At 69.1% G+C, this 55,612-nt stretch carries 53 protein-coding genes, 1 tRNA gene and 6 pseudogenes; 24 read left to right on the top strand and 36 right to left on the bottom strand.

What is annotated here, in order from left to right:
• Positions 1-26: 26 nt before the first annotated feature.
• Positions 27-428 carry a PPOX class F420-dependent oxidoreductase gene (locus ACFOSH_RS15595; RefSeq protein ID WP_378239592.1) on the top strand — a complete coding sequence of 134 codons (402 nt, stop codon included), beginning with the start codon at positions 27-29 and terminating at the stop codon, positions 426-428.
• Between the two features lie 12 nt (positions 429-440).
• Here ACFOSH_RS15595 and ACFOSH_RS15590 read toward each other — a convergent pair whose 3' ends face one another.
• The 3 genes from ACFOSH_RS15590 to ACFOSH_RS15580 all read right to left on the bottom strand — a co-directional run bounded on the left by ACFOSH_RS15590 (position 441) and on the right by ACFOSH_RS15580 (position 4,681).
• Entirely contained in the window at positions 441-1,646 is a 1,206-nt protein-coding gene (locus ACFOSH_RS15590) for a GTPase (protein ID WP_378239591.1), read from the bottom strand.
• Complete coding sequence (locus ACFOSH_RS15585) at positions 1,643-3,409, bottom strand: dynamin family protein (RefSeq protein ID WP_378239590.1); 1,767 nt, start codon at positions 3,407-3,409, stop codon at positions 1,643-1,645. Before ACFOSH_RS15585 ends, ACFOSH_RS15590 begins: the two co-directional genes overlap by 4 nt.
• Before the next feature lie 126 nt (positions 3,410-3,535).
• Complete coding sequence (locus ACFOSH_RS15580) at positions 3,536-4,681, bottom strand: IniB N-terminal domain-containing protein (protein ID WP_378239589.1); 1,146 nt, start codon at positions 4,679-4,681, stop codon at positions 3,536-3,538.
• A gap of 295 nt (positions 4,682-4,976) precedes the next feature.
• Here ACFOSH_RS15580 and ACFOSH_RS15575 point away from each other — a divergent pair, with 295 nt between their 5' ends.
• Together ACFOSH_RS15575 and ACFOSH_RS15570 are read left to right on the top strand one after the other, a co-directional pair.
• Positions 4,977-6,131 carry a molecular chaperone DnaK gene (locus tag ACFOSH_RS15575; RefSeq protein ID WP_378239588.1) on the top strand — a complete coding sequence of 385 codons (1,155 nt, stop codon included), beginning with the start codon at positions 4,977-4,979 and terminating at the stop codon, positions 6,129-6,131.
• Positions 6,128-8,488, top strand: a complete 2,361-nt coding sequence (locus tag ACFOSH_RS15570; protein WP_378239586.1) for a helix-turn-helix transcriptional regulator — start codon at positions 6,128-6,130, stop codon at positions 8,486-8,488. The genes ACFOSH_RS15575 and ACFOSH_RS15570 overlap by 4 nt, the downstream gene beginning before the upstream one ends.
• Positions 8,489-8,502: 14 nt before the next feature.
• On the opposite strand, the gene ACFOSH_RS15565 is transcribed toward ACFOSH_RS15570, so the two are convergent.
• Positions 8,503-9,111: a TetR/AcrR family transcriptional regulator gene (locus tag ACFOSH_RS15565; RefSeq protein ID WP_378239585.1), complete on the bottom strand. Its 609-nt coding sequence runs from the start codon at positions 9,109-9,111 to the stop codon at positions 8,503-8,505.
• Between the two features lie 126 nt (positions 9,112-9,237).
• On the opposite strand from ACFOSH_RS15565, the gene ACFOSH_RS15560 reads away from it, so the two are divergent.
• The 6 genes from ACFOSH_RS15560 (at position 9,238) to ACFOSH_RS15535 (ending at position 15,005) form a co-directional block, all read left to right on the top strand.
• Positions 9,238-9,789 (top strand): hypothetical protein, encoded by a 552-nt coding sequence (locus tag ACFOSH_RS15560; protein ID WP_378239583.1) that lies wholly within the window; start codon positions 9,238-9,240, stop codon positions 9,787-9,789.
• Positions 9,790-9,885: 96 nt separating this feature from the next.
• Positions 9,886-10,539, top strand: a complete 654-nt coding sequence (locus ACFOSH_RS15555; protein ID WP_378239582.1) for a HEAT repeat domain-containing protein — start codon at positions 9,886-9,888, stop codon at positions 10,537-10,539.
• Entirely contained in the window at positions 10,526-11,533 is a 1,008-nt protein-coding gene (locus ACFOSH_RS15550) for a MerR family transcriptional regulator (protein ID WP_378239662.1), read from the top strand. Before ACFOSH_RS15555 ends, ACFOSH_RS15550 begins: the two co-directional genes overlap by 14 nt.
• A gap of 282 nt (positions 11,534-11,815) precedes the next feature.
• Positions 11,816-12,853 (top strand): HNH endonuclease, encoded by a 1,038-nt coding sequence (locus ACFOSH_RS15545; protein ID WP_378239661.1) that lies wholly within the window; start codon positions 11,816-11,818, stop codon positions 12,851-12,853.
• Between the two features lie 426 nt (positions 12,854-13,279).
• A complete protein-coding gene (locus ACFOSH_RS15540) occupies positions 13,280-14,395 on the top strand; it encodes a M28 family metallopeptidase (RefSeq protein WP_378239581.1) in 1,116 nt (371 codons plus the stop codon).
• A gap of 7 nt (positions 14,396-14,402) precedes the next feature.
• Entirely contained in the window at positions 14,403-15,005 is a 603-nt protein-coding gene (locus ACFOSH_RS15535) for a hypothetical protein (RefSeq protein ID WP_378239580.1), read from the top strand.
• Here the strand turns inward: ACFOSH_RS15535 and ACFOSH_RS15530 are convergent.
• From ACFOSH_RS15530 to ACFOSH_RS15520, 3 genes are read right to left on the bottom strand one after another with little or no spacing between them, the layout of a single operon-like run.
• The gene (locus ACFOSH_RS15530; protein WP_378239579.1) at positions 15,002-15,772 is read right to left on the bottom strand and encodes an ABC transporter ATP-binding protein; all 771 of its coding nucleotides are present in this window, start codon (positions 15,770-15,772) and stop codon (positions 15,002-15,004) included. The two genes, ACFOSH_RS15535 and ACFOSH_RS15530, sit on opposite strands and share 4 nt — an antisense overlap.
• The gene (locus ACFOSH_RS15525; RefSeq protein WP_378239578.1) at positions 15,769-16,770 is read right to left on the bottom strand and encodes an ABC transporter substrate-binding protein; all 1,002 of its coding nucleotides are present in this window, start codon (positions 16,768-16,770) and stop codon (positions 15,769-15,771) included. The genes ACFOSH_RS15530 and ACFOSH_RS15525 overlap by 4 nt, the downstream gene beginning before the upstream one ends.
• A 12-nt stretch (positions 16,771-16,782) precedes the next feature.
• Positions 16,783-17,592, bottom strand: coding sequence for an ABC transporter permease (locus ACFOSH_RS15520; protein ID WP_378239577.1), 810 nt, complete (start codon positions 17,590-17,592; stop codon positions 16,783-16,785).
• A 103-nt stretch (positions 17,593-17,695) separates the two neighbouring features.
• Here ACFOSH_RS15520 and ACFOSH_RS15515 point away from each other — a divergent pair, with 103 nt between their 5' ends.
• The 3 genes from ACFOSH_RS15515 to ACFOSH_RS15505 all read left to right on the top strand — a co-directional run bounded on the left by ACFOSH_RS15515 (position 17,696) and on the right by ACFOSH_RS15505 (position 19,969).
• On the top strand, positions 17,696-18,736 hold the full coding sequence (locus ACFOSH_RS15515) for a LacI family DNA-binding transcriptional regulator (protein ID WP_378239576.1): 1,041 nt from the start codon (positions 17,696-17,698) through the stop codon (positions 18,734-18,736).
• Between the two features lie 138 nt (positions 18,737-18,874).
• Complete coding sequence (locus tag ACFOSH_RS15510) at positions 18,875-19,129, top strand: hypothetical protein (protein ID WP_093932065.1); 255 nt, start codon at positions 18,875-18,877, stop codon at positions 19,127-19,129.
• Positions 19,130-19,174: 45 nt separating this feature from the next.
• Positions 19,175-19,969, top strand: a complete 795-nt coding sequence (locus ACFOSH_RS15505) for an LmeA family phospholipid-binding protein (protein WP_378239574.1) — start codon at positions 19,175-19,177, stop codon at positions 19,967-19,969.
• A gap of 31 nt (positions 19,970-20,000) precedes the next feature.
• Here ACFOSH_RS15505 and ACFOSH_RS15500 read toward each other — a convergent pair whose 3' ends face one another.
• The 7 genes from ACFOSH_RS15500 to ACFOSH_RS15470 form a co-directional block, all read right to left on the bottom strand.
• Positions 20,001-21,098: a peptidase inhibitor family I36 protein gene (locus ACFOSH_RS15500; RefSeq protein WP_378239573.1), complete on the bottom strand. Its 1,098-nt coding sequence runs from the start codon at positions 21,096-21,098 to the stop codon at positions 20,001-20,003.
• A gap of 135 nt (positions 21,099-21,233) precedes the next feature.
• Positions 21,234-21,827 carry a hypothetical protein gene (locus ACFOSH_RS15495; protein WP_378239572.1) on the bottom strand — a complete coding sequence of 198 codons (594 nt, stop codon included), beginning with the start codon at positions 21,825-21,827 and terminating at the stop codon, positions 21,234-21,236.
• The gene (locus ACFOSH_RS15490) at positions 21,824-23,437 is read right to left on the bottom strand and encodes a VWA domain-containing protein (RefSeq protein ID WP_378239660.1); all 1,614 of its coding nucleotides are present in this window, start codon (positions 23,435-23,437) and stop codon (positions 21,824-21,826) included. The genes ACFOSH_RS15495 and ACFOSH_RS15490 overlap by 4 nt, the downstream gene beginning before the upstream one ends.
• Positions 23,438-23,445: 8 nt before the next feature.
• On the bottom strand, positions 23,446-24,600 hold the full coding sequence (locus ACFOSH_RS15485; RefSeq protein ID WP_378239571.1) for a toxic anion resistance protein: 1,155 nt from the start codon (positions 24,598-24,600) through the stop codon (positions 23,446-23,448).
• Positions 24,600-25,688: a hypothetical protein gene (locus ACFOSH_RS15480; RefSeq protein WP_378239570.1), complete on the bottom strand. Its 1,089-nt coding sequence runs from the start codon at positions 25,686-25,688 to the stop codon at positions 24,600-24,602. Before ACFOSH_RS15480 ends, ACFOSH_RS15485 begins: the two co-directional genes overlap by 1 nt.
• Positions 25,689-25,827: 139 nt before the next feature.
• Positions 25,828-27,249 carry an ATP-binding protein gene (locus ACFOSH_RS15475; RefSeq protein WP_378239569.1) on the bottom strand — a complete coding sequence of 474 codons (1,422 nt, stop codon included), beginning with the start codon at positions 27,247-27,249 and terminating at the stop codon, positions 25,828-25,830.
• Positions 27,246-28,901, bottom strand: a complete 1,656-nt coding sequence (locus ACFOSH_RS15470) for an FAD-dependent oxidoreductase (protein WP_378239568.1) — start codon at positions 28,899-28,901, stop codon at positions 27,246-27,248. Before ACFOSH_RS15470 ends, ACFOSH_RS15475 begins: the two co-directional genes overlap by 4 nt.
• 32 nt (positions 28,902-28,933) lie before the next feature.
• Here ACFOSH_RS15470 and ACFOSH_RS15465 point away from each other — a divergent pair, with 32 nt between their 5' ends.
• The gene (locus ACFOSH_RS15465) at positions 28,934-29,656 is read left to right on the top strand and encodes a hypothetical protein (RefSeq protein WP_378239567.1); all 723 of its coding nucleotides are present in this window, start codon (positions 28,934-28,936) and stop codon (positions 29,654-29,656) included.
• Here the strand turns inward: ACFOSH_RS15465 and ACFOSH_RS15460 are convergent.
• The gene (locus ACFOSH_RS15460) at positions 29,643-30,197 is read right to left on the bottom strand and encodes an HdeD family acid-resistance protein (protein WP_378239566.1); all 555 of its coding nucleotides are present in this window, start codon (positions 30,195-30,197) and stop codon (positions 29,643-29,645) included. The two genes, ACFOSH_RS15465 and ACFOSH_RS15460, sit on opposite strands and share 14 nt — an antisense overlap.
• 156 nt (positions 30,198-30,353) lie before the next feature.
• Positions 30,354-31,622: a coagulation factor 5/8 type domain-containing protein gene (locus ACFOSH_RS45125; protein ID WP_449224185.1), complete on the bottom strand. Its 1,269-nt coding sequence runs from the start codon at positions 31,620-31,622 to the stop codon at positions 30,354-30,356.
• A 188-nt stretch (positions 31,623-31,810) separates the two neighbouring features.
• Between ACFOSH_RS45125 and ACFOSH_RS45120 the strand changes: the two genes are divergently transcribed.
• Positions 31,811-32,113 (top strand): hypothetical protein, encoded by a 303-nt coding sequence (locus ACFOSH_RS45120; RefSeq protein WP_449224184.1) that lies wholly within the window; start codon positions 31,811-31,813, stop codon positions 32,111-32,113.
• On the opposite strand, the pseudogene ACFOSH_RS45115 reads toward ACFOSH_RS45120, so the two are convergent.
• A pseudogene (locus ACFOSH_RS45115) lies at positions 32,041-32,496 on the bottom strand (RICIN domain-containing protein); the annotation flags it as partial. The gene ACFOSH_RS45120 and the pseudogene ACFOSH_RS45115 overlap by 73 nt on opposite strands.
• 269 nt (positions 32,497-32,765) lie before the next feature.
• Here ACFOSH_RS45115 and ACFOSH_RS15450 point away from each other — a divergent pair.
• Positions 32,766-32,838 (top strand) — tRNA-Ala (locus ACFOSH_RS15450).
• A gap of 732 nt (positions 32,839-33,570) precedes the next feature.
• Here the strand turns inward: ACFOSH_RS15450 and ACFOSH_RS15445 are convergent.
• The 10 genes and pseudogenes from ACFOSH_RS15445 to ACFOSH_RS15400 form a co-directional block, all read right to left on the bottom strand.
• Positions 33,571-34,320 carry a hypothetical protein gene (locus ACFOSH_RS15445; RefSeq protein ID WP_378239659.1) on the bottom strand — a complete coding sequence of 250 codons (750 nt, stop codon included), beginning with the start codon at positions 34,318-34,320 and terminating at the stop codon, positions 33,571-33,573.
• A gap of 26 nt (positions 34,321-34,346) precedes the next feature.
• Positions 34,347-34,546: pseudogene (locus ACFOSH_RS15440) on the bottom strand (cold-shock protein); the annotation flags it as partial.
• Positions 34,547-34,656: 110 nt separating this feature from the next.
• Positions 34,657-35,763 (bottom strand): cytochrome P450 family protein, encoded by a 1,107-nt coding sequence (locus ACFOSH_RS15435; RefSeq protein WP_378239658.1) that lies wholly within the window; start codon positions 35,761-35,763, stop codon positions 34,657-34,659.
• Positions 35,745-37,124, bottom strand: coding sequence for a cytochrome P450 (locus tag ACFOSH_RS15430; RefSeq protein WP_378239565.1), 1,380 nt, complete (start codon positions 37,122-37,124; stop codon positions 35,745-35,747). Before ACFOSH_RS15430 ends, ACFOSH_RS15435 begins: the two co-directional genes overlap by 19 nt.
• Positions 37,121-37,717: a GTP-binding protein gene (locus ACFOSH_RS15425; protein ID WP_378239563.1), complete on the bottom strand. Its 597-nt coding sequence runs from the start codon at positions 37,715-37,717 to the stop codon at positions 37,121-37,123. Before ACFOSH_RS15425 ends, ACFOSH_RS15430 begins: the two co-directional genes overlap by 4 nt.
• The gene (locus tag ACFOSH_RS15420) at positions 37,695-38,048 is read right to left on the bottom strand and encodes a DUF742 domain-containing protein (protein WP_378239562.1); all 354 of its coding nucleotides are present in this window, start codon (positions 38,046-38,048) and stop codon (positions 37,695-37,697) included. The genes ACFOSH_RS15425 and ACFOSH_RS15420 overlap by 23 nt, the downstream gene beginning before the upstream one ends.
• Positions 38,045-38,473, bottom strand: coding sequence for a roadblock/LC7 domain-containing protein (locus ACFOSH_RS15415; protein ID WP_378239561.1), 429 nt, complete (start codon positions 38,471-38,473; stop codon positions 38,045-38,047). Before ACFOSH_RS15415 ends, ACFOSH_RS15420 begins: the two co-directional genes overlap by 4 nt.
• Positions 38,470-39,804 (bottom strand): ATP-binding protein, encoded by a 1,335-nt coding sequence (locus ACFOSH_RS15410; RefSeq protein ID WP_378239560.1) that lies wholly within the window; start codon positions 39,802-39,804, stop codon positions 38,470-38,472. Before ACFOSH_RS15410 ends, ACFOSH_RS15415 begins: the two co-directional genes overlap by 4 nt.
• A 344-nt stretch (positions 39,805-40,148) precedes the next feature.
• Positions 40,149-41,270 carry an epoxide hydrolase family protein gene (locus ACFOSH_RS15405; RefSeq protein WP_378239559.1) on the bottom strand — a complete coding sequence of 374 codons (1,122 nt, stop codon included), beginning with the start codon at positions 41,268-41,270 and terminating at the stop codon, positions 40,149-40,151.
• Between the two features lie 53 nt (positions 41,271-41,323).
• Positions 41,324-42,157, bottom strand: coding sequence for an enoyl-CoA hydratase/isomerase family protein (locus tag ACFOSH_RS15400; RefSeq protein WP_378239558.1), 834 nt, complete (start codon positions 42,155-42,157; stop codon positions 41,324-41,326).
• Positions 42,158-42,282: 125 nt separating this feature from the next.
• Between ACFOSH_RS15400 and ACFOSH_RS15395 the strand changes: the two genes are divergently transcribed.
• Positions 42,283-42,669 carry a winged helix-turn-helix transcriptional regulator gene (locus ACFOSH_RS15395; protein ID WP_378239657.1) on the top strand — a complete coding sequence of 129 codons (387 nt, stop codon included), beginning with the start codon at positions 42,283-42,285 and terminating at the stop codon, positions 42,667-42,669.
• A gap of 126 nt (positions 42,670-42,795) precedes the next feature.
• On the opposite strand, the gene ACFOSH_RS15390 is transcribed toward ACFOSH_RS15395, so the two are convergent.
• Positions 42,796-43,944 carry an FAD-dependent monooxygenase gene (locus ACFOSH_RS15390; RefSeq protein ID WP_378239557.1) on the bottom strand — a complete coding sequence of 383 codons (1,149 nt, stop codon included), beginning with the start codon at positions 43,942-43,944 and terminating at the stop codon, positions 42,796-42,798.
• 167 nt (positions 43,945-44,111) lie between these two features.
• Between ACFOSH_RS15390 and ACFOSH_RS15385 the strand changes: the two genes are divergently transcribed.
• The gene (locus ACFOSH_RS15385; protein ID WP_378239556.1) at positions 44,112-44,441 is read left to right on the top strand and encodes an ArsR/SmtB family transcription factor; all 330 of its coding nucleotides are present in this window, start codon (positions 44,112-44,114) and stop codon (positions 44,439-44,441) included.
• Positions 44,442-44,461: 20 nt separating this feature from the next.
• On the opposite strand, the gene ACFOSH_RS15380 is transcribed toward ACFOSH_RS15385, so the two are convergent.
• The gene (locus ACFOSH_RS15380; protein WP_378239555.1) at positions 44,462-44,908 is read right to left on the bottom strand and encodes an SRPBCC family protein; all 447 of its coding nucleotides are present in this window, start codon (positions 44,906-44,908) and stop codon (positions 44,462-44,464) included.
• Between the two features lie 151 nt (positions 44,909-45,059).
• Here ACFOSH_RS15380 and ACFOSH_RS15375 point away from each other — a divergent pair, with 151 nt between their 5' ends.
• The 3 genes from ACFOSH_RS15375 to ACFOSH_RS15365 all read left to right on the top strand — a co-directional run bounded on the left by ACFOSH_RS15375 (position 45,060) and on the right by ACFOSH_RS15365 (position 47,663).
• The gene (locus ACFOSH_RS15375; RefSeq protein WP_378239554.1) at positions 45,060-46,205 is read left to right on the top strand and encodes a sensor histidine kinase; all 1,146 of its coding nucleotides are present in this window, start codon (positions 45,060-45,062) and stop codon (positions 46,203-46,205) included.
• Between the two features lie 2 nt (positions 46,206-46,207).
• The gene (locus ACFOSH_RS15370) at positions 46,208-46,966 is read left to right on the top strand and encodes a LytR/AlgR family response regulator transcription factor (RefSeq protein WP_378239553.1); all 759 of its coding nucleotides are present in this window, start codon (positions 46,208-46,210) and stop codon (positions 46,964-46,966) included.
• Positions 46,967-47,402: 436 nt separating this feature from the next.
• The gene (locus ACFOSH_RS15365) at positions 47,403-47,663 is read left to right on the top strand and encodes a GNAT family N-acetyltransferase (protein WP_378239656.1); all 261 of its coding nucleotides are present in this window, start codon (positions 47,403-47,405) and stop codon (positions 47,661-47,663) included.
• A gap of 216 nt (positions 47,664-47,879) precedes the next feature.
• On the opposite strand, the gene ACFOSH_RS15360 is transcribed toward ACFOSH_RS15365, so the two are convergent.
• Positions 47,880-48,461: a TetR/AcrR family transcriptional regulator gene (locus tag ACFOSH_RS15360; RefSeq protein WP_378239552.1), complete on the bottom strand. Its 582-nt coding sequence runs from the start codon at positions 48,459-48,461 to the stop codon at positions 47,880-47,882.
• A gap of 50 nt (positions 48,462-48,511) precedes the next feature.
• Between ACFOSH_RS15360 and ACFOSH_RS15355 the strand changes: the two genes are divergently transcribed.
• Positions 48,512-49,465, top strand: a complete 954-nt coding sequence (locus ACFOSH_RS15355; RefSeq protein WP_378239551.1) for an SDR family NAD(P)-dependent oxidoreductase — start codon at positions 48,512-48,514, stop codon at positions 49,463-49,465.
• 19 nt (positions 49,466-49,484) lie between these two features.
• Here ACFOSH_RS15355 and ACFOSH_RS15350 read toward each other — a convergent pair whose 3' ends face one another.
• The 5 genes and pseudogenes from ACFOSH_RS15350 to ACFOSH_RS15340 all read right to left on the bottom strand — a co-directional run bounded on the left by ACFOSH_RS15350 (position 49,485) and on the right by ACFOSH_RS15340 (position 53,686).
• Positions 49,485-50,459, bottom strand: coding sequence for a glycine betaine ABC transporter substrate-binding protein (locus ACFOSH_RS15350; protein ID WP_378239550.1), 975 nt, complete (start codon positions 50,457-50,459; stop codon positions 49,485-49,487).
• A gap of 28 nt (positions 50,460-50,487) precedes the next feature.
• Positions 50,488-50,958, bottom strand: a pseudogene (locus ACFOSH_RS45110) (ABC transporter permease); the annotation flags it as partial.
• Positions 50,959-51,450: 492 nt separating this feature from the next.
• Positions 51,451-52,245: pseudogene (locus ACFOSH_RS45105) on the bottom strand (ABC transporter ATP-binding protein); the annotation flags it as partial.
• 132 nt (positions 52,246-52,377) lie between these two features.
• Positions 52,378-52,779, bottom strand: a pseudogene (locus tag ACFOSH_RS45100) (ABC transporter permease); the annotation flags it as partial.
• 307 nt (positions 52,780-53,086) lie between these two features.
• Positions 53,087-53,686 carry an alpha/beta fold hydrolase gene (locus tag ACFOSH_RS15340; protein WP_378239548.1) on the bottom strand — a complete coding sequence of 200 codons (600 nt, stop codon included), beginning with the start codon at positions 53,684-53,686 and terminating at the stop codon, positions 53,087-53,089.
• Between ACFOSH_RS15340 and ACFOSH_RS15335 the strand changes: the two genes are divergently transcribed.
• Positions 53,577-53,900, top strand: a complete 324-nt coding sequence (locus tag ACFOSH_RS15335) for a hypothetical protein (protein WP_378239667.1) — start codon at positions 53,577-53,579, stop codon at positions 53,898-53,900. The two genes, ACFOSH_RS15340 and ACFOSH_RS15335, sit on opposite strands and share 110 nt — an antisense overlap.
• On the opposite strand, the gene ACFOSH_RS15330 is transcribed toward ACFOSH_RS15335, so the two are convergent.
• A complete protein-coding gene (locus ACFOSH_RS15330) occupies positions 53,897-54,367 on the bottom strand; it encodes a cytochrome P450 (protein ID WP_378239547.1) in 471 nt (156 codons plus the stop codon). The genes ACFOSH_RS15335 and ACFOSH_RS15330 overlap by 4 nt on opposite strands.
• Here ACFOSH_RS15330 and ACFOSH_RS15325 point away from each other — a divergent pair.
• Together ACFOSH_RS15325 and ACFOSH_RS15320 are read left to right on the top strand one after the other, a co-directional pair.
• Positions 54,316-54,687 (top strand): annotated as a pseudogene (locus tag ACFOSH_RS15325) (diguanylate cyclase domain-containing protein); the annotation flags it as partial. The gene ACFOSH_RS15330 and the pseudogene ACFOSH_RS15325 overlap by 52 nt on opposite strands.
• A gap of 104 nt (positions 54,688-54,791) precedes the next feature.
• Positions 54,792-55,514, top strand: a complete 723-nt coding sequence (locus ACFOSH_RS15320) for an EAL domain-containing protein (RefSeq protein WP_378239545.1) — start codon at positions 54,792-54,794, stop codon at positions 55,512-55,514.
• The last annotated feature ends 98 nt before the right edge of the window (positions 55,515-55,612 follow it).

Here is a 55,612-nt window from a genome sequence, read left to right as displayed (position 1 = left end):
GTGAACGGTGCCCTAGCGTTGCCGTCATGAAGATCGCTCTGAGCGCGCGCGGCGAGGCATTCCGGGACTTCTGGACCGAGCGACACCTCGCCACCCTGACCACCGTCCGCCCCGACGGGACCCCGCATGTCGTCGCGGTCGGGGTCACGGTGGACTTCGAAGCCGGGATCGCCCGCGTGATCACGTTCCGTTCGTCCAAGAAGGCCCGCATGATCAAGGAAGCGGGCGAAAAGGGCATTCCGGTCGCCGCTTGCCAGATCGACGGGCCCCAGTGGTCCACTTTGGAGGGACGTGCGGTGCTGCGCGAAGACCCGGAATCGGTACAGGACGCCGAAAACCGCTACGCCGCGCGCTACCGGCAGCCCAAGCCGAACCCGGAACGCGTGGTCATCGAGATCACCGTGACCCGGGTTCTCGGCAACGCCTAGGTCCCCTACAGCTCAAGCCACGAACAGGCTGAGCAGTCCTTCCACCGAACGCACGATCACCCTCGCGGCGGCGCGTTCGGCGTGCGCGGCGTCGGGCCGTTCCGCCTCGTGCCGCCACCGGACGAGCGCGTTTTCGGCGCCCGCGTGGATCTCGGCCGGGTCCGCGTCGGGTTCGAGGCCGAGCCGCTCGGTGGGCGCGAGTCCCTGCGCGCCGAGCAACCGCGCGGCCTCCTCGGCGACCTCCCCGGACAGCGCCGTGCGGCCGCCGCGGATGCCGGCGATGAGCCGCAGTTCCCGGAAGTCGTGCGCGGCCGCGGCGAACCGCTCCACCCGGGCGGCCAGCCGGTCGCCGTGCGGGAGCGGTTCGGCGGCGAGCAGTCCTTCCAGCCGCAGCACCGCTGTGCGCGCCTTCAGCGCTTCGGCCCTGGCGACGAAACAACCGGCGAGCGTGTCCCGCAGGTCGCCGAGGCCGCTGCGGTGCACCAGTTCCGCTGAAAGTTTCAACCTGCTCTCGCAGCCGGTGCGGATCAGGGTGATCGCCAGCCGGACGCCATAGAGCCCGAACCGCGAAACCAGATGTTTCCTCGACTCCGGCGAGACACCCACCGGGAACGGGTCGTCCACGAAGGAATCCACGGACAGGAGGTGGCGCTCCAGCTCCGGGCGGGAGACCGAAGCCAGCGCGCGCAGCACCTCGAACTCGTCGTCCCGCAGCGCGCGTCCCGCGTACCCCAGTTGCCCGGCCACCGCGATGACTCCCTGGAACCTCGCGCAATCCGGGTCTTCGCGCCAAGCCCGCCGCGCCAGCTGCTTCGCGGTGAGCAAGGCGTCGATCCGGCCGGCGCCGACCTCGTCGGCCCGGCCGAGGACCAGCACCGAGTTCATCGCGGTCTGCCGCGCGAACGCCGAACCGCCCACCTGCCGGGTACCGGCCAGCTCGTCGGGTTCGAGATGACGGACCAGCCGCACCGTCGCGTCGACGTGCTCGGCGGGCGCCGGGGTGTCGAACAGATCGATCTCACGCAGTGCCCGCGTCGGCCATTCCGACAGCGCGGAGACCAAAGTGGACTTCCCGGTCCCCGGCGTGCCGACGAACCCGACCCGCAACGGTTCTTCCAGCCGTTCCAGGCATTCCCGCAGCATCGCGATCGCGTGCGGGCGATCCCGGTAGTGCGCCGCGGCCTCGTTCAGCAGCTCCTGGGCATCGAGGGCGGTCACGCGGAGAGCTCCCGGCGCGGCGCGGCGCCGCTGCCGAGCGCGCCTGCCTTCCGGTGCAGGGCGGCGAGCCGGTCGATCTCCTTCTTGACCCGCTGGGTGCGCCGGTCCCGTTCGGCGGATCCGGCGATGATCAGTTCCCGCTGGCGGGTCAGCGCTTCGGCGAGTTCGTCCGACAGCGCGACGAAATGATCGCGCAGGCGCCGCTGGACCTGACGGATCTCGTCCTTGATCTCCTTGCTGAACCGGATGAACACGTCGTCGACGTGACGCTGCGCCGCGGCCTTCGCCAAGGCCTGGCGCCGCTGCAGCCGCATCCCGCCTTCGTCGCGCACGCTCTTGGTGGCGAACGCTACACCGGCGCCGAGGGACACCGGGTTGATCAGCGGCAACCCGGCGAGACTGGTGACCAGGCCGAACATCAGCACCCCGCCGTAGGAACCGCGCAGTCCGGTGAAGAGCTTCTGCCCGATCTTGAACCGCTCGATCTTGGGGGTGCCGACCTCGGGGATCGACTCCACCCCGGATCCGGTCAGCGGCAGCTCCGGGGCCTGGCCGAAACGCGGCCCGAAGCTCGTGGCGACCGCGTGCGCGATCCAGGTAGACCGGTCGGACACCCAGTTGTAGTTCGTCTCGACGGCCTCGGCGAGGTTCTCTTCCAGCCAGGTCTGGAAATCCGGCCAGATCTGCACCGGGTCGCCTTCGTCGAAGGTGCGGTCGATATGCCGCACGATCACCCGGGTCCGCTCGCGCAGGTCGTATTCGGCGTCGGAGACCAGATCGGTGATCTCGTCCGACAACATGTTCTGCCAGCGGACGTTCTGCCGCCGAAGTTCCTCGGTGCGCCGCTGTGCCTGGTGCAGCAGCGTGACCTGGTCGATCCCGTTGTCCTGCGAGACGGAGTCGAGCCGCGTCTGCAGCGTCTCGACCAGCTCGACCGCTGCCGCGCGGACGCTCACCGCGGCGGCGAGCGCCCGGGTGCGTTCGAGCGGGCGCGCGGCCTGTTCTCCCACCCAGTTCAGGAGTTCCGGGAAACCGGACCGTCCGTTGAGGCCGGCGTCACCGGCCTTCGCGGCGGCCTGCCGCACCGTCGCGGACACGGGGAAGACGTCGGCGACGACACCGGTCTCCGACAGCGCGGCGCGGTTGCGGGCGGCGAGTTCCCGCCAGTCCGGGCTGACGTCGATCTTGGTCAGCGCCAGTACCAGTGCCGGGCACCAGGTCCGGATGTGCCGCGCCAGCGCGAGTTCGGCGGGCTGGAGTTCCTGCGTCGCGTCGGAGACGAGGATCACCGCATGCGCGTCGGCGAGGACGTCGAGGGTGGCCGCGGTGCGCGGCGATCGGGGATCCCCTATCGCCGGGGTGTCCACCAGCACCAGTCCCGTGCCGAGCAGTTCGCGCGGCAGGCCGACCTCGACCCGGCGCAGTGAACCGGGCGGCCGGACCTCGAGTTCCTTGGCCAGGTCACCGACCGGCACGCTTTCCCTGCCGTGCCCGACCAGGGTGGCGGCGGGATCGGCGGCGTACCCGATCTCCGTGGGGACGGCGGGGGTGCTCGCGTCCCCGACCGCGCAGACCGGGGCGTTCAGCAGCGCGTTGAGCAGGTAACCCTTGCCCTGCTTGGGAAAACCGACCACCGCGATCCGGGTGCCCGGTGCCTGCCGGTCACGTCTGCGCCGGAGGCGTTCGGCCAGGTCGGCGCGACCGTGGGCGGCACAGGCGTCCAAGGTCTCGTTGAGCACGTCGAGCCAGGCTGGGGCTGTCACGGGGATGCAGTGTTCCCTTAACCAAGCGCGGAATCAATGTGGCATGGGCCAACATGCCGCGAGGGCCCCGCGACCTGGTGCGATCGCGGGGCCCGTACACACGGCAAGAGATGAAAGTTATTCAGCTCAGCCGATGTGGATGTCGTTGCCTGAGCCGATGTCGCCCGCGCCGACGTTGATGTCGCCGATGTGGCCGACGTTGTGGCCGATGTTGTTGCCGACCTCGGAGACCACGTCGTGGACGTCGGAGACGCCCGCGTGGTTCGCGACGTTGGCGACCTCGTTGGCCACGTTGCCCGCGACGTTGCCGGTCACGTCGCCGTGGTTGCCCAGGTTGTTGGCGATGTCGCCGTGGTTGCCGAGGTTGTTGGCGACGTCGTGCACCTTGGTGGTGACGTCGGCGACGCCGGTCTGGCCGATGACGCTGGTCAGGTCACCCACGGTCGACAGGAAGTCCGGGGCACCGCCCGCGACACCGTCGACCCGCGGCAGGTCGCTGTTCAGGTCGCCGACGGCCGGGACCGAGTCGACGGCCGGGAGACCGGCGGTGTCCACGGCCGGGACGGCGTGGGACAGGTCGGTCGCGGTGTCGACGGCACCGGTGGCGACGTCACCGGCCTGGGCGACGGAACCGGCGTCGAGGCCACGCGAAAGGTCGTCGGTCAGCCCGAAGCTGCCGACGGTGTTCTGCGCGAGGGCGGTCACACCGGCGGCGGCGTTCGACACGTCGGTCACGTCGGAGACGGCCGGGACGGAGGGCAGGCCCGGGACGTCGACCGGCAGGTCGCCCACGGCGGGCACGGCCGGGACGGCGGGCAGGCCACCCAGCTCCGGCAGGCCCGGCACGGCCGGGACACCCGGGAGACCGGCGCCGGGGAGGCTCGGGACCGCGGGGAGGCCAGGGAGGCCAGGGAGGCCATCGACACCGGGGACGGCGACCGGGAGGCCGGCGGTCAGCGCGGTGAGCTGGTCGATCGCGCCCTGGACGCCGTCGGCGCATTCGCCGTCGGTGCCGTTGACGACGTTCGTGACGCCGCCGAAGCCCGCCAGGTTGTCGGCGGTGGCCGCAGTGGTTCCGGTGAGGTCGGTGGCGGTGTCGACCGGGACGAAGTCGAGAACCAGCGGGACGACCTCGTGCACGTCGGCGGCGTTGATGTCACCGAGGCCGGCGTCGGCCAGGATCTGCTGCGGGTCGTTGGCGAACGCCGCACGGGCGGCGGTGTCGTTCAGCAGGTTCAGCGTGAAGTCGTGCAGGGTCTGGACGGAACCCATGAAAGGACTCTCCTGGGGTCTAGGTCGGTGGGGATGGCCCAGCGGCCGGAGGGCACAGCCGAGCGCAGGTCACCGAAGTTAGTGAGCCGGTGCCTCTGGGCACATCGGGGATTACTCCTGGTCGTCTCTCACTCAGCCAATAGGGGATCGGTATGACATCGTTAGGGCGTTAGGGGCTTAACCGAGACGCATCCCGTTGGGTTTAATGCCAACCCTCACCCGGATGGGTCAAGCCGTTCAGGTGAGTGGCCCTATTTGGTCCTTAGGGGCTGGTCATAGCGAAGGAGGATGCTCGTTGCCCTACGTCCTCGGCATCGATATCGCCTCGACCCGCACCACCGCCGCCACCTGCGTGAATTCCGGCGACGGCTGGGGCATGCCCGAGCCGTCGTGGCTCGGCGCGCGCGGCCCGTCGGCGGCGTCCGCGGTGTTCCTCGACGACGACGGCTACCTGCTCACCGGGGACGCCGCCGTCGAAGCGGGCCGAGCCGCGCCCGCCCGGCTGCTGACCGGGTTCCACGAGCGGGTCGGCGACGACGTCCCCGTGATCGTCGGCGGCGAGCGGTTCCCGGCCGAATCCCTCAGTGCGGTCCTCGTGGACGCCGCGGTGGATCAAGCGGCCGAACGCTTCGGCGAAAAACCGCGGCACATCGTGCTCACGCACCCTGTCGGCTGGGGCTCCTTCCGCCGTGAACTGCTGCGCCGGGCACTGGCCGAAGCCGGATTCCCCCGCGCCGCGCTGGTACCGGCGCCCGTCGCCGCCCTGCACGCCTACCTCGCCCCGCAAGGCGGCGTCACCGCCGGCATCTGCGAATTCGGCCCGGACGGCGCGGTGGTCACGATCGCAGCGGCCGGCGTAAACGGCTGGCAGCCGGTCAAAACGGTGGAAGGCGTCGAGCCCGGCGAGGCGGTCGGCAAGGTCTTCGAACTCGCGCACGGTGCCGGGGTCCCGCCGCAGGCGCTGGCGGGCATCGTGCTCTGCGGTGAGGCACCGCCGGTTTCCGGCCGCACTCCGTGCCCCGTCTTCGCTTCGAGCGACCCGGTATTGACGGTGGCGACCGGGGCGGCCAACATCGCCGCACGACGTGACGTTCCTCAACCCGGCGGCCCGGGATCGAACGCCTTGGCCGCGGTGGAAACCGTGGAAACCACCGTGCTCCCCCGGGTCGACACCCTGGAAGAGCTCACCGAGCGGCCCGAACGACCGCCGGTCGACATCACCCCGTTCCCCTTGCCAGAACGCAGCGGGGCGGCGAAACTGCTCAGCCGGCGCAAGCCTCTCGTCGCCGGAGCCGCCGTCGTGGTGCTGGCCGCCAGCACCCTGCTGCTCACCCTGACCACTCGAGAAGCCACCGCGGACAAGGGTCCCGAAGCCACTCCCGCCACTTCGAGCTCGTGCGCGCCGCCCACCCCCGGCGCCACCCCGTCCAACCCCGAAGGTCGCTGTTGAACGCACTGCTCGACAAGCCCGGCATCATCCATCCGGGTGCCCGACGCCTGCTCGACGAGGTGACCACCGCCCCGGAACTCCCGGTGCGGGTCACCGTCGTCGCCCCCGGCGGGCACGGCAAGACCCATCTGCTCGGCCAGCTCGGACGCCACTACGCGGGTGCCGGGGTCGAGGCACTGCTGATCGATGACGCCGACCAGCTCGGCGACGACGAGATCGCGAAGATCAAGGCGCTGGCGGAAGAAACGACCGCGCCCGTCATCCTGGCCTTCCGGCCGACCGCGCGGACCACCACGCTGCGAGCGCTCGCCGACTCCTTCGGCAGGTCGGTGTCCTTGGGCGCTTTCGGCGTCGACGACGTCCGGCGGCTCGTCGAGCACGCCGGCGGCGACGCGGCCACGGCCGAAGACGTCCACGTCAGAACCGGCGGTGTGCCGGGACTCGTGCTCCGCGCGGTCACCGGTCAGCTCGCGGACTTCCGGGGCGAACTGGAGCAGCTGGACGACGACGTGCACCGCTATCTGATCGCGGCGGAGGCGGGCGCGGGCCGGAATCTCGATCTCCTGGCGGCGCTGCTCAACCGCGATCACGAAGGCCTGCCCGAGGTTTTCGACGGCGCCAGGGCGACTGGGCTCCTCGGCGAGGACGACGTCCTGCTGCCGATCGCCGCCGAAGCCGTCCGCGCCTGGGGATCACCCGGGCGGCGGCTGACCGTGCTGCAGCGACTGCTGGAACTCCAGTTGAGGGACGGTCTTCCGGTCCTGGATCTCGCTCGATCCCTGCTGGGAACGGGAAGTTCGGGCGCGAGCGCGGCGGCCGCCTTCGAAGCGGCCGCACGTGAGGCGATGCCCGACGACACGAAACTCGCGGCGCGGTTCTACGAAGCCGCGTCCGAGGCCGGTGGGCGCGGCGCGGCGCTCACCGTCGGCTGGGCGCACGCCGCGGCGCTGGCCGGGGACCTCGACACCGCGCTCCGGCTCGGCGACGGCCTGCTCGGCAGCGCCGACGATCCTGATGCCGCCGATGCCAGAGCAGCGGGCGCCGAAGTGGCCGCGACCGTGCTGGCGCACCGCGGCGAATTGGCGCACAGCGCGGAGCTGTACCAATGGTCCGGCCGGGCCGGGTCGAAGGCGTTCGCCGCGATCGCCTTGCTGGGCACCGGAAAACTCGAAGCCGCCCGTGGCGTGCTGGAGACCCCCGAGGTCCCGACGCTGTTCGCGGGCGCCGCGTCACGGACGGCACGCGCGATCACCGGATCGGTGTCCGGCTGCGGCGCCGAAACCCTGTCGGCCCTGCTGGGCGCGGCTTCGATGCTGGAATCGGCAGGCGCGCCCGCACCGCTCCCGGACAGCCCTGCCGCCCTCGCGGCGCTGGTAGGCCTGCATTCCGGCGAACTCGCGCTGGCCGAGTCGGTGCTGACCCGCGCGGTAAGCGGGCGGATCGGCGGCGACCTGCTCGCGAAACGGCACCGGCTTCTGCTCGGCTGGGTCGCGATGACCGCGGGTGACCTCAAGACGGCCGCCGCGGCGCTGATGCCTCCGGACGGTCTCGAAGCGCGCGACGAACTCTTCGCCGCCACCCTTCAACTGGGCCTGGCACGACGGGCGAGCGACCTTCCCGGCCTGCAACGCTCCTGGGACCGGGCGTATCAGGCGTCGATGCGGCAGCAGCCTGATCTGTATTCGTTGCTGCCGCTGGGAGAACTCGCGATCGCGGCCGCGCGGGGCGGCGCGGGCGCCAAACTGGCCGGACAGCTGGAGCGAGCGCATGCCGTGCTCGACGCGCTCGGCAACCCTCCACTGTGGACAGCAACGCTGCGCTGGCACGAGCTGCACGCCGCCATCACCGTCGAGGATCACACTTCGGCAGAGGACCATCTGGCCGCACTGAACGCTTTCGCGCCGTGCGGACGCTATCCGGCGGCGCTCGCCGCGGCCGCGGCCGGCTGGCTCGCGGTGCTGACCGGGAGCTTCGATCCCGAAGCGATCACCGCGTCCGCGTCGGAACTGCACGAACTCGGGCTCTGCTGGGACGCGTCCCGGCTGGCCGGGCAGGCGGCGATCCGGACCTCGGACCGGAAGGCGATGGTCCACCTGCTCGAAGCGGCCCGGCAGTTCCAAGGGCGCGCTCTGGAACCTGCCGCAGCCACCGGGTTGGGCACGTTGAGCGAACGGGAACTCGAGGTCGCCCGGCTGGTCGTCGACGGGCTGACGTACAAGCAAGCCGGGAGCAAACTGTTCATCTCGGGAAAGACCGTGGAGCACCACATGGCCCGGATCCGGGGGAAACTCGGCGCCGGGGACCGACGGGAGTTGCTGGCCATGCTGCGGGAACTGCTTCCCGCAGCTGAAGCCTGATCCGCATCCAAGGGTCAGGCTTCAGCCGTGTCCGTCAGGGCCCCGGAATCGACGTGAAGTCGTAGCAGGTCCTCGACCCCTTGACGGAAGGTTTCACAGATCGGTTCGGGGTCGGACAGGCAGCCGGTGGCCATCGCTCCGTCCCGCATCAGGACGAAGCGCCGGGCGGCGAGTTCGGCCGGTGCTTCCCCGAGACGGGCCAGCACGTCAGTGATGGTGCGCGAGAACCATTCGCGGTGGGCGAGGACGGCTTTGTGCACGGGGTGGGCCTGGTCGGGGTACTCCGCCGCGGCGTTGAGGAACGCGCAGCCGCGGAAGCCGGGTGACCGGATGCCCTCCGCGATGCTCTCGGCGATCGCGCGGAGAGTTTCGGACGTCGGCAGCTCCCTGGCCAGGATGGCGTCCACCTGGCCGCGGATGGCCTGGTCGGCCTCCTGCAGGTAGTAGACGATCAGGTCGTCCTTGCCGGGGAAGTGCCGGTACAGGGTCGCCCGGGTCACCTTCGCCTCGACCACGATCCTGTCGATGCCGACGGAGTGGATGCCCTCCGTATAGAAGAGCCGGGTCGCCGTGGAGAGCAGCTTGGACCGTGCTTCTGAGACTTGGCCGCGGGCGGTGGTCATTACCGGCATCTTACGGGATAGAACGTTCGGTCTTGACGCGACCACGTCACACTGCCAGGGTTAGGTAGACCGAACGTTCTCCTCCCTATCTGGGAATCCGGTCTTACCGACACTCAAGGAGTCCTCGTGAGTACCCGCACCGACGCCGCACCGGCCGCCATCGCACCCGCTCTGCGGCGCTTGTACTTCACCCGTTTCGGCTTCGCCCTCGTGTGGGCGGGGCTGCTGTTCACCAGCGCCTCCAAGCTCGGGCCGATCAGTGTCACGCTGCTCGTGCTGTACCCGCTGTTCGACGTCGCCGCCGCCGTCATCGACGTTCGCTCGTCGCAGGACACGAAGCCCGCGCTGGGCCTATACGTGAACATCGCGATCAGCGGAATCGCGGGCATCGGCCTCGCCGTCGCCGCCACCTCTGGCATCCCGGCGGTACTGCGGGTATGGGGAGCCTGGGCGGTCGTGTCGGGCCTCGTCCAACTCGCCGTCGGCATCGGCCGCCGCAAACTGGGCGGCCAGTGGGCGATGATCGCCAGCGGGGCCATCTCTACCGTCGCCGGAACGTCCTTCGTCCTGCAAGCCGCACAGCCGGACGCGTCACTGGCCAACCTGGCCGGCTACGCCGTCCTTGGCGGCGTGTTCTTCCTCGTCTCAGCGCTACGCCTCGGCCGCTCCGCTCGATAACCGGCGATTCGTTCTTGACCTTGACATAGTGACAAGGCCTTCACTGGTGAGCAGGAGGTGATCCCCATCAACACGACACAGAGGACTTCACCGGACATGCGCCTGCTCGGCGCGTTGGGCTCCGAGAGCTCGTCGACGCGACTCCAGGCGGCCCTGGCAGCCGGTACGCACCCGGACGTCGGATTCGTCGACGCGCTCGTGGCGCGGTGCGCGGTCGAGCCGGACTTCTTCGTGCGAGACATGCTGACCTGGGCGTTGACCCGCTTGCCACCGGAGAGCACGGTGCCCGCGCTTCTGGCGGAACTCGGATCCGAGGTCGCCCAGGCCCGCAGTCAGGCGTTGCACACGCTGTCCAAGGTCAGGGACAGCACCACTTGGCCCGCGATCACCCTGTCGCTGCTGCACGACGCCGACGACGAGGTCGCGCGCAGTGCGTGGCGGGCCGCCGTCGTCCTCGTCCCCGACGGGGAGCGGAATCGGCTGGCCGGAGACCTGGCCGCTCAACTCGGCCGCGGCGACCGGAAAATGCGGCTGAGTCTCAGCAGGGCACTCGTCACGCTCGGGGACGAGATCGAGCCTGCCTTGCGGACGGGCCTGGCGAGCGCCGACCCGGAGGTGCGCGCGCACGCTCGCGCAACGGAGCGGCTCCTGCGCGACCCGGACGCCGATTTCGACCCTGCCGTCGACGAGGCGAAACGGATCGCCGCGCTCGGCCCGGAACGAACCAGGGAACATGATGCTGATCGGTGAGGTGGCGCGCCGCTCGGGGGTGAGCAGCCGGATGCTCCGGCACTACGACTCCCTCGGGCTGGTGCGGCCGACGGGCCGCACCGTCAGCGGCTACCGCGAGTACTCCGACGAGGACATCCGCCGGATCTTCCATGTGGAGAGCCTGCGGTCCCTCGGCTTGTCGCTGCGCCAGATCGGCCGTGCTCTGGAGGATCCCGCCTTCGAGCCGTCCGATCTGGTCGGCGACCTCATCCGGCGGACCGAGGAGCGCCTGCAGCGGGAACAGGAGCTGCTCGACCGGCTGCGTGCGGTCGATGCCTCGGCCCCCTTCGGCTGGGAGGGAGTCCTGCGCATCGTCGAGCTCCTGCACGGACTCAACTCGCCACATGCCGCACGACGGCAGCAGACCGTCCTGGCCCCGACCGAAGACGCGCCGGTACCCACCGAACTGCTGGCCGGGGCGGTCCTCGCCGAAGCCGATCCGAACGTCGCCGGAGCCCTGCGGTGGGCTCTCGCGAGGGCGGGCGGCGACGGTGTGGCGAGCCTGGCGTCCGGCGCGCGTTCAGAGAACGTCGACATCCGGCGTCGCGCGGTCCACGCGCTCGCCGGGATGCCCGGTGACGAGGCGACTTCGGCACTGACGGAGGCGCTCGGCGACCCGGACGCGACGGTCCGCGGCCGTGCCGCGCTGGCCGTGGGTTCGCGTGGCCGGATCGCGGCCGTGCCGGCGCTCGTCCGCATGGTGGTCGAGGGTACGACCGACGTCGAGGCGGCCGAGGTCCTCGGAACCCTGGCACGGGACGCCGGGTGCGCGGACCGGATCATGAGCGAGCTGACCGGCGAGCTCGCCGCACCCGCCGCGGACCCCGCGACGCGGATGCGACTCACCCAGGCCTTCGCCGAGATGCCGCCCGCCCTCGCGCAGAGTGTCCTGCGAGACCTGGCCGAAGACGACGATCGCGCCGTCGCCCTCCTCGCTTCGGCCCTCACGGGAGTGCTCGGACGTCGCGAGTGAGGTGCCCCATGCGGCGGAGTCCGGCCATCGCCCGCAAAGCCGACCGAAATATGTCGTGACAGGTCACCTCACGCTCTTTCGCAAATTCGATCACGATATCAATGGTTCTCGAACTTTTGTTTGCGTATTGTCGTGGCCATGACCACAACTCTCGCTTTTAATCCGAAAGCCGCTCGCTTTCTTGACGCCGCGCTCGACGAAGAGATTCTGCTTCGCCAGGCGCAGGGGCGTCAGGTGCGCGCGTTAGCCGAATTCGCCGCTGTCGGTGGTTCGCGAAGATCGGTGACCGAGGAAGTCGCCTTGCGCTTCTCGGTCACCCGCAATCACGCGAGCCTGCTCGTCGAAACCTCCTGCGCTCTGGTCGCCCGCCTGCCGAACACGCTGGCGGCGCTGGATCGTGGCGATATCGACCTGTACAAGGCTTCCAAGGTCATGCAACTGACCCGGGACGTGCCGGACGGAGTCGCTGCCCAGGTCGATGCCTGGCTGGCCGGGCGTCTCGCTGATCGCGATCCCGGCGCGATCCGGGGTTCGGTGAGCTACGCAGTGCAGAAGTTCGACCCCGACGGATATCGCGAACGGGCCGCCAAGAAGCGCGCTCTGCGGCATATCTCGTTGGAACACAAGGACGAGACCATGTCCACGCTCTCCGGCCATCTCCCCACGGAGATCGCCGGTTCCATCTACGCCTCAATGAGCCGGGCCGCCCGAACCCGGCGGAACAAGGACAAATACCGGACCCTCGACCAGCATCGCGCCGATATCTTCGCCGAACGCCTGCTGGCCGAAGACGGCCACGGGAAGCCCCGGGCACACATCCATGTCTACGTCGACTACTTGACACTCATCGGCGCGCGCAAGGATCCGGCGACGCTCGCCGGCTACGGGCCAATCCCCGATTGGCTGGCCCGCGAGATCGCGTCCGACCCCGATTCGACCTGGTCGCGGCTGATCACCAACCCCGCGACCGGCCAATTGCTCGAAGCCGGCGCCGACAAATATCGGGCACCAGCCTCGTTGGCACGGTTGATCATGGCCAGGGACCGTGAGTGCACCCAGCCGGGCTGCCACGTGCCTGCGGAGTTCTCCGAGATCGACCACATCATCCCCCGGGCCCGCGACGGCAAGACCGACCACCACAACTGCCACATGCACTGCAAGGGCCACAACCTGCTTCGCGAGGAACCCGGCTGGTCGGCCGAACCCACCGGCAACGGCGGCATGATCATCACCACGCCGAGCGGTGATACCTACGAGACAGCCCCAGAGCCGTTCCACGACCCTCGCACGGATCCCGAGGAGGAGACACCCTCGTCCTGAGCACGGGAACCGGCAGCCACGGTGGACGCCCGTCCGCTCATCCTTTCGCGGGTAGACGCCCGACGGCGGGGCGCGTAGGAACGAAGAATGGCTGAGGAAAGGTCCAGACGAGTTTTCCTGTCCACGTCCGCCGCACTCTCATCGGTCGCACTTTCGTCGGCAGCAGTGTCGTCGGCAGCACTGTCGGCGGTCACTTTCACCGGAGTCCCGGCCGGCGCCGAAGAACTGGGCGATCGAGGCCCTGGAGAAAACCTCTCACCACAACGGCCCGACGCAGAACTACGGACGATTCTGCGGGAAATAGACGAACACCGAATCGAGGCCACCGTACGCCGGCTCGCCGCCTTCGGGACGAGGCATACGTTGTCCTCACAGACCGATCCCGTCCGGGGAATCGGTGCCGCCCGAGACTGGATCTTCGCGGAGATGAGGAGATCCGCCGACAAGTCGGCCGGCCGGATGAACGTCGAGTTGCAGTCTTACGTGCAGCCGCCCGCACCGCCCCGGATCCCGGTCGCCACCACGATCACCAACGTCGTCGCCACTCTGCGCGGATCCAGCACGCCCGAACGGGTCTACGTCGTGTCAGGCCACTACGACTCGCGCTGTTCGGATCCGCTCGACGCGACAAAGGACGCTCCGGGCGCCGACGACGACGCCTCCGGAGTGGCCGTCGCGATGGAACTCGCCCGGGTGCTGGCCAGTCGCCACCCGGCCGCGACCATCGTGTTCGCGGCGGTCGCGGGCGAAGAACAAGGTTTGTTCGGCGCACGGCACATGGCCACGCAGTACAAGGCAGCGGGCACGAACGTCCAGGCGATGTTCACCAACGACATCGTCGGGTCGAGCAGGGCGGACGACGGGACCCGGGACCCGCGCACGATCCGGTTGTTCGCCGAGGGTGTGCCGACGTCGGAGACCCCGGCACAGGCCGACATCCGGCGCGCGGTCGGCGGCGAGAACGATTCGCCTTCCCGCCAGCTGGCCCGGTTCGTGCGGTCGGTCGCGGAGAACGACGCGACAGGCATGTCCGTACGGGTGATCTACCGGCGCGACCGCTATCTCCGGGGCGGCGACCACATCCCGTTCCTGGAGCAGGGGTATCCGGCCGCGCGGTTCACCGAACCGCACGAGGACTACGCGCACCAGCACCAAGACGTCCGGGTGGAGAACGACAAGCAGTTCGGCGACCTGCAGGAGTTCTGCGACTTCCCGTTCATCGCCAGGGTCGCACGGGTGAACGCCGCCACGCTGTGGTCACTGGCGACCGCACCCGGCGCCCCCGAGGAGGTCCGGATCCGCACGAATCAGCTGACGAACGCCACGGATCTGGTGTGGCGGCACGGAACCGACCCGGATCTCGCCGGCTACGAGGTGGTCTGGCGGGAGACGACGGAGGCCGAATGGACGCACGCGATCAGGGTCGGAGACACGACCGAGGCTAAGGTGGATCTGTCGAAGGACAACGTGTTCTTCGGTGTCCGCGCGGTCGGGAAGAACGGCCGCCGCGGTCCGGTCGCGTTTCCGACACCTTTGAGCTGATGCCACGATGACAGTCACACCCGGCGACCTCGACGCGGCGATGACGAGTGTCGTCGACGGACTACGTCAGGCGTCGGGTCGTGACTGGTCGGCGGCGCCTGGCACCGGCGAACTCAACGCCTGGCGAACGGCCGAGCACCTCGGCGACTGCCTCATCTCCTACGCGGGACTGCTGATCGCACGGCCGTCGACACCGCGTTTCGTCTGCTTCGAATCCGTCGCCGATCAAGCCGCGAAGCCGTCGGAACTGCTGGAGTTCATCACGGTCGGCTGCGGCATTTTGAGCGCCACCCTCCGCACGGCGGCCCCGGACGTGCGCGCCTTCCACCCGAGTGGGCACGCCGACATCGAGGGCTTCGCTGGGATGGGCTGTGTCGAGGCCCTGGTCCACGGCGAGGACATGGCCAGGGGGCTCGGCGTCACCCTCGATCCGCCACGTGACGTCTGTTCGCGAGTGCTCGCGCGGATGTTCCCGGAGGTCGACGCCGACGACGTCGACCCCTGGACGGCGTTGCTGTGGGCGACGGACCGGACGGAACTTCCCGGACGGCCCTCCCGCACCGGCTGGCAGTGGCGAGGTGCACCCCTGGACGATCGAACAGCCGGCTAGCCGAGCAACCGGCGGATGTGCGCGGCGGCGGCACTGAATTCGGGCCGCGCGAGCGTCTCCGAATATTCCCGTTCCTCCGGCAGGTCCACCGGGATCAGTTCTCGCACCGCCCCCGGCCTGGCCGTCATCACCACCACGCGGTTCGACAGGTAGACAGCTTCGGCTATGGAGTGCGTGACGAGCAGGACGGTGGTGCCCGTTTCGCCCCAGATCCGTCGCAGTTCGACGTTCATCTGCTCGCGGGTGAGCGCGTCCAGCGCGCCGAACGGCTCGTCCATCAGCAGTACCCGCGGCCGGTGCAGCAGCGCGCGGCACAACGCGACCCGCTGCTGCATCCCTCCCGAGAGTTCGTGCGGCAAAGCGTCCTCGAAGCCGGTGAGTCCGGTCATGGCGATGAGTTCGTCGGTCCGGCGGGCCGCCTCGGCGCCGTCCATCCCGCGCATCTCCGCCTGCAGCAGGATGTTGCGCCGGACCGAACGCCACTCCAGCAGTGCCGCGCGCTGGAAGACGTAGCCGATGTCGTGCCGCGGCCCGGTGACCGGTTCGCCGAGCAGCTTCACCGCGCCCGAAGACGGTTTGAGCAGACCGGAAACGAGCTTCAGCAGCGTCGACTTCCCGCAGCCCGAAGGCCCCACGATCGAGACGAACTCGCCGGGCTCGATCGTCAGCGAAACCCCGCTGATCGCCGTGACGTCGATTTTCTTGGACCGGAAGCGCACGGCGGCGGAGTCGAGCTCGACCGCGGCCGTCCTGAGTGTCACAGTCATCGCTTGGGTGCCACGCTTTCTTCCCAGTACACGCCCGGTTCCCGCGCCTTGGTGATCACGCCGGTCCGCAGGAACGTGTCGATCGTCGCCTTCCAGTCCGCGGCCGAGTTCACGCCCGGCCCGGAACCCTTGGTCGCGTCGGTGTGCAACAACGTCACCGTGGTCTTGAACTGCTCCAGCAGTACGGCGGGCGACGGCAGCTGCTGCGACGCTCCCTTCATCGTGTCGACGGCGGCTTGCGGATCCTTCTCCGCGGCCGACCATGCTTCCGCTGTGGCGGCGACCATGCGCTTCACCAGGTCCGGATCCTTGGTGAGGGTGCTCCCCGAGGTGACCAGGCCGTTGCTGTAGTAGTTCAGCCCGAATTCGGAGAACCGCAGATAGGACACCGGTTTCCCGGCCTTCTCCTGGATCGTCGGCCCCTGGTCGGAGGCGAAGCCGAGCAGGATGTCGACGCGCCCGGAGAGGACAGCGGCCATCTTGCCCGCCGGGTCGATGTTCTGGATCTCGACGTCGGTCTCAGCCATGCCGTTCTGCTTGAGGAAGGCGGGGAACGTCTTCGTCAGCGCGTCACCGGCGGTGGTGGCGACCTTGCGTCCCTTGAGGTCCTGCGGCTTGGTGATGTTCTTGTCCTGGAAGAACTGGACCGACGCGGGAGTGGTCTGCAGGAACACGCCGACGCTCTTCACCGCCACACCCTGTTCGACGGCGACGGCCAGCGCGGACGTGTCGGCCCAACCGAAGTCCGTCTGGCCGGCGGCGGTCGCCTGCACTGTCTTGCCGGAGCCTTGTCCGGCCTGGATCTTCAGGTCGATCCCGTGTTTGGCGAAGATCCCTTGTTCGACGCCGTAGTAGAAGGGCGCGTGTTCGCCGTACGGGTACCAGTTGAGGGTCAGGGTCACCGCCTTGGTGTCCGAACCGGTCCCGCTTCCCCCACCGCAGGCGGCGATCACCAAGGTCGCGGCGAGCAGGACGGCGAGTATCGCTGGTTTCCTCATCGCAACCCCTTGCTAGCTGGTGGTGACGGCCTCGGCCCGGCGGCTCGCGTGCCACGGCAGCACGAGACGTTCGGCGATTTCGAGCAGGACGAACAGGACGACGCCGACGACGGACATCACGATCAGCCCGGCGAACAGCATCGGGGTGTCGAGGTTTCCGTTGGCCTGCAGGATCAGGTAACCGAGTCCTTCGTTGGCGCCGACGAACTCGCCGACCACCGCACCGGTGACGGCCAGCGTCACGGCGACCTTGAGCCCCGCGAACAGCTGCGGCAGCGAGGCGGGGAACCGGATCTTCCAGAACGTCTTGAGCGGACCGCCGCCCATCACCGACGCGAGCTGCAGCATCTCCGGGTCGACCGATTTCAGCCCGGTGACCATCGAGATCACCACCGGGAAGAACGCGATGAGCACCGCGACGAGGATCTTCGGCTCCAGCCCGAACCCGAGCCACACCACGAACAGCGGCGCGATCGCGATCTTGGGGATGACCTGCGCGAACAGCAGTACCGGGTAGACCGTCCGCTCCACGGTGGCCGACGACACCAGCGCCACCGCGGTGAGCACGCCGACGAGCGCGGCGAGCACGAAGCCCAGCACCGTCTCGTAGGTGGTGACCCAGGTGTGCTGCCACAGATACGGCCACTGCCCGATCAGGACGTCCAACGTGGCCGCGGGCGAAGGCACCAGGTACGGCTCGATGAGCCCGGTGGTGGCCGTCACCAGCTGCCAGAGGAGCACCAAGACGGCGAGCAAGGCCACCGGCCGCCATGTCCGTTCGAGCAGGCCTTCGGCCGCCGTGTCCCGGCGAGTGATCTTCATCGAACCTCCCGCACCGACCCCAGTGATGAAAACGCTTTCTGAAAGCGCTTTCTGGCGTACCGTAGAATCCGCAGGCCACAGGGGTCAAGGGGGAGGAACACGAATGGTCCAACAGGCCCAGAGCACCCTCGGTGACGTCGCGAAGGCGGCCGGGGTCTCGCTCGCGACCGCGTCCAGAGTGCTCAACGGCACCGCGAGCGTCGGCCCGGCACTGCGCGACAGGGTCGAGCGGGCGGCCGAACGGCTGGCCTACTCCCCCAACGCGCACGCGCAGGCACTGGCCCGTTCGACCAGCCGGACGGTCGGGGTGATCTGCCACGACGTCGGCGACCCGTACTTCGCCGGTATCGCGCGCGGGGTGATGCGCGCGGCGAACCGCCACGATCTCCAGGTCGTCCTCGGCAGCACGTTCCGCGACCCGGACCGTGAGGTCGCCTACACCTCGATGATGCGCGGGCACCGCGTGCGGGCGATGTTGCTGATCGGTTCCGGCTTCGAAGACCGGGAGCGCCAGGAGGGCCTGCGCCGTGAGCTGGACCGCTATCGCGCCACCGGCGGACGGGTCGCGGTGATCAGCAGGCACCGCGGCCTGCGGGCCGACGCGGTCCTGCCGGAGAACCGGGAAGGCGCCGCCGACCTGGCGCGGGCCCTGCTCGGGCTCGGGCACCGCCGGTTCGCCGTGCTGTCCGGTCCTCCGCTGCTCACCACGGTCGTCGACCGCGTCGGCGGCTTCCTCGAAGCCCTCGCCGACGCGGGTGTCTCGGTGGAGCGCGAAGACATCGTCGAAGCACCCTTCACCCGCGACGGGGGTTACGAGGCAGCTCAGCGGCTCATCGGCCGAGGCCTGCGCGCGACGTGCGTCTTCGCCTCGACCGACGTGATGGCCGCGGGCGCGCTCGCCGCCCTGCGCGACCACGGCATCGGCGTACCCGGTGACGTCTCGCTCGCCGGGTTCGACGACATCCCGACGATCCGTGACCTGACCCCGCCGCTGACCACGGTCGCGCTGCCACTGGAAGACCTCGGCGAACGGGTGCTGGAGCTGGCGATGCTACCGGACCGCGCCGGCCGGGCCCGGATCGAGCGGGTCCGCGGCCACGTCGTCCTGCGTGAAAGCACCGCACGCCTGCCAGGCGGTTCCTGACGGTCACCGGTGCCCTGCGAGGAGTACGTGGGTACGGCCGATCGGCGCAACTTGGCCGTTGAAACGTTTGTCACGACGGAATCCGGGAACTTTCGCGGCATGTCCAGATGGCGAACCACCAGTAGGAGCAACACGGCCGTGCGGGTCATCACCGGCATCGGCGCGCTGTTCGCTTTCATCGAGCTGCTGTACATGGTCATGGTGCTCGCGGGAGCCAACGCGGGCAACGGTTTCTTCATCTTCATCCAGGCGCTGGCCAAGCCGTTGGCGTTGTTCTGGCCGGGACTCTTCCCGGTGAGTGACCCTAATCTCGCGGTCATCCTCGACTACGGCCTGGCCGCGGCGTTCTGGGTGATCCTGGCGGGCGTGATCGCCCGTTTCGCCGCCCGCTGACCCCCTGCGGCGGCATTCGGCGTCCCGTTCGGCGACACTGGACGGATGAGCGACGGCAGATGGTTCGAGCTGAACCCCCTTCCCGAGCTGTTCGGCCTGGCCGCCGCCGGGCGGGCGCTGTTGCCGAATGTGCCCGTGACCCCGGCCGCCGTGCTGAAGACCGTGACCGAACAGCTGGTCGGGCGAAGGCTGACCACCAAAGTGGACGGGCAGGACGTCGGGCTCACCCTGACCGGGCTCGACTACCAGGCCGACAGCCTCAGCCTGGCCGCCACCGGCCGGATCGGCGACGTCCGCATCGTCGTCGAGGACGTCGACTGGCCGGAAACCCCGCTGAGGCGCATCACCGTCCTGGCGTCGAACGTCCGGCTCCGCTCGCTCCCGTCCCCGGCCGCCATCCCCGAACAGGTGAAGATGGCGATCCGGGTGTCCCCCGAAGTTCTTCAGGCGCGCGTGGCCGAGGCCCGACCGGGCATCATCGTGACCCCCGGCGACGACGGGCATTTCCACATCCGCTGGGAAAGGCGGCCCCGCTGGGGACATCTGGCACTGGAGTCCACTGTGGAGGACGACGCCGTCGTGCTCCGGCCGATGTCCGTCCACATCGGACGGCGACGGTTCGGGCCCCCGGCGAGGCTCAAGCCGATCGTGCTACCCCTGCCGGAACTCCCGCAGGGGATCCGGCTCACCGCGGTCGAGGCGCACGACGGGCACCTGGTCCTGCACACGCTGGCGGAGGAATGGCCGGAGAAGCTGTCCACGATCCCGCTCGGCGACCTGCTGGGCTGGGTGACGACGGCGGTGACCACGCTGACCCTGCCGCGGCTCGGCGCCCGATAGCCACGCGCGTGACCATCGGCCGCCGACCGGATCAGCTGTGCAGGCGTCCCTCCGCGACACGCACCGGAGGCGCGACAGACGCGGCCGCGACTCTTTCAGCCTGTGCTCCGGCGGAGGACCGCACGAGCCCGGCAGACTTGCCGCGCACCTTCTTCTTCTCGTCCGACGTCATCTTCTTGCCGACCGTTCTGGTCTGGCCCACCACGCCCGGGGCCGGGCCTTCACCGCTGAAGTTCCAGACGTACCACTGGTTGTGGCCCCACCTGCGCTTGTCGTACCACATGTCATAGGAGCCGTCGGCCACCCGCATCACCGGTGAGCGGTCCAGGCCCGCCCAGTAGCCGGGGTTCACCTCGATCCGGGTCTCGACGTTTTCGCTGGTTTCCCAGCCCCATTCCTGGCCCCACGTGCGTTTGTACGCGACCGACCAGTCGACGAGGAATTCGAAGCCCGCGCTCACGCTGATCTCGTTCGACACCGTGTTCTTCCCGCTGCGGGTGTCGCGTTTGCCGATCACCTGGGTGATCTTGTTGGCGCTGCAGTTGTACACCGTGTCGACGCGGCCCCAGCTGCCGTAGAAGTCCTGTCCGCGCTGGTCGACGTGGGCGTTGCAGTTCTTGGTGGCGCGACCGCAGTCCTTGAGCAGTTCGGCGCGGGAAGGTCCGCGCGAATACACCACCGAGCTGCCGCGGTCGTTCATGTTCGACCCGTAGTTGCCGCTGTCGTTGGCGTACCACTCCTGGGAGCCGCCTTGGTATTCGGCGTGCTCGTACATCGTGATGTAGCAGTTCTGGAAGGTCTGGAACGAGGAGATCTTGTCGTTCCAGTCGCCGAGGAAGCCGATGGTCTGGTTGGTCCCCTCGACGCACGGCGAACCGGTGACGGCGACGCTCGCGCCGCCGAAGTTCGCGTGTTCGTACAGCACGCTGATCACCGTGGCGGAGGCGCCGACTTTACCGGCCGACGCCGCGGCGAGGGATTCGCCGACGCTGTCGAAGCACCGGATCGTTCCGGTCGCCGTGTCGGCGACGCAATGGTCGCCGCGCTGCTCGGCGTTGGCCGGGACACCGCCGGCGAGGCACACCATGACCGCGGCCAGTACGGCCGCCCCGAGTCTGGATCTACGCACGTCTGAACTCCCTGGGAGAGACGGAACGCCGACCACGACCGGATCGGCGTCACGCAGTCCACCACGGGGAAATCGGCTTGCCCATGCAGAACAACCGGCAGACTGTTCTGCCGCTGACCGGTGACCGGGACCGCCTCAGGCCTTGCCGCGCTCGCGCAGGTATCGCGTGTGGTCGGCCTGCTGGTGGACGTCGCCCGCGTAGAACCGTTCCGCGATGCGATGCGCCTCGGTCTCCAACAGTTCGACTTGCGCGAGGAGTTCGTCGGACGCGCTCGGCTCGCCGCTCGCCCGCCGTTTGGCGGCGAACCACCACGGCAGGTTGAGGTAGGTCTGCACCGACAGCGGCAGATCCGTCCGCGCCAGCCGGGTGATCTCGTGCTGGACGTCAGTGTTGCCCGACAGTCGCTCCGGCCACGACAACATGTCGTCGAGGATTCCGGCGACCCGCCGCACACCGTCCACAGAGGACTCCGGCATCCGCTGCGCCTGCGCGGTCACCTTGCCCACCAGTGCTTCGAGGTCCGCGCGCAGCTGCCCGGCCTCGGCGACGACGTCCACCGGCACCAGCCGGACCCGCTCGGGCGGCGCGACCAGGGCGAACACCGCGTACAGCCCGGCGACCACCACCGGCCACAGCCCGCCGACAACGCCGGTCAGGTACAGCGCGAGCCCGATCAGCCCGCCGACGCAGCCGGCGAGGTTCTTCGTGGAGCCGAGATACTTGATCATTGGTAGCCGCGGATTTCCTGGAACACCTTGGGCAGTACGTCGCCTCGCGCGTCGAACACGTTGCCGCCGCTGCGTTTCGCGACCTCGCCGAGTTCGGCGGAATCGCCCTCGCCGAAGATCACGGTGAAGACCGGGATCTGCCGCATCGCCTCCGTCATCGACGGGAACTTCCGCTGGAAGTCCTGGAAAGTGGAACCGCTCGCGTTCTCCCCGTCGGTCATCAGCACGATCGAGGTGAACCGATCCGGGTCGCGCGCGACCAACGGGCCCATGATGTCGTACGCGCGCTGCAGACTGTCGTAGATCGCCGTGCCGCCGTTCGCGTCGAGATCTTCGGCGAAGTGCTTGATCTTGTCCAAGGCGGGCTGCGGATCGCCTTCCGGCACCACGAACGTCTCCGGACTGCCGGGCACGGTGTCGAACGGCAGCATCGTGACCTCTTCGCGGCTGCGGAACCGGCGGTACCGGCCGGTCAAGGAACCGTCGGCGCCGGTCAGTCCGATCAGCGCGGTGCGCAGCGAGTCGATTCTGTCGCCCGCCATGGAACCGGAGGTGTCGAGCACGTACAGCGTCCGCGACGGACGCCGGATCTTGTCGAAGTAGGCACCCAGCAGCGCGTCCACGGCCTGCTGCGTCGCGGGAAACGGCAGCTCCACCAAGTCTTTCTGGGCGAATTGCTGTCCCAATTGGACACCCGGGACGACCGGGCGGCGTTGCGTGGTCTCCATGATCTTGCGCTGCGTGTCCGGCGTGCGCAGCCGCTCGGCCAGCTTGCGGTGCGCGTCCCGCGCGTCGGAGTTCGCGCTCTGTAACAACGTCAGCGGATAGTCCGCGGTGACGACACCGTCGGAGGGGTACACCAGCGTCAGCGGTTCGGGAAGCTTCCCGCTCGCGTTCATCGACAGCAGGACGGACTCGTAGTTGATCAGTCCGTCGACCTTCTTGCCGGGATCCTGACCGCTCGCCCGCCGCTGGTAGGCGTCGGAAAGCCAGCCGGACGAGCCCGCCGACATCGCCTGCGCGCTGAAGAACTCGGTCAGTTTCGGTGTGACGGAAGCGATCTGCTGCGCGTCGATGGCGTTGCCCGCGCCCGCGAGCGCCGACGCGACCCCGACGAGCGCCGAGAACCCGGAGTTCGACGCCGACGGGTCGGTCATGCCGTAGGTGAACGCCTTCTTCCCGGCCTGCTCGGCGATCTCGCCCCAGCCGACCGGCCGCCCGGTCCAGCCGAGCCGCTGCGCCGCCGACGCGGACAGGCCGAGCACCACCGGCGAGCTCATGATCTTCACCTGTTCGCCCAGCCGTTTCGCCGCCTCCGGAACCGCGGCGGGGTAACGGTTCGACGAGAACCAGACGGCGTCGTACTGGCCGTCAACCTTCCCTCCTCCGAGCGACTCGGTGCCTTCCAGCGTCCCGGTGAACTGGAACTTGACCTTGACCCCGGTCGCGGCCGCCTCCTGCTCCAGCAGCGGCTGCATATCCGCCAGCTCGCTGCCCGCGAGCACCCGCAAGGTCCCCGGTTCGGCCTCCCCCAGGCCCCGCGTCCCGCCTTCGCTCGAACCGCAGGAAACCAGTGACAGCGCGCAAACCGCCGCCAGCGCGGCCATCATCCAACGTTTCACGATGCCCCCTCGGCCGTCGCCGTCTCGTGAGACCGGCGCAGATGGTCTTCGGCCCGCCGGATCTCCCCGGACAACGCCTCCACGGTCGCCGCCATCGTCGAGACGGCCCCCGCCTTGAACTCGTCGATCGCGTCGATGCTGCGATAGATCCGGTCGAACGACTCGCGGATCGTCGACACCGCCACCGCCGGATCGCTGCCCGCGCGCTGGATCTCGGCGCTGCGCAACTCCAGGATCTCGGCGTTCGCCCTGATCAGCCCGTCGGTGGTCGCCTGCACGGCCCGGACCTCGTCGAGGACGTCACGCTGGCCGGCGAGCGCGCCGCTCACCAGCAGCGCGACCCGCAGCGCCGCGACCGTGGTCGACACCGCCCGCTCGATCCCGCGGATCAGCTCGTCGTTGTTGCGCCGCACCAGGTCCAGCGTGAGATAGCCCTGCGCGCTCACCGCGAGCTGGGTCAGCAGGTCCTGATGCCGCTGCCGGATCGGATGCAGCGCGTCGGCCCGCAACGCCTTGGCCCGCGCGGGATCGGTGAAGTCGAAGATCCCCGCCTGGCGGTCGACAGCCGTGTCGACGGCTTCGGCGAACGCGGCCGCTTCCGACAGCTTCCCGAGCGTCCCCCACAGCCGTTCCCGCTCGCCCTTGAGCGCGGCGTTGTCGCGTCGCAGGACGTCCTGCCGCGCCCGCAGGTCCAGGACCAGCGCGTTCACCGGTTCGTTGGCCGCACGGTAGCGGTCCAGCGCCTTCTTCGCGCTGCCCGCGACCGGGATCAGCCCCATCAGCTTGCGGCCCGTGATCGGCAGTTTCGCCGGGTCGATCTCCGCGACGGTCCGCCGGAGCCCGGCCAGGCTCACGGTCGCCTGTTGTTGTGGTGACCCGATTTCCGCGAGCGCCCTGGTCGAACGGTCCAGCAGCGCCCCCGCGACGGTCGCCGCCGCGCGCATGTCCGACTCACCGACCGCGAGCAGTTCGTCCAGCACGCGGGTGAACTCGGGCGAGCGGACGTCGAGCGCTTCGAGTCGCTCGGCGAACCTCTCCGCGCGCCGCGCGACCTCGGCGTGGACCTCCGGCCCGAGGGTGACCAGGCCGGCCGCACGCTCGGCCGGGATCGCCTCCACCTGTTCGGGTGGAGTGAGCGTGAAATCGTCCATCAGTACTGCTTCTTGACCGCGTCGAGCAGGCGCTCGAGGGTTTCGTACGACGGCGGCTCGACGGCGTCCACCAGATCCGCGGGCACCGGCGCCTTGGCCGCGGCGACGACGTCGGCGAACAGCCGGGGGTCCCCGGTGCGGAAACCGAACGTGGCGGCGAGTTTCCCCAGCTCCGGATCGGTCGCCAGCAGCCTGCCCACCTGGTCGCCGTTCGGTTTCAGCGGGACGAGCGTGTGCTTGGAGTACACCGTCGGCGCCGTGTAGAGCAGGCGCATGTCCGGCCGGATCGAGCCGTCGGCGCGGACCAGCCTGTCGACGAACTGCGACTCGTAGATCAGCACCATCGGCGTCTTGCCCATCCCCGCGGCGAGGTAGTCCTCGAACGGGCCTTCGGTGCTGTTCTGCGTGTAGCCCTGGTCTATGAACAGCTTCGACACCCCGGGCAGCACCTTCGCCTCGGCCTCGGGCGTGCTGACCACGTTGTTCCCGTTGGCGACGAAGGAAACGATCGACAGGTACATCGCCGCCGAGTTCGATTCACGCGGGTCCGTGGTCGTGACCAGCACGTTCTTGCGAGCCGGGAAAGCGGTGTTGCCGGGAAGCTGGTCCCAGCGCGTTCCCTTCTGCGCCAGTTCGAGGTACTTCGCGACGTCGAGCACGTGGTAGTCCCCGGCGCCCTTGCGCACGATCCCGTTGGCGCTCAGGAGATTCACGATCGGCTCGAAGGTCGCGACCGCCATCGGCGACTGGAACGGCGTGTGCACGCCGGTCACCTTGTGGTCGCGCTGGATCCGCTGCGCGGCGGGCGACGAGGACGGGAACGCGAACTCGTACGCGCCGAGGTCCATGCTCGCGATCTGCCGCGACCCGGCGGTATCCACCTCGACCTTCAGGCCGTGCTTGGCGAACGCGTCCGCCACCCGCTTGTCGGAGAAGAAGGCCAGCTTCTCCGACCCGATGACCCCGCGCACCGTGGTCAGATCTGTTCCCCTCGCGGTGTTCTCGTCACCGCCCCGGCCCCAGACGATCACGGCGACCACGGCCAGCAGCAGCACCACTGCCAGGCCGATCGACAGACGGCGTTTCACCGGCCCACCCCCTCGTTCACAGGCTTGATCCTTCAGCCCGTTCGACTCTTTTGACGCGCGGGCGAGCCATTTCGAAGTGAACGATCGATGAACGTAAGAAGTCGTCAGTTTCTGGCGAACCGTTGGGGTAGAAGGAAAATCAGATCACGGACTGCTCCGAGACCGGCAGGCACACGGTGAACCGCGTATCGCCCGGCTCTGAGTCGACACGGAGGTCGCCTTGATGCCGTTCGACGACGATGCGCCAGGAGATGTCGAGGCCGAGCCCGGTCCCCTGCCCCACCGGCTTCGTGGTGAAGAACGGCTCGAAGATCCGCTGCCGCACCTCCGCCGGGATCCCCGGCCCGGTGTCGCCGATCTCGACATGCACGTGATCGTCCACACGGGACGTCCGCAAGGTCAGCGTGCCCTCGGATCCCATGGCGCCCAGCGCGTTGTCGATGACGTTCGTCCACACCTGGTTCAGCTCACCCGGGTACGCCGGGATCCTCGGCACCGTGTGGTCGTACTCCTTCACGACGCGGATGCCCGGCGCGATCTTGCCCGCCAGCATGACGAGCGTGGAGTCGAGCCCTTCGTGGACGTCGATCCACTGGTGCGGCGCGCGGTCCATCTGGGAGTACTGCTTGGCCTTGCCGACCAGCACCGAGATCCGGGTCGTCGAATCCTCGATCTCGCCCATCAGCATCTCGGTCTCGAGCGCGTACGCGAGCCAGCGGACGGCGCCGTCGATGAAGGTCTTCCCGACCGAGTCGAGCAGCCGGTCCAGATCAGGCACGGTCAGCCCGGCGCGGACGTAGATGTCGGCGAGGTCCCAGCCCTGGTCGATGCCGTGGTCGTCGAACCAGTCGCCGATCTCGTCCTCGCGGTCGGCCTGCTGCATCGCGGTCAGCTTCGGCGCCGAGGAGACCTGCTTGACCAGTTGTTCCTGGATCTCCAGCAACTGCTCCAGCAGCGTCGGGTCGACGTTCTTCTTCGCCAGCATCGCGAGTTTGTGCCGCATCCCGGCGACCCGTTCCCGCAGCGACGCCGTCGCGCGGACGGCGGCGGCGGCCGGGTTGTTGAGTTCGTGGGTCAGGCCGGCGGAAAGCTCCCCGAGCGCGAGTAAACGCCGTCGCGAACCGATCACCGTGTCACTGTTGCGCCAGCCGAGGTACATGCCCTCCAGCAGATGCGTCGCCATCGGGAACCAGCGGCGGAACTCTGTGGCGAACTCGGCAGCGGGCAGTGTCAGGAAGGTGAGGTCGCTGACAGCATGCACCGAAGCGCCGTAGGTGTGTTCGGTCTCCTGGTGCACGAAGAACTGCGTCGCACCGCAGTAGGCGCCGCGCTGGTCGGACCGGATCGTCTCGACCTCGGTGCCGCCGACGAGCCGCGTCATCCGCAGCGCGCCGGACAGCAGGAGGTAGAAGCAGGTGGCCGGTTCACCCTCGCGCATGACCGTGGTGCCGCCGGCGTACTGCTCCAGGACGGCGTGCTCGTCGATCCAGTCCAGCTGTTCTTCGCTGAGGTGCTCGAAGAGGAAGAGCCCGCGCATTTCTTCCCTGGGCAGGACGCTCATTGTTCCTCCAAGTACCGGTGAACGAGGGTGACCGCCATGGCGCCTTCGCCGACGGCCGAGGCGACGCGCTTCACCGACGCGGCCCGGACGTCGCCCGCCACGAACACGCCGGGAATGGACGACTCCAGGTAGTGCGGGTCGCGGTCCAGCGTCCAGCCCGGCGGTGGGCCGCCCTCGGTGAGCAGATCGGGGCCTGTCCGCACGAAACCGTGGTCGTCGCGCTGGATCTCCGTGCCGAGCCAGTCGGTGCGGGGCGCGGCGCCGATGAAGATGAACAGGTGCCCGGTCGGCACGGTCTCGGTGACGCCACCGTTCTCGCACAGGGTCAGTTGTTCGAGGTGGTCGTCGCCGTGTGCCTCGACCACCGTGGTGCGGGTGCGGACGTGGATGTTCCCGATCGCGGCGATCTGTTCGATCAGGTAATGCGACATCGACGCTTCGAGCGACTGGCCGCGGACGAGGATGGTGACGTCGGCGGCGTGTTTGGAGAAGAACACCGCCGCCTGGCCCGCCGAGTTCGCGCCGCCGACGATGTAGACGTGCTCGCCCTTGCACTCGGGCGCTTCGGTGGCGGCCGAGCCGTAGTACACGCCGCTGCCGGCGAGTTCGGCGACGCCGGGAGCCTCCAACGCGCGGTAGTTGACGCCGCTGGCGAGCACCACGGAATGCGCGGAGATCTCGGTCCCGTCGCCGAACAACACGACCCGCGCGGAACCGCGCGCCTCCAGGCCCACGACGTCGCGGGCGGTGAGCACCTCGGCGCCGAACTTGAGTGCCTGCCGCCGCGCGCGGTCGGTGAGCTGGGCGCCGGAAACGCCGTCCGGGAAGCCGAGGTAGTTCTCGATGCGGGAGCTGGTGCCTGCCTGCCCGCCGGTGGCCTTGCGCTCGACGATCACCGTCCGCAGGCCCTCCGACGCGCCGTACACGGCCGCCCCGAGCCCGGCCGGCCCGCCGCCGATGACGATCAGGTCGTAGAACTCCTGCGCGGGGCGCGTGGACAGGCCGACGGCGTCGGCGAGTTCGGGTCCGGACGGCTGGCGCAGCACCGTGCCGTCCGGCGTGACCAGCACCGGGATGTCCTGCGGCGCCGCGTCCGCCGCGTCGAGGATGCGGCGGCCCTCGTCGTCGTCGACGGAGTACCAGCGGTACGGCACGGCGTTGCGCGCCAGGAAGTCCCGCAGGTGGAACGACGGCGAGGAGTACCGGTGGCCGATGAGCTTGATCTCGTCGACCGGCCGCTCCCCCACCGCGCGCCAGGTCTCCACCAGCGCGTCGATGACCGGGTAGAGCTTCTCCTCCGGCGGGTCCCACGGCTTGAGGAGGTAGTGGTCGACGTCGACGACGTTGATCGCCTGGATCGCGGCGTCGGTGTCGGCGTAGGCGGTCAGCAGCGCGCGACGGGCGTTCGGGAACAGGTCCATCGCCTTCTCGAGGAAGACGATGCCGTCCATCTGCGGCATCCGGTAGTCGGCGAGGATCGCGGCCACGGCGTCGCCGCGCAGCTTGATCTCACGCAGGGCTTCGAGGGCGTCGGCACCGGAATCGGCCCGGATGATCCGATAGTCCTTCCCATACCGTTTGCGCAGGTCGCGGGCGACCGAACGGGACACGGCGGGATCGTCGTCGACGGTCAACAGGATCGGCTGGCTCACCGGTTCAGCCTAATCCCTATTACGTTCGGGTCGTGCTGACCGAAGCCGAAGAAGTGATCCACGCCCGTACCGTCGTCGCGGGTGAAGCGGGCGCGGCGGCGGGGCTCCCCGGCCGTTTCGAAGCCTGGCACGAAGACGGGCTGTTCGTGGCGCTGGCCACGGCTCCGGAGCTGCGGTTCCTGCGCACGATCTCCGGCGTCACCGAGGAGAACCTGCCGTCGGCCATCCGGCTCGCCGGCGCTTCGTGCTGGGACGGAGATCGGCCGACACTCGTGCTGCCACCGGACTTGAACCCGTCCGATCTCGTGCCCGCCGGAGTCCGCCCGATCGCGGTCCTCCCGCTCACCGACCTCGCGGCATCGGACACTGACGTCGACGACTCACCCGACATCGACGTGTTCCTCCGCGTCCTGCTCGACGGATACGAAAGCGGCGGCGCCGTGACGGAGTTCATCGCCGCCGAGCACTCCGATCACCGGGTCCGGCGGTCGCTGCTGGTCGAGGACGGCGTGCCGATCTCGGCGGCGGCCTTGAGCTCGCACGGGCCCGGCGTCCTCCTCGGCGGCTCGGCCACACCGCGGGCCCATCGTGGCAAAGGCACACAGGCCCGGCTGCTCCTCCACGGTCTGACCGCGGCCGCCCGCGAAGGGCACCGCTTCGCCGTCGCGACGGCGGTGGAGGGCTCGCCGAGCCTGTCGAACCTGCGCCGCTCCGGGGCTCAGGTCCACTTGCGACAAGCGTTCAGGCTTGAGTGAGCTTGCGCAGGCGGAAGGCCAGGACGAGCAGCATCACGCCGTACAGCAGGGCGTAGATCCCGACCAGCAGCGCGATCCCGTAGGCGCCGGCGATCGGGTTGATCACGATCACGATGCCCGCGATCAGCGAGAGGGCACCCGCCGCGATGAGGAAGGCTTCACCCTCGATCTGTTTGCGCAGCCGGATCGCGGCGACGATCTCGACGATGCCGGTGAAGATCGCCCAGAACCCGACGAGGAAGGCCAGCACCAGCACCGTGATCCCTGGCCAGAGCAGCACCAGGACACCGGCGGCGACACCGAGTACGCCGAGGACTCCGTAGGCGGCGCGATGGGCCGGATCGCCCGGCCGGAAAGCCTGCATCAGGCCGCCGACGCCGTCGATGATCGCGTAAATGCCGTAGATGATCGCGAGGGCCAGGACGGTGGCGCCGGGCCAGATGAGCGCGAGTATGCCGAACAGGATGGCGAAAGCGCCGCGGACGGCGGCCAGCGGCCAGGCAAGGCGGGGTTCGACGACGGTGAGACCGACGAGAGGCATTCTCCGGCTCCCTCTCTACGCGGACGGGGAACCCAGTATCGAAGCGCTGGAGGAAGAGCGCGCGGCACACCACCCATTCGGGCGGGGGGCTTTTCGCGGTGGGTGATAAAGGCCGGTGCGCGCCGCGACCGCCATCACGGCGCGCACCGGGGTCCATCAGGGATAGGTGACCAGGTTCGCCACGTTCGAACCCGAATTCGCCGGGCCGCCGCGGTCGTTGACGACCCGGGCGATGGTCCCGTTCCCGCCGAGGGAGACCGCGACCATGCTGCGGAACTTCACGTTCGGGTTGTTCGGCGCTTCGATCGCGCGATCCGCGACCACGCTCGGATTCACATTGAAGAAGCAGTAGCTGCCGAGCCCGTACGCCTCGTGGTTCGTCACCGGGTTCGCCACCTTGTAGGCCGCGTAACCCCGCGTCGAGCCGTTCATCCACGCGGCCTGATTCGGTGGGTCGTAAGGCATTTCGTTCTGGTAGAAGTACGTCCGGCCGCGGTTTCCGTTCCAGAGCGTCTGGTACTTCTGGTAATGCTCGACGAACAGGCCGTACATCGTCACGTCGTCGCCGTTCACGATCAGGCCGGTGTCGGCGGTGTTGGTGTTCCACCCGACGCCGCTGCCGTGGTCGGCACGCCAGATCCACAGGTGGTCGCCGATGACGTCGTCGCTGTTGACCACCAGGCTGTTCGTGGCCTTGCCGACACCCGCGCCGCCGATGCGGAAGAACACGTCGTGCAGCGAAGTCGGGTTGGCCGCGTGGTCCTGTGCGGAGTTGGCCGGGCCGACCTCCATCAACGTGTTCGAGTTCGTGGTGCCCGCGTCGATCAGCACACCGGCGACCTTGACGCCGTCGACGTCGGCCACCGTCATCGCGGTGATGCCGTTGTCCGGGATGAGCGTCGCCAGGCCGAGGCCGAGCACGACGGTGTCCGGCCGCGTCACGCGCAGCGTCTCGTTGAGGTGGTAGACGCCCGGGGTGATCAGGAGGTCCTTGCCTTCGGCGAGGGCCGCGTTGATCTGCGACGCCGTCGTCCCGGGCCTCGCGATGAAGAACCGGCTGATCGGCAGCGACGCTCCAGGCTGGTTCGCGCCCCACGTGATGCCCGAGGCGTTGGTGCGCGTGGAGGGCACGAAGACCTGGTACGCGCCCGCGTTGTCGACGTAGAGGAACGGCTTCTCCCGCACGACTGGCGTCGTGTTCACCGTGGTGTAGGGCGGATTCGGGAAACTGGTCGACGGCGCGCCGTTGACGCCGGCGAACACCATGTTCCAGTTCGAGCCGCTCCAGCTGCCGAACTGCGAGTTGCGCGAGATCCACTGCTGCTGCGAGCCGGACCGGACCTGGCCGTCGACCTTGACGTCGGACATCCAGCCGCCGCTGGACCAGCCGCCGTCGTCGAGCTGCAGGTTGCCGCGGACGTGCATGCGACGGTAGGGCGCGGCCTGAGCGATCGGTGCCGCCGTTGGGGTTCACGGACAGGTTTTCCGCGCCACGCCAGAAGTTCTGCGTCGCGTTGCCCTGGAACCAGTCGGCCTCCGCGTGCACCGCGCCGTTGATCGTCACGTTGTCCGGCGAGAGGCCGAGCCCGAGCACCTGCGTGTAGAACCCGACGTTGACGTCGACGTTGTACGAACCCGGCTTGAACAGCAGCGCCTTCCGGTTCGAGCCGAACTGGCTGGTCTCCTGCTGCGAAAACACGCTGTTGACCTGGGACTGGATCGCCGACTGCGACATGCCGGGGTCGAAGACGAGCACGTTCGGCCCGAGGTCGGGGTCGGCGGTGCCGGTGACCGGGGTGAGCTGGAAGGACTGGGCGCCGGACCCGTTGCAGGAGTACTGCTGCAGCTGGGTGCTGTCCTGCGTCGAAAGGCCCGGGAGGTCGAGGCACCTGCCGCTGTTGCGGCTCACGAAGTGATACGCCCCACCGCTTTCCTCGACGGGCTGCCACTGCTGGTTGTTCCCGCCGCCGTAGGCCCACAGGTGGATGAGCCCGCCGTCGGCCGTCGACACCTCGGCGACGTCCCACACCTGCGCCGGGTTGTTGCGCGTGTTGACCCGGTAGTAGCCGCCCGAGGTCGGCTGGAACTGCCATTGCTGGGAAAAGGTCTGGTTGCAGGCGTACTGCTGGACGACCGTCCCGTTGGCCGACCCGGCGGCACGCGCGTCCACGCATTTCCCGCTGGTGGCCGTCACCGTGTACCAGGTATCGGGAACGATGGCCGCCTGTGCCGCCGGAGCCACCACGATCAGTGCTCCGACCAGGGAAAACAGGGCTATCAGGGCTGCTCTGGCCCTCATCGGGACCTCCTCCGCGTCATTCGGGCAGGGCGAGCTGAGGCGGAGCCCAGTGGAGACGCGGCGTAGCGGGCGGGGACCTCGGCGTCACGATGGTCGAAAACGTAACGGCGGTCACACGCAGAGTCAATACACGGCTAAAAATAAGTCTCAAATATGCTGGTCAGCGCCGCTTTCGCTGATCGGGACCGCGTAGCGTGACCCCCGCGCGAACAGCCTCCACGGGCGGTGTAATGTATGGACACACGAGATGCGGAGTACAACTTCGCTCCGGGGCTATGGCGCAGCTGGTAGCGCACCTCACTGGCAGTGAGGGGGTCAGGGGTTCGAGTCCCCTTAGCTCCACAGTGACGAAACACCGCCCACCTGGCAGGTTTGCCGAGGTAGGGCGGTTTTTTCGTTCCGCCTCACTTTGAGAATTGGCGTGGTGAACTTCAGTTACCGTTCAGTAGCTGGAGCAAATCTGGAGCACGCCGTCCTACCCCATGCACGATGGGGTCACATCGTCTCCTCCAGCGAGGTAATCCGATCAGGCAGTTCCAGCCGGGGGCCACACAGCGTGCGGATCACCAGTTCAATGAGCTGCGGATTCCCTCGGATTACAAATCCCCACGGCAGCCGTGTCAGCGCGTGTCGCACCGTGCCATGCCGTGTCGGGCTCTGCTTCAGCAACGGAGCCCAACTGTAGACGTCGCGACATTCCGAATCCTGTCGAACTGGCTGAACGTGGCGAGCCACGTGCCCTGCACGACGTCCTCGGCCTCGTACTGGTGCAGCCGCTACTGCGGACGACATGCCCACCAGTGGCGCCAGGTCCTGGACCAGCCGGCCCAACGCATCCCGGTCACGTCGCGAGCGGCGTCGAGGCCCGCCGCGTGCTGGTCGGAACAATTTTCGGGGCCCGGAGACCGCCCGGGCACACGCCCCCGACAGAGAGCAGGACTGTGTCCATGTCAGCCGCCACGCGCCCCATGCCAGGCCAGGCACGCGTGCGGTGTTGGTCCGTAGTGGGACTCGCGGCGCCGCTCGCCGCAGGTATCCTCCCCTTCCCCCAGAGCTGCGGATCTCCGCGAGCCCTCAGCTGGAGCCGGTCGCGGCGAGGTCGCGGACCGAACGCAGAGCGAGTGGCAGGAGCGCGATGACGAAGTAGGCGATCCCGCCGATCAGCGCGACTTGTGGCATGCCCGCTGCCGACGCGATGGGTACCACCGCGAGCTGCCCGACGGGTATCGCGACGTAGGAGCCGCAGTCGTCATAGGACGTCACCCTCGAGATCATGGTGTTCGGGATGTTTCGCTGGCGCGCGGTGTCCCAGACGATGCCGAACAGCGCGGATCCCATCCCGGCGAGGAAGGTCGCGACTGCCAGCAGAACAAGGTTCGAGCCCGCGCCGAGCAGTACGAGCGGGACCGCGGTCGCCGACATGGCGACCAGGCCCTTCAGGAGCGGCCTCCGGACCGCGATCTTGATCATCATCAAGCTGGCGATCACCAGTCCCGCCGCCTTGACACTGGCGACCAGCCCCCAGCCTGTCGCGCCGATCGTCGTCGGGGCTATGGAGGGGCCCAGCACCTGCCAGACACCCATCTGAATCGCGTTCAGGAACGCGAAGGCCAGGGTGATCGACCAGATCCACGGCGTCGAGCTGAAATAGGTCCACCCTTCGCGCAGGTCTTGCAACAGGGTGGCCGAGGACGACTTCGCTTTTGTCGGCAGGACGACGCTGGTCATGCACGCCGCGGCGACGAGAAACGACGCGGCGTCCACCGCGATGGCCCATCCGCCGCCCACGAAGGCGACGAGAACACCGGCTGCCGAGGGACCCAGAATGCGAGCAGTATTTCGGGAGGCGCGATAGAGGTGACGCCCTGCGCCTGCGGGCCCTTCTGGCCCTGGCAGATCTCGAACTCCACACGTTGCCTTCATCCAGGGACTTGACGCCGCTCCGCTGGATCTCCGAGTAGTGCACGAACACGTCCGGCCCGCCACCGTCCTGCTCGATGAAGCCGAAGCCCTTCTCACTGTTGAGCCACTTCACACGGCCTTGAGCCATGCGCTGACCCATCTGTGCACCCGTCGGAGCCGAGGCTCGCACAACAAGGAATGGCTCGACGAGTGTGGCTTTCACCGCGCATCCGCGGTGAAAGCCACAACTCACCGAATTCACTTGAGGCGTACCGGAAGACTCGTGTGCCCGTTCGAAATGAACGACGGCATCTTCTCCAGTTCGGAGACCTCCGTCGCCAGGGCCAGATCGGGGAACCGTTCGAACAGCGCCGGAAGTGCGAGTTCCGCCTCCAGTCGCGCCAAGGGCGCACCGAGGCAGTAGTGCACCCCGTGCCCGAACGACAGGTGCTGACTCTTCGACTCCCGCGAAAGCCGGAACTCGTCCGCGTCGGAACCGTGCGCCTCGGGCGAGCGGCCCGCTGCCGCGTACGAAGCCAGGATCGCCTCGCCCGCCTTGATGTGCACCCCGTCGATCTCGATGTCCTCCACCGCGTACCGCAGCGGAAGGTTCGCGATCGGCGCCTGCCACCGCATGGTCTCGTCGATCACCTCGGCCCAGGTGTGCTCCCCGGAGCGCACCTTCGCCAGCTCCTCCGGATGCGTCAGCAGCGCCAGGATCGCGTGGTGCAGCAGGTTCACCGTGGTCTCGTGCCCGGCCGAGATCATCAGGATCAGCGTGTCGATCAGCTCGGCCTCCTCCAGCACCGAACCGTCCTCGTCCCGCGCGGCGATCAGGCCGCTGGCGAGGTCATCACCGGGGTTCTCCCGCCCGTTCGCCACCAGCTGCCCGAGAATCCCGTACATCAGCACGCCGTTCGCCTGCGCCTCTTCGGCGCTGAGCGAGGTGTTGAACACCCCGTCCACCGCGCGCCGCAGCTCCGGCCGGTGTTCCTCGGGCACGCCGAACAGCTGGCAGATCACCTCGATCGGCAGCGGATAGGCGAAATTCTCCCTCAGGTCCACCGAATCCGGCCCGGCGGCGAGCCGGTCCAGCAGGCCGGTGGTCAGCTGCTCGACCCACGGCCGCAGTGCTTCCACCCGGCGCGGGGTGAACGCCTTCGACACCAGCGAACGCAGCCGCCGGTGGTCGCCGCCGTAAGCGGTGAACATGTTCTGCACCGAGACCCAGATCCGCAGCGGCCAGTCCCCGGGGATCTCACCGTCGCGGTAGGCCGCCCAGTGCAGGTTCGGGTTCTTCGACACCCGCGGGTCGGCCAGCAGTTTCCGCAGCAGTTCCGGCTGGGTTACTGACCACGCCACCACTTCGCCAGGGAGTTCCACCAGCGTCGCGGCTCCGCGGGCGCGGAGTTCGGCGCCTTCGGTATGGATGTCACGGCCGTTGGGATCGAGGACGAACGGACTGGCTGGTGCCATGGGTGCTCTCCTGTCTGGTCGGGAACGGGGGTGACCGGTGCGACGACGGGGGTGAACAGGACCGGGAGACCGGCCAGCGCGCGGTGGAACGGGCCCGGCCGCCAGCGCAGTTCGGCGTCCGGCACAGCCAGGCGCAGATCCGGCAGCGCGTCGAGCAGGGTCTCGATGGCGGTGGTGGCGATCAGCCGCGCCGGGCCCTGCGCCGGGCAGGAGTGCACCCCGGCGCTCCAGGCGATGTGCGCCCGGTTGCCGGCCCGCTGGGCCTCGCCCAGCTCGGGATCGGTGTTGGCGGCGGCGAAACTGATCACCACGGGCTCGTCGGGCGGCAGACGCGCGCCCATCAGGTCTGCCGCCGGATAGGGGTAACCGGCGGAGTAGTTGGCCATCGGCGGGTCGCTCCAGAGGATCTCCTCCAGCGCGTCCTCCACGTGCAGGCTGCCGCCTGCCAGGTCCCCGGCGAAGCGCTCGTCCACCAGCAGCAGCCGCAGCCCGTTCGCGATCAGGTTCTGCTGCGGTTCGGTGCCCGCGCCCATCAGCAGCACCAGCTGGTGAAGCATCTCCTCGTCGGTCAGCCGTGAGGGATGCGCCATCATCCACGAGGGCACGTCCTGGCTCGGCTGCCGCCGCTTGAGCGCCAGCAGGTCCAGCATGGCCGCGGTCAGCTCGGCGTTGGCGCGCTCCGGGTCCACCATGTCGAAGATCCCGCGCATCCCCGCGGTGAGCCGCTCGCCCAGCTCCGGCGGGCAGCCGAAGAGGTGGTTGAACACCTGCAGGGAAAGGGTTCCGGCGTACTCGGTGAGCAGGTCCGCCCGGCCGTTCCGGGAGAACCTCGCGATCAGCTCCCGCGCGGCCTTCTCCACGTAGCCCAGAAGGGCGTGCGGGTTCACCCGCGAGATGCTGTCGGTGACCGCGCTGCGGTAGCGCGCGTGCTCCGCGCCGTCGGTGAACAGGCAGTTCGGCCGGTAGCCCATCATCGGCATCACCGGGTTGTCCGGCGGCTGATTGGCCTGCCAGCGGCGCGGGTCCCGCGGATAGGTCTGCGGGGAGCGCAGCACGTCCAGCGCGGCCTCGTAGCTCAGCACCAGGCTCGCGTTCACCCCCGGCGCCAGCTCGACCGGCGCGACGTGGCCGTGTTCCTTGCGCATCCGCGCGTAGACCCCCGCCGGGTTCGCGGCGAACTCCTCGTCGTAGAGCGAGGTGCGCGTGGCATGAGCGGGGCAACCGGGGGGCGGGGTGGCGGGAAGGGTCACGGATGCTCCTGGCGGACGGGAGTGAACAGGTAGTCGACCAGGCTGATCAGCGCCGAGGCAGCGGACGCGCGATCGCGGGCGTCACAGGTGACCAGCCGGGTCTGGGGTAGCAGATCGAGCGCCTCGCGCAGCTCGGCCTCGGGGAAACGCGGCGCGCCGTCGAACTGGTTGACCGCCACCGCGTAGGGCAGGTCCAGTTCCTCCAGCAGGCCCATCACGTCGAAGGAGTCCTGCAGGCGGCTGGGATCGACCAGCACCAGCGCCCCGAGCGCGCCGTGGGCCAGGTCCTTCCACATCTGCGTGAACCGCTGCTGCCCCGGGGCACCGAAGAGGTAGAGCACCACTTCGTCGCTCAGTGTCAGGCGTCCGAAGTCCATGGCCACCGTCGTGGTGTCCTTGCCGCGCACGCCGGACAGGTCGTCGACCAGTGCGCCCGCCTGGGTCATCCGCTCCTCGGTGCGCAGCGGGCGGATCTCCGAGATCGTGCCGACGAAGGTGGTCTTCCCCACCGCGAACGGGCCGACGATGAGGATCTTCACCGAGGTCCGGACCGTGGCGGGAACGTATCGGTCAGGTGAGAGCACGGAGGCCATCGAGTACCTTCTGCAGGAGTTGCTGGTCGGGGACTTCGGTCTCGCGCACCGCGGCCCGTGCTTCGATGTGCCCGCTGTCGAGCAGGTCCGACAACAGCACCTTGGTGACGCTGGTGGGCAGCTTGAGATGCGCCGCCACCTCCGCGACGGCCAACGCGCCGCCCCGGCACAGCTCCATCACCCGCCGCTTTTCCGGGCTCAGCCCGGTCACCGGCGCCCAGGTGGCCAGCACCACGGTGGCCACGTCCAGGGAGTTGCGGGTCGGATGGGCCCGGCCCTCGGTGACCACGTGCGGCCGGACCAGCGCCCGTTCTCGCCGCTGCCCGCTCATGCCGGGTTGCCAGGTCCCTCGGTCGGGAAGCGCGGTGGCGCGGTGAGTTCCTGGCCGAGTCTTTGCACCAGCTCTTGCAATCGCGAGGAAACGCCCTCGATGTCCACCCGCCCGGTGGTGGACACCGCGACGTAGGCGCCCTGTCCGGCGGAGGTCAGGAAGACGAACCCGCCTTCGAATTCGATCAGCGTCTGCCGCCACTGCTCCGGCGGCTGACGGCAGAACTCGCCGGTGGCGCGGGCGAGCGACTGGAGCCCGGAGACCGCGGCGGCGGTGCGTTCGGCGTCCTCCACGGTGATTCCCTGCGAATGGGCCATCAGCAGGCCGTCGGCCGAGAGCAGCACCGCGGAGATGGTCTCCGGCATCTGCAGGGCCTGGTCGAGCATCCAGCCCAACCGGTTGTTGGTGGTGACGGAGCTGCTCACTGGAAATCCCTTTCGTCATCGGTGGAAGAAGCGCGGCCCTGGCGGGTGCCGCGCTGCCAGGCCGTGGCCGTGGCGACCGGGCTGTGGTTCACCGGGGACTCGGCCGGTTCCGGCGCGGCGGGCGGCTGCACCGGAACCGACAACGTGGTGGTGGCCGCCCCGGCCACCGGGGCGCGTCGGCGACGGCGGGGCAGGCCGTGCGCGGTGGTGCCCAGTTCCTCGGCCGGTTCGGCCGGCTGTGGTTCCGGCGCGGGAACGCGCAAGTGCGGGGTCGGGCTGGGGGTGATCGCGGCCGGGCTGGCAGGCGCGGCCAGCGACGGGACTTCCTGCGGCGCCGGGACGGCGGCGCGGGTGAGCAGCTCGCTCGGCAGGAACAGCACCGCGCGCACCCCGCCGAAGGGCGAGCGCATGTCCACCGAGACACGGAAGCCGTAGCGGCGGGAAAGCACGCCGATGACGGCGAACCCGATCCGCGGCGGCACACCGAGCGCGGCGATGTCCTGACCGCCGTGGCCTTCCAGCAGCCAGCCCGCGCGCTGCACCGCTTCCACCGTCATGCCGACCCCGGCGTCGTCGATGACGATCGCCAGCCCGTTGTGCGCCTGCTGGAAGCTGACATGCACCGGCGAACCGGGCTGCGAGTGGCGGGCGCCGTTGTCCAGCAACTCGGCCACCGCGAGCACCACCGGTTCCACGGCCTGGCTGACCACCGCGGTGTCCGAAGGCGCCGGGATCTGCACGCGCACGTAGTCGCGGATGCGGCCGGTGGCTCCGCGCACCACGTCGGTCAGGGTCGCGGCGGAGCGCTGCAGGCCCGGCCACGAACCGCAGAGCACGGCGGTCGCCTGGGCGCGGCGGCCCAGCTGCGAGTTCGCGTGGTCCAGGCCGAGCAGACCGTCGAGCACGTCGGGATCGTCGTGGTGCTCCTCCATCGCCGAGATCAGCACCTGCTGCTCCCCCGCGAGGTTCTGCACCGTGCGCATCATCGCGCGCAGGGTGGCGGCGGCGGATTCGGCGGCGTCGCGGCGGGTCTGGCCGGTCAGCTCGCTGATCGCCACCAGCAGTTCGCGGTGGGGGTCCTCGCCGTTGAAGGCACGCAAGGGGCCGGGCACGGTCACGGCCTGGTTGGTCTGCGCCTCGACGATCGCAGGCAACCGCCTGTGCAGCAGGTGCCGGCCCTCCTCCTCACGGGCGCGGAGTTCGGCCAGCAACTGCTCACCACGACGGCCGGTGTTGACGGTGACCCGGCGCTGGCGCACCAGAAGCAGCGCGAAGGCCGCGGCGAGCAGCGAGACGCAGACCAGCGCTGCCGTCAGCAGGGGGTACTCCATGAAATCCTCACGATCGACAGGGCAAGGACGCCTGGGCCGAGCCGGGGGATCATGCGGCAGCTCCACGGCAGCGGGGATCGAAGGACGTCATCAGCAGCGAGTACCGTAGCGCAAACACGCCGTGAGCGGCAGCCGCTTCCCGCGAGAAAAGTGGTTCTGTGCAGGGCGGCCGCGTTCGCGGTCATCGACGCCCACCACGACTCGGGCATCCGGCCGGAGTACCCGGAACGTGGGTGGCGATCGGAAGCCTGAGCCGCCGCACCGTGTGCTCGTGTGCGACGACCAAGCCCTCATGCGAGGCGGTTCGCGCATGCTCATCGAGAGCGCGGACGACCTCTTTTCGGTCAGCGGAAGAGACGGAAGAACCCGCGCACCTGCTCGATCAGCGACTCCGGCTGTTCCAGGGCGGCGAAGTGGCCGCCTCGCGGCAGTTCCTCGAACCAGCGCAGGTCGGTGAACCGCAGTTCGGCTTCCCGCCGTGAGGGGCGGGTGATGTCGCGTGGGTAGACCGACAGTCCGGATGGCGCGGTCACCTTGTCCCGGAAGTCGGCGAAGCTCTCCCAGTACAGGCGTGCCGATGACGTGGCCGACGCGGTGAACCAGTAGACCGAGATTTCGTCGAGGATCTTCTGCCGCGGCAACGTGTCCTCGGGGTGGCCGTTGTTGTCCGTCCAGGCCCGGAACTTCTCGGCGATCCAGGCGGCCTGGCCCGCCGGGGAGTCGGTGAGGCCGTAGCCGAGGGTCTGCGGGCGGGTCGCCTGGATCGCCGAGTATCCCCGGCCGGTGCGCTGGAACTCTTTTTCGGATTGGAGGTTCGCCAGTTCGGCGGGTGTCGGGTCGTCGAAGGTGCCCGCCGCCACGGACCCCAGGTTCAGGTGGACGCCGGCGACCCGCTCGGGTGCCACCTCGCCCAGCGCGCCGGACACCGCCGAACCCCAGTCACCGCCCTGCGCGCCGTACCGGTGGTATCCCAGCGAGACCATCAACGTGTCCCAGGCGCGCGCGATGCGCGTGACACCCCATCCGGCCGTCGACGGTTTGTCACTCCAGCCGTACCCGGGCAGGGACGGCGCGACTACGTGGAACGCGTCCGCCGGATCCCCGCCGTGTGCGCGCGGATCGGTCAGCGGGCCGAGGACGTCCAGGAACTCCAGCACCGAGCCCGGCCACCCGTGGGTGAGCACGAGCGGGAACGCGTCCGGCTCCGGCGAACGGAGATGCAGGAAATGGAGGCCCAGCCCGTCGACCGTGTCGCGGTACTGCGGGAAAGCGTTGAGCCGCTCGGCGAACCCGAAGTCGTAGTCCTCGGCCCAGCTGCGGCACAGCTCCTGCGCGTAAGCCAGCGGCACCCCCTGCGACCAGTCGCCCACCGGCTCGGGCTCGGGCCACCGCGTCCGTCGCAACCGGTCACGCAGATCCGCGATCTCGGCTTCGGTGACACTGACCTCGAACGGCTCTGCGGCCATAGCGGTGCTTCCTTCCTCGTTCAGGAGTGGTCGGCTCGGCGTATGTGCCGGGATCAGCCGGCCAGCCTGCGGAGCAAATTCTCCAGATCGCGTTCGCCCTCGCGGGTCTGGGCGCCGTGGGCCAGTCCGCCTCGGATCAACTGTTCGGCCGCGGGCCGGACGAACTGGCCCGCCCAAGCGTCGTGTTCGCGCAGGAGACCCTCGGCCAGATCAGCGGGAAGGACGGCGCGTTTGGCCGCGGCGACCACACCCTCGGGCAGTGCGGCGATGTTGCGGGCGAGGCGGTCGACGAAGTCGTCGAGTTCATCGGCGGGTACGGCCCGGTTGATCCAGCCGTAGCGTTCGGCGGTCCGCGCGTCGTGCAGGTCGGCGCCGAGCACCACCTCCAAAGCGCGGTTGCGGCCGATCCGATCGGCGAGGTACTGGGTGCCGCCGCCCCCGGGGACGATGCCCATGAGGGCCTCGACCTGGCCGATCCCGGCGCGACCGAGCGCCGCGAACGTCATGTCCGCCGCCGTGACGAACTCCGCCCCTCCGCCGCGGGCCAGGCCGGCGAGCTTGACGATCGTCACCTGGGGCTGGTGCCGGAGCAACTCCCCGAGGGCCTGGAAGACGTTGACACCGTCGGGTGTGTCGGCCGCGAACTCGTCGAAGGCGTCCGGCGCGTCGACGAGTGTCATGTCGACGTGGGCGATGAAGAAGTCCGGATCGGCGCTGTCGAACACGATCACCCGGACCGAGTCGTCGTCCCGCAGCCCGGTCAACAGCCGCCGGAGGTCGGCCATGAGGGCGACGTCCAGGACGTTGACGGGTGGGTTGTCGAGGGTGACACGGGCGATGCCCGCCTCATGGCTCACTCGCAGGGTCGCGTAGGCGTCGTGGTGCACGAAAGAAATCTCCGATCGGTATCTGTCAGGCAGCTAAGTTCCTGATGTATACCTAGACTGAAGCGGCGGGAGACCAGCGTCAATAACGCACTTTCGGCATCGTAAGGATCGTGGAGGATACCGACATGGACGCTCCCGGCACGGACACGGACGTCGTCTACCGGGCCGACTGCCCCAGTCGCCCGATCCTCGACCAGATCGCCGACAAGTGGTCGATGATGGTGATGACCGTCCTCGACAGGCCCCGCCGGTTCAACGAAATCAAACGCCGCCTCGAAGGTGTGACCCAGCGGGTCCTGACCCAGACCCTGCGCCGCCTGGAACGCAACGGGATGATCGAACGGCGCGTGCTGCCGACCTCACCGGTCGGAGTCGAGTACTCCCTCACCCCGCTCGGCGAATCCCTGCGCGCACCCTTCGGTCACTTGTACGACTGGACGACCTCCCACGCGGACGAGATCCAGAACTGCCAGCAGAGCTACGACCAGCGTCGTCAGGCCGAACGAACGTAGGCGCTCGTTCGAATCAGTTGACGGCGCGGTCCTTGTCGTAGTGGGACCGGCCGATCCCATGAGCAGGCGGCTCGCGTGACCGCCCGCAGCTACCTCGGTGCTTGCCCCGGATTGTCCGGCTCCCGCTCAGATCCGGCTGTTTTGCTTGGCGGGCAAGGTGTTTCGGGTGCGGGTGGCGAGGCCGACGGCTCGGCCGGCGATATTGCGCAGCGCCAGCCCGTGCCGGGTTCGCGGAACGAGCAGCGTGGCGACGAGGCTGACGCGCCGATGTCTCGGGTCCACCTGCCGCCGGTGCTTCGCCTCGTAGGCCTGGAAGGCTCGCGCATGGTCACCGGGATGCGCCGCGAGCGCTTCGGCCAGCGTGTGTGCGCCGGCCATCGCCATGCTCGACCCGTCGCCGAGCAGGGCTACCGCCGATGCCGCGTCGCCGAGCAATGCCACGCGGCCGCGCGACCACTTGTCCATCCGCACGTTGGCGAGCGGATCGAAAAAGGGCGCGGGGTGGTTCTGGTACGCCTCGACCAGCTCGGGGCTTCGCCAGCCGATTCCCGCATACGCCTCGGCCACCATGCGCTTGTGGAGCGCGGTGTCATGGCGGTCGTAGCCGGGCACCCGTCCTGCACGGAAGGTGAACATCGCGAGCGGCTTCCCCCGGGACGGGTGGAGGGTGAGCATCCGGCCGGGCGCGGTCAGCATCACCGCCACCTCCGGGTCATCGAGCGCACCGGGCTCCACCGGCACCGTCGCGCCGTACATGCCCAGGCCGGTCGTGAACCGCTCCGCCGGTCCGAAGACCAGGCGGCGCACCGGGGAATGGATGCCATCCGCGCCGACGAGCAGGTCGAAACGGCGCGGCGGTGACCGGCGGAAGGTGACCTCGACCCCCGATCGGTCCTGCCGGAGGCCGGTGATCGTGTCGTCGAAGAGGAACTCCGCGTCGTCGCGCGCTGCCCGGTGGAGCACCATGGACAGATCGGATCGGGTTACTTCGACCGACCGCGGGGAAGTCGTCGGGACCCGGAGGAGCTGCCGCCCGGCCGGATCGAGGAGCGAAAGGACACTCGATCCGGTGGCGACCTCGCGCAACCGCGTGAGGATGCCCATACTCCTGGCGACGGTCAGCGCCGGTTCCTTGACGACTACGGCGCTGCCGCCGGACCTCAGCTCTTTGGCCTGCTCGACGACCGTCGGCCGATACCCGTGCCGGGCCAGCCAGTAGGCGAGAGCGGGACCGGCGATACCGGCACCGTGGATCAGGACGCGAGAAGGCGTCATGGCCGCAACCTTTCCGAAGAGGGAAGCGACGAGCGCCGCAGGCAGGCTTCGTGCGCAAGCGAAGCCCGGGGCGGTTACCACGCACTCTCAGGTACGCCGTTCGTCGTACCTGCAGTCAAGCACGGCCGTCAGGTACGATGCAAGACGTACCTGAAAGAGGTGAGGCGATGACCGGGCCAGGTCCGGCCGAAGACGATGCCGGGAACGCCGATCTGGGCACGGTGTTCCGCGCGCTCGCCGACGAGCATCGCCGCACCGTGATCGCAGAACTGGCGGCGGACGGGAGCGACCGCGAGCGCACCTGCAACTCGTTCGATCTCCCGGTGTCCAAGCAGACGCAGACGCACCACTTCCGGGTTTTGCGCGAGGCCGGCCTCATCCACGAGATCAATTACGGGAACCGGAAGGGAATCCGGTTGCGCCGGGCGGAAATCGACCGCAGGCTCCCCGGCCTGCTCGACTTGCTGACAGCGGAGCGCCGCGACACGCGGGCGTGACCGCTCTGCCCGGAACCTGGTCAGCCTGGCTGATCGCCGACCCAGCCACCTTGCTGTTCGGCGGCGTCCACATCGGACTCCGCCGTCGCGGTATGGGCGAGCGCGGCCACGGTCTCCTCCAGCCCCCGTTGAACATCCTCGTCGGCGGCGTCACGAACGCTGTGCAAGGTCACCGAAAGGCGGCACGCGGCAGGGCCGGCATCCTCGATCGACAACTCCCCTTCGTACTCATGCGGCCCCCGGGAACCCCAGCGCAGCGAGCGATCGCCCTCCTCGACTTTCAGCCACGCCTCCCCTTCCACGTGCTCACCATGAACCTCGGCCTCGACATGGACGGCGTCGCCGCCCTCAGGCTCAGCCCGGCTCATCTGCGGAAAGTAATGAGGCAGATTGCTCGGCTCGCGCAGGTACGCGAACAAGTCTGAAGCGGGCATGTCGATGGTGGCGGTGTGCCGGTAGTCGGTCATGCCCACGCATACCCGGCGTCACCGCTCCGAAACACCGTGCAGCCGCGGTCGTTCGGTCGTGTGTTCCTGACGCAGAAGGTCGACGACACCTCCGACGAGGCAGCTTGCGCTGACGATGCCCCTGGTCTCATCCTTGCCGCGGGGAGGTCTCATGGTCGGTGGCGTGCTCGCCGTGGTGTTCGCCGCTGCCGCGATCTGGTTCTTCTTCCGCGGCCGCCGTGACCGCGGACTTCCCCCGGAGGCCGTCGACCGGCTCCTGCAGACCGCACCTTTGCTCCACGATCGCTTTTCGGCGCCTACGGCCGATCCGTTCACCGAGCGGCTGCGCGGCTTGCTGGACTGTGTCGCCGTCGGCATCACGGACCCCAGCGGCGACCTCATGAGCTGGAACGGTGCAGCCAACCATCACCGCGCCGATCTTGTCTCCCCCATCACCTCCGTCCTCAGTGACCACCAGAAGGCCGTCTTGACGCACGACGACCTTCCGAACTCGTCCTGCCGGTGCGAAATGGGCGCCACGGTACTCGTCCCGCTGATCGTCGACGGCGATCCCGAGGGAGTACTGATCGTGATCGCCAAGAGCCCCGATCGACAGTTCAGCCTGATGGTCGACGTCGTGGCGAAGTTCGTCTGTATCCAACTCGATCTCGGGCGCCGCGACGAGCCCGCACACGCTCTCCAAGTCGCCGAGATCAAGGCACTCCGAGCGCAGATCTCCCCGCACTTCGTCTACAACGCCCTCAACGGGATCTCGGGCTTGATCCAGACTGACCCCGATACGGCCCAGGAGCTCTTGCAGGATTTCGCCGACTTCGCCCGGTACTCCTTCCGCACGTCCGGCACGTTCACCACCCTGGCCGAGGAGATTCGGAACATCGATCGATACCTGGCGATCGAAGCGGCCCTCTATGCCGGGAGGATCGGCGTCCGGATGAAGATCGCACCCGAGGTGCTGAATGTGGTGATGCCGTTCCTCGTCCTGCAGCCCCTGGTGGAGAACGCGATCAAACACGGGCTGGCCCGCAAGCCCGGCGGTGGCACTGTCACCATCACCGCGAACGACGACGGCGGCGAAGCGGAGATCTGCGTGGAAGACGACGGTCTCGGCATGGATCCCAGACTGCTCGAGTCCGTGAGCGGCCGGCACATCGGCCTCGGCAACGTCAACGCCCGGATGCGGCAGACTTTCGGCAGTGGATACGCCCTGATGGTCGAAACCGCGGAGGGCGCGGGGACCAAGGTGACCCTACGGCTGCCGAAGTTCATGCCCGGCGTGCCGCGGAATCCGAAGGAGTGAGAATGGCCCCTGGGTTGCGAGTACTGGCAGTGGACGACATGCCCGCCGCGCTCGACCGGATCTGCCGATTGCTGCGCGAAAGCCCGGACGTCACCGAGGTCTGCGCCGCGGAGGACCCCCTCAGCGCGCTGAAGATGATCCAGGCCGCGCACTTTGACGCGGTCTTCATCGACATCTCGATGCCCGGTATGAACGGCATCGACATGGGCGGGCTCCTGGCGAAGCTCACCGACCCACCCGTGATCGTGTTCGTGACCGCCTACGACGAACACGCCGCCGACGCCTACGACCTCGGAGCTGTCGACTATCTCCGTAAACCGGCCAGCCCCGACCGGGTCGCCGCCGCACTGAGGCGAGTGATCAGAATTCTTCCCTCCACCGAACCGGCACGATCCCTCGTCCCGGACTCCTTGGCCGCGGTACCGGTGGAGTCGCGAGGACGCACGCGGTACATCAAGCGCCGCGAGGTCGTCTTCGTCGAAGCCTGCCGGGACACCGTCAAGCTTCACACCTTCTCCGGCATCCATCCGGCACGGATGTCCATCTCTCAGCTAGCCGAGTCCTGGGAGGACGCCGGCTTCGTGCGCACCCATCGCAGCTTCCTCGCCGCCATCGGCGCGATCACCGAATTGCGGAGCGACCCCACCGGAGGCCTGGTGGCGCACACAGAACTCGGCGACGTTCCGATCAGCAGGCGACACGCTCGAACCGTACGAGAGCGTCTGTTCCGCGCGGCGAACACCGAAGACCCCGATCACTGACCGCTCCGCCGGCCTCGCGGCACCAGGTCATGCACGGCGACCGCTCGTCAGTCCCTTCGTACCGCTGGTTGACCGCTGGTCGAACATCCATGGTCAGAAGTCCGCGGGCGATACCACCGGCACAAGCGGCTTCATAGCCTGGCATCGACCGTCAGACAGCCGGCGCTTCCGGCAGGAGAACAGACAGGACTGGAAGTGCCGAACATTTCTACGGCCGCGATCATTCTGGTGGCAGTACTTTCCGTGTTCTGCTTGACCGCACTCACCCTCCACCTGACCATCGGGGCCAGGGACGGATACTTCAAGGTCAAGTTCGGGCCGTTCTTGTTCGAGTACGGCGCACGTCCCGGCACGAGCGACGCCGGACCGGAATCGAACGAGCAACTTTCGAACTCGGCCGAGAATCGGCTGACCGACACGACCACGCCTCACGCACCTGCACCATAGTCGCCGCCTCCTGGGAAATCCTGACCCGTGGCAAGGACGAGTATTTCGAGATCGAACGCAGCGAAGACGACTACGAACGGATACGGGCGTCGCCGCCGGTCTCGATGGGAGACTGGTGGGCGTCGCGCACTACTTGTTCCACGCCAGCATCCGGTACTCCGGGAAGCGCCACCTGGCGGACCTGTTCGTCGATCCTCGAGTTCGACGCCGAGGAACACGGTTTCCCCAGCCTCTACTGGAACACCCTTGAAGACGCGCCCGCACGAGCGCTTTACGGCAAGATCGGCAAATTCCACAAAGGACTCATTAACTACGCCTACCAGCGCGACTCCAACCCATCGCCTGCTCTCGCCGGCACAGGATGACAGCGTGGCTATCCGGAGATATTGAGGGATAAGGCAAACGTGTCGGAGCTGACGAAGGGGACTTTCGCCGCATCGCACACGCCCACAGAGAACACCGCGGGTCATCCCTTACCGCGGGCCCCAGGGCGGATCGCGTCGATCAGCATGTGCACGAGTTGCTCCACACTGACCTGCCACTTGTCTTTCGCCAGATGACCGCTGAGTTCCATGCCCGCGATGCCGTGCGCACTCGACATCAGCAGCGCGCCGTACCGAGGCGCGTCGGACTCGCCGACCATGTCCGCGACCAGGGCCAGGAAAACGCCCTCAAGACGGCCCGCGGCCTCCAGGGCGGCAGGCGTGTCGGCCGGAGTGCTGAACATCAGCGCGTACCGGTGCGGCCGACGGCGGGCGACGTCGATCAGCGCCAGGATGGCCCGCTCCAGCCGTATGTCCGAAGTGGACTCAAGGTTCGCCCGAAGGTGCTCGACGTCGTCCGCCAGGGAACTCCACGTATTGATGGCGAGCTGGGCCAGCAGATGCTCCTTGTTCTCGAAGTGCCCGTAGGGCGCACCTCGTGAGACTCCGGCCCGAGCTCCGACCGCGCGCAGGGTCACCGCGTCAGGACCACCCTGGTCGAGCAGCCCGGAAGCAGCGCGGACAAGAGCTTGCCGCGTCGCCTCGGCGGTCTCGGTGCGTGTCACACCGGCCACTCTAGTTGACAGTGTCATCCGAACTGGGCAGGCTGTTTCACATGACAGTGTCACATGAGTTGCCCGACCTGACGGGCCGCACCATCGTCGTCACCGGGACGACCTCCGGCCTCGGCCTCGCCCTCTCCGGCGCGCTGGCGGCGGCCGGCGCCCGGATCCTGATGACCGTTCGCGACGCCGAGCGGGGAGCGGCGGCCGTCGACCAGGTGCGAGCCGGGATCGACGGCACCGGCTCGGCCGAACCCGTTCTCCTCGACCTGGCCGACCTCTCCTCGGTACGGGCCGCCGCCACGGAAATCCGGGAACGCACCGGGAACCGGGTCGACGTGCTGATCAACAACGCGGCGGTATCGCTGGGGCCGCACAGCCGGACCCGGGACGGGTTCGAGCTGCAGATCGGCACCAATCACCTCGGACCGGCCGCGCTGACCTGGCTGCTGATGCCCGCGCTGCGGGCCGCCGGAGACCTCGGGCGACCCGCCCGGGTCGTGACGACGTCCAGCCTCGGCCACCGCACCGGCGGACTCGACCTCGCCGACCTGCATTGGGAGCGCCGACGCTACTCGCCGACCCGCGCCTACGGAGCCTCCAAACTCGCGAACCTCCTGTTCGCCGCGGAGCTCGATCGGCGGCTGCGCACCAACGGCGACCCGGTGTCGTCGATCGCCGCTCACCCGGGACTGACGACGTCACAGCTGCTGACCAACTCCCTGGCCCGCAGGAGCACGTGGAGGTCCCGCCTTCTCGTGCTGCCGGACCGCTACCTCTCGCAGCCGGTCGCCGCCGGTATCGCACCCCAGCTCACCGCCGCCACCGGACCGGTCGATGGCGGCGACTACCTGGGCCCGACCGGACCGTTCGAGATCCGCGGCCCGGCCGGTCCGGCACGCCGTTCGGCGGCCGCCGAGGACCGAGGGCTCGCGAACGAGCTCTGGCGGATCACGAGCGCCGCCACCGGGGTCACTCCAGACCCCGGGCCCGCGGTCCGCACCTGACCGCGAGCTCGCGGCCGGTTCAGCTGACGAAGCCCGCCGATTTGAGCCAGTCGTGGGCGACCGTGGCGGCCTTCTGGCCGTCGACGCTGACCTTCTTGTTCAGGTCCGTGAGCGTCGCGGTGTCGAGCTTCGCGGCGATCGGCGCGAAGACCTGCTCCAGCTGCGGGTATTTCTGGGCGATCGGAGTGGCGATCGCGATCGCGGGGTTGTAGGTCGGGAAGAAGTGCTTGTCGTCCTCGAGCACGGTGAGGTTCTGCCCCGCCACGCGCCCGTCGGTGGAGGCGACCGAGCCGAAGCCGCAGGGGTCCCCCTTGCCGATGCTCGGGTAGACGACGGCGTCGTTGAGCAGGTGCACCTGCGGGTCGGGCAGGGTGAACCCGTAGGTCTTCGCCAGGCCGGGGAACCCGTCGTCCCGGCTCTTGAACTCCGGGCCCATACAGGTCGAGGCCGCGGCCGGGTCCCGCTTCACCAGGGCCGCGTAGTCGGACAGCGTCTTGACGCCGGTCCGGGCCAGTGTCGCCGCGTTGCCGGCGAGGGCGTAGGTGTCGTTGGCCGGCGAGCGGGCCCACCAGGTGACGCCGTTGGCGATGTCGGCCTGCTTGACCGCGTCGTACTGCGCCTGCGGGTCGCTGATCGGCTTGGTCTGGTTGAGATAGCTGATCCAGGCGGTGCCGGTGTACTCCCAATACAGGTCGACAGCGCCGCTGGTGAGCGCCTGGCGGACGTTGCTCGAACCGGTGATGTTGGTCTTGTCCTGCGGGCTCGCCCCGGCCGCCTGCAGTGCGACGAGGGCGATCTGGCCGAGCAGCAGCTGCTCGTCGAACTCCTTGGAGCTGACACGGATCTGGGCGCCGTTCAGCGCGTCGATCTTCTTGATGGATCCCGCGCCCACCTGGGCACCGGTCTCGTCCTTGCCGATCGTGCAGCCGGCCGCGAGCGACGCTGACGCGACGAGCGCGAGCACAACGGCTGTCGTGCGCTGGAGCATCCGCATGGGTTGGTCCTCCTTGAAGTCGGTCGAGCTACCTGCCGCGCGGGTGCAGGACCTCCTCGGCGACCAGCCCCAGCCAGTCGACGAAGAGCGCCAGCGCGGCGACGATGATGCCGAAGGTCAGGCTCAGGATCGGGCGGTACAGCCCGATCCCGGCGACAAGCCCGCCGCCGAGACCGCCGCCGTCGACGAACGTCGCCAGCGTCGCGCTCGCGACGGTGAGCACCAGCGCGGTCCGGATCCCGGCGAGGATCACCGGGACGGCCAGCGGCAGTTCGATCCGCCACAGGATGGCCGTCTTGCCCATGCCCATGCCGCGCGCGGCGTCGACGAGGGTCGGGTCGACGCCGTCGAGCCCGACGATCGTGTTGCGCAGCACCGGCAAGGTCGCGTAGACGACGAGCGCCGTCACCGCCGTCGCGGTGCCCGTGCCCATCCAGAGCGCGAGCAGCACGACGAGCCCGATCGACGGGATCGCCTGGCCTAGGTTGCCCAGCCCCAGCCCGATGGGCCGGGCCCAGCGGGCGCCGGCGCGGGTGAGCAGGACGCCGAGCGGGAGGGCGATGGCGATCGTGCACGCCGTCGAGATCAGGGTGAGCCGCAGGTGCTCGCCCAGTTCGGTGAAGATCGCGCCGGGGTTGAGAAAACGCTGTTCGATCGAGTCGATCGGATGCGCACGCACGATCAAGTAGAGCGCCAGCAAGGCGAGGGTCAACAGGACCGGGCGCACCAGCAGCCCGAGCCGGCGCCGGCGAGGCCGTGCGGGCACCGCGCTGTCCGGACCCGGGTCAGGCGCCTCCTCGACGTCCGGGATCGCGGGCGCCTCGTCGGTGGGCTTGAGCGCCGCGACGAGACCGGACACGTCGCACACCCCCAGCGGCTGCGCGGTGCCGTCCTCGGTGACCACGACCGCGGTGCTGCCGGTCCGCACCATCACGTCCAGCACGTCCCGCAGGGTGGCGTCGGGCCGGACCGGAGGCAGGCTCTCCGGCCCGGTCGCCGGCCTGAGGTCCAGGTCTCCCACCCGGATCAGCGCGAGCCGCTTCAGGTTCCGCTTCGAGCCGACGAAGCTCGCGACGTAGTCGTCCGCCGGCGCGGCGAGAATCGCCTGAGGCGTGTCGTACTGCGCGATCACCGACCGCGGCCGCAGCACGGCGATCCGGTCGCCGACCTTCAGCGCCTCGTCGAAGTCGTGCGTGACGAACACGATCGTCTTGCGCACTTCCCGTTGCAGGCGAAGGAATTCGTCCTGCAGCCGGGCGCGCGTGATCGGGTCGGTGGAGCCGAACGGCTCGTCCATCAGCATGACCGGCGGGTCCGCGGCCATCGCCCGCGCCACCCCGACGCGCTGCTGCTGACCACCGGAAAGCTCACGCGGGTACCGGATGCCGTGCTCGCGGGTCAGGCCGACGACGTCGAGCAGTTCGCGCACGCGGCCCGCGATGCGTTGCCGAGTCCAGCCGAGCACCCTCGGCACCACGCCGATGTTGGCGTCCACCCGCAGGTGCGGGAAGAGCCCGATCTGCTGGATGACGTAGCCGGTGTTGCGCCGGTGCTCGTCGAGGTCGAGCGCCGACACGTCGGTGCCGCCGATCGTGACGACACCCGCGGTGGGCTCGACGAGCCGGTTGATCATCCGCATGGTGGTCGTCTTGCCGCATCCCGACGGACCGGTCAGCACGACGATCTCACCCGCCGGGATGCGCATCGTCAGGTTTTCGACCGCCGGTACCGCTCGTCCGGGGTAGTGCTTGCCGACGTTCCGCAACTCGATCGTCTCGCCGCCCATTCCGGCCGCGCCCCCCGGCGTCGCCGGGTCCGCCGCTCGGAGGGCACGGGGACGCCGCCGGGTGGTCAGCTTGCCGACCACCACGAAGGCGAGGTCGAACAGCAGCGCCAGCACCATGATCCCGAGCGTTCCGGTGAGTACCTGGTTCAGCGAGTTGACCGAGCCGAACCGGCCGAGCCCGTCGAAGATCTCGTTGCCGAGGCCGGGACCTTTGACATACGCGCCGATGGCCGCGATACCGATCGTGATCTGCGTCGAGACCCGGATGCCGGAAAGGATCACCGGCCAGGCGAGCGGCAGGCGCACGCGGAACAGCAGCCGCACGCGGCCGAGCCCCATCCCGCGCGCCGCGTCCACCACGGCCGGGTCGACGCCACGCAGCCCGACGATCGTGTTGCGCGTGATCGGCAGGAGCGCGTAGAGCACCAGCGCGAACAGGACATTCGTCAGGCCCAGCCCGAACGGGCCGATCAGGATGCCCAGCAGCGCGATCGACGGAATGGTCAGGAACGCCGCCGTCGTCGTGGTCGCCATCGCGCCGAGCCATCGCCGCCGGTAGGTGAGCAGGCCGATCGTCATCCCGACCAGCACGGCCAGCGCCATCGCCGCCAACGTGAGATCCACGTGCAGGATCGCGTCGTTCACGACGTCGATCCAGTTCTCTCGGAGGTACTCCCACAGGCTCAGGGCGCCACTCCTCGACGTCGCAGGAAGAAAATCGCCGACCACGCCAGGTGCGGCCGGGTCCCAGCCCAACATGCCCGCGGGGCTCCTGTCCACAGCCCGACGTGAAGATCTCGGCCCGACGGCTACCGGCCCACCATCTCGTTCGTCCGGCCGGTCACCGCGTCGTGCAGCAGCGGCGCGTCGGGCGCGAGGTTGATCGAGTGCCCGTAGCCCGGCACCACGAACGTGCGCAGGTTCGCCTCGGGCGAGTAGTACGCGGCCTCGCCCTGCCGCAGGCTTTCCGCGCTGGAAGCCTCTGCCTGCTGTAGGGCAGCACCAAACCGATCACGACGGCGTCCACCATCTCGCCGGGCGCGATCAGGTCTTTGGTCGCCTCGTCCACGTCGATGACCTGCTGGTCGTACGGCCCGGGACGGTGGAAAGCGGCGTACCGCATGCCCGCCGCCGTGGTCAGATACCCCGGGTCCGGCAACGCCGGGGTCAACGCGGCCAGCGTGGGCTCCACCGTCAGCGGGGCGATCCGGTGGGTGAACCCGGTGATCACCACGCCGTCCGCGTCGTGGAAGGTGGCCGCCTCGATGATCGTGGTGGCCGATCCGAGCGAGTGCCCGACGAGGACGATCTTGTCGAACCCGGGGCCCGAGGTGCCCGTCCGCATCGCCTGGATGGCGTGGTGCACCGCGTTGGCCTGGGTGCTCGCGGACAGCAGCGCGCTCAACGGTTTGGAGCTGCGCCCCGAGCCGATCCGGTCCACCGCCAGGGTCGCGTACCCGGCGTTGTTCGCCGCCTTGCGGAACGATCGGGTCTCCGGCAGGCCGGATGTTCAGATCCTGGCAGGCCGCCTCGGTGGCGGACGCCCGCGCTGGGGTGAGCACCGTGCCGGCGCACAGCAAAGTCGCCGCCGCGGCGATGAGGCGACGCAAGAGCAAACGCACAAGAATCTCCATATTCCGTTGTGGGACAACTAATCCCTCGGGCGTACCGTCATCGGCATGCCGCGCGGGCAGGCGATGGTGGTGTACCGCACCCGGACCGGTCCGGCGGGCTCGAGACGCCACCGCGCGAAGATCGTCGCCGGCCCGACGACCACCTCGGCTCGGGCGAACAGGTGGCCGACGCACTCCCTGTTCCCGCCGCCGAACGGGATGAACACACCCGGCGGCAAGGACCGCACGCGATCGGTGGCCCAGCGGTCCGGGTCGAAGAGGTCCGGGTGGTCCCAGGACCGGGGGTCGGCGTGCAGGGCGAGCGGGCTGAACATCACCTCGTCGCCGGGCCGCAGCCGCACCGGGCCGAGGTCGATCTCCTGCTCGGTCCGGCGCATCAGGATCGACAACGCGTACATCCTCAGCACCTCGCTGACCACCTGACCGGTATAGACCAGTGCGGGCAGGTGGTCGAAGGTCACCTGACGCCCGCCCGGCACCTGGTCCACCTCGGCGAGCGCGTGGCCGACCAGCTGCTGGTCACCGTGGGCAGCGGCTGAAGTCCTTGCTGGCCGGGGAAAAAGCCCTCCTCGCCCGGTTCGGCGGCCCGGAGTTCGCGGTGCTGGTGGAGAACACGCCGGACACCCCGGACCCGGCGCGCTTGGTGCACGAGCTGCGCCAGGAGCTGGCCGAGCCGACCTATGTGGACGGTCACGGGCTGGCCCTGTCGGTCAGCGTCGGCGTGGTCAACCGGCCCACCCAGGACCACGAGGCCGCCGATCTGCTGCGCGAGTCCCACCAGGCACTGCGCCGGGCCAAGGCCAACGGGCACGGGCAATGGGCGCTGTCCCACCCCGAGCAGAACCGGCTGGACCGCGCGACCGACGCGCTGGCCGCGGTCATGCCGGGCGCCGTCGAGCAGGGGAAGTGCAGGTGCGGTACCGGCCGCTGGTGCGGCTGGCCGACGGCGCGGTGCACGGGGTGGAGGTGCTGCTCAGCTGGGCCCCGCCCGGGGTGGGCGCGCTGTCCGACCAGCGCTGCCGCCGCTTGGCCGAGACCACCGGACTGATGCTTCCGCTGGGCGAGTGGCTGCTGAGCACCGGCTGCCGGCAGGTGGGCTGGTGGCGGCAACGGCTGGACCGCGACCTGTGGCTGCTGCACAGTCTGAGCCCGCACCAGGCGGCCGACACGGACCTGCTCACCCGGGTGGTCGGCGTGCTGGAGGAGACGCGGTTCCCGGCCGAGCGGCTGCTGGTCGAGCTGCCCGTGCAGGCCCTGGCCGCCGACCTCGGCGAGACCAGGGACAACCTGCGGGCGCTGGCGGACCTGGGCGTGCGGCCGGTGATCAGCGTCCGCGGCCTGGGCGACGGCGCGCTGGCCGTGGTGGCCGACCTGCCGGTGCGCGGCGTGCGGCTGGACAACGGGCTGTTGGACGGTGGGCTGATGGACTCGCCGATGGCCGATCTGCTGCGGGAGTTGACGGGCTTGGCGGACCGGGTCGGCGCGGAAGTGATCGTGGACGGTCTGACCGCCGGGCGGGCGGGGTTCTGGCTGGCCGCCGGTGCCGAACTGGCGCTGGGTGACCACTACGGGGCGCCCTGCCGTCCGGACGAGCTGGCCGCCACTTTCGGCGACTCCGGTTGGCGGGCCCCCTAGTACTACAGCGGCAGTGAGGGATGTTTGTTGCGTTGTCGCTGGTAGTGGCTGTGGCGGGCGCGGGTTTGGTGGCGTCGTCGCCAGAGTGACCAGTGATC

This window comes from Amycolatopsis speibonae (genome assembly GCF_042647925.1).
In the GTDB taxonomy this organism is placed as follows: domain Bacteria; phylum Actinomycetota; class Actinomycetes; order Mycobacteriales; family Pseudonocardiaceae; genus Amycolatopsis; species Amycolatopsis speibonae.
This window is presented reverse-complemented; position numbering and strand designations above follow the sequence as displayed.

Excerpts from the sequence above, each read along its gene's own strand:
- ACFOSH_RS45125 (WP_449224185.1), bottom strand. The coding sequence starts at position 31,622 with ATGCACGTCCGCGGCAACCTGCAGCTCGACGACGGCGGCTGGTCCAGC.
- ACFOSH_RS15485 (WP_378239571.1), bottom strand. The coding sequence starts at position 24,600 with ATGGACGATTTCACGCTCACTCCACCCGAACAGGTGGAGGCGATCCCG.
- ACFOSH_RS15370 (WP_378239553.1), top strand. The coding sequence starts at position 46,208 with ATGGCCCCTGGGTTGCGAGTACTGGCAGTGGACGACATGCCCGCCGCG.
- ACFOSH_RS15390 (WP_378239557.1), bottom strand. The coding sequence starts at position 43,944 with ATGACGCCTTCTCGCGTCCTGATCCACGGTGCCGGTATCGCCGGTCCC.
- ACFOSH_RS15350 (WP_378239550.1), bottom strand. The coding sequence starts at position 50,459 with ATGCGGATGCTCCAGCGCACGACAGCCGTTGTGCTCGCGCTCGTCGCG.
- ACFOSH_RS15410 (WP_378239560.1), bottom strand. The coding sequence starts at position 39,804 with ATGGAGTACCCCCTGCTGACGGCAGCGCTGGTCTGCGTCTCGCTGCTC.
- ACFOSH_RS15395 (WP_378239657.1), top strand. The coding sequence starts at position 42,283 with ATGGACGCTCCCGGCACGGACACGGACGTCGTCTACCGGGCCGACTGC.
- ACFOSH_RS15420 (WP_378239562.1), bottom strand. The coding sequence starts at position 38,048 with ATGAGCGGGCAGCGGCGAGAACGGGCGCTGGTCCGGCCGCACGTGGTC.
- ACFOSH_RS15550 (WP_378239662.1), top strand. The coding sequence starts at position 10,526 with ATGCTGATCGGTGAGGTGGCGCGCCGCTCGGGGGTGAGCAGCCGGATG.
- ACFOSH_RS15425 (WP_378239563.1), bottom strand. The coding sequence starts at position 37,717 with ATGGCCTCCGTGCTCTCACCTGACCGATACGTTCCCGCCACGGTCCGG.
- ACFOSH_RS15405 (WP_378239559.1), bottom strand. The coding sequence starts at position 41,270 with ATGGCCGCAGAGCCGTTCGAGGTCAGTGTCACCGAAGCCGAGATCGCG.
- ACFOSH_RS15515 (WP_378239576.1), top strand. The coding sequence starts at position 17,696 with ATGGTCCAACAGGCCCAGAGCACCCTCGGTGACGTCGCGAAGGCGGCC.
- ACFOSH_RS15460 (WP_378239566.1), bottom strand. The coding sequence starts at position 30,197 with ATGCCTCTCGTCGGTCTCACCGTCGTCGAACCCCGCCTTGCCTGGCCG.
- ACFOSH_RS15530 (WP_378239579.1), bottom strand. The coding sequence starts at position 15,772 with ATGACTGTGACACTCAGGACGGCCGCGGTCGAGCTCGACTCCGCCGCC.
- ACFOSH_RS15540 (WP_378239581.1), top strand. The coding sequence starts at position 13,280 with ATGAGGAGATCCGCCGACAAGTCGGCCGGCCGGATGAACGTCGAGTTG.
- ACFOSH_RS15475 (WP_378239569.1), bottom strand. The coding sequence starts at position 27,249 with ATGAGCGTCCTGCCCAGGGAAGAAATGCGCGGGCTCTTCCTCTTCGAG.
- ACFOSH_RS15535 (WP_378239580.1), top strand. The coding sequence starts at position 14,403 with ATGACAGTCACACCCGGCGACCTCGACGCGGCGATGACGAGTGTCGTC.
- ACFOSH_RS15520 (WP_378239577.1), bottom strand. The coding sequence starts at position 17,592 with ATGAAGATCACTCGCCGGGACACGGCGGCCGAAGGCCTGCTCGAACGG.
- ACFOSH_RS15580 (WP_378239589.1), bottom strand. The coding sequence starts at position 4,681 with ATGGGTTCCGTCCAGACCCTGCACGACTTCACGCTGAACCTGCTGAAC.
- ACFOSH_RS15355 (WP_378239551.1), top strand. The coding sequence starts at position 48,512 with ATGACAGTGTCACATGAGTTGCCCGACCTGACGGGCCGCACCATCGTC.
- ACFOSH_RS15555 (WP_378239582.1), top strand. The coding sequence starts at position 9,886 with ATGCGCCTGCTCGGCGCGTTGGGCTCCGAGAGCTCGTCGACGCGACTC.
- ACFOSH_RS15385 (WP_378239556.1), top strand. The coding sequence starts at position 44,112 with ATGACCGGGCCAGGTCCGGCCGAAGACGATGCCGGGAACGCCGATCTG.
- ACFOSH_RS15565 (WP_378239585.1), bottom strand. The coding sequence starts at position 9,111 with ATGACCACCGCCCGCGGCCAAGTCTCAGAAGCACGGTCCAAGCTGCTC.
- ACFOSH_RS15375 (WP_378239554.1), top strand. The coding sequence starts at position 45,060 with ATGGTCGGTGGCGTGCTCGCCGTGGTGTTCGCCGCTGCCGCGATCTGG.
- ACFOSH_RS15505 (WP_378239574.1), top strand. The coding sequence starts at position 19,175 with ATGAGCGACGGCAGATGGTTCGAGCTGAACCCCCTTCCCGAGCTGTTC.
- ACFOSH_RS15380 (WP_378239555.1), bottom strand. The coding sequence starts at position 44,908 with ATGACCGACTACCGGCACACCGCCACCATCGACATGCCCGCTTCAGAC.
- ACFOSH_RS15525 (WP_378239578.1), bottom strand. The coding sequence starts at position 16,770 with ATGAGGAAACCAGCGATACTCGCCGTCCTGCTCGCCGCGACCTTGGTG.
- ACFOSH_RS15490 (WP_378239660.1), bottom strand. The coding sequence starts at position 23,437 with ATGATGGCCGCGCTGGCGGCGGTTTGCGCGCTGTCACTGGTTTCCTGC.
- ACFOSH_RS15595 (WP_378239592.1), top strand. The coding sequence starts at position 27 with ATGAAGATCGCTCTGAGCGCGCGCGGCGAGGCATTCCGGGACTTCTGG.
- ACFOSH_RS15495 (WP_378239572.1), bottom strand. The coding sequence starts at position 21,827 with ATGATCAAGTATCTCGGCTCCACGAAGAACCTCGCCGGCTGCGTCGGC.